This window comes from Hyphomonas sp. TMED31, assembly GCF_002172815.1.
GTDB lineage: Bacteria > Pseudomonadota > Alphaproteobacteria > Caulobacterales > Hyphomonadaceae > Hyphomonas > Hyphomonas atlantica.
In genome coordinates this window covers 57672-115342 of record NZ_NHCK01000014.1, presented here as the reverse complement: position 1 = coordinate 115342, position 57671 = coordinate 57672, and the positions used below count along the sequence as shown (strand labels likewise).

Sequence of the window (57671 nt, the reverse complement as noted above, 5' to 3'; positions counted from 1 at the left end):
GACGGGGAGGATCCGTATCTCGTTGTCGCGGCCGACAAGGGCACGGCAACCTTCTCGGATACGGCAAATGCCATCAGTGAAGAAATGGGGCATTGGCTGGGCGACGCTTTTGCGTCCGGCGGCTCTGCGGGCTACGACCACAAGAAAATGGGAATTACCGCGCGGGGCGGCTGGGAAGCCGTCAAGCGCCATTTCCGCGAGCTGGGTACGGACATTCAAGCCGAACCTTTCACCGTGATCGGCGTGGGCGATATGAGCGGGGATGTATTCGGGAATGGCATGCTGCTGTCTCCGGAAATCCGTCTCGTCGCCGCATTCAACCACATGCACATCTTTATCGATCCGGACCCGGTCGATGCCGGCAAGAATTTGGCCGAACGCCAGCGCTTGTTCGACAAGCCCCAGTCCAGCTGGGCAGACTATAACAAGGGCATCCTGTCCGAAGGCGGCGGCATATTTGACCGGTCCGCAAAATCCATNACGCTGAATGACCAGATCAAGGCGCTGACTGGCCTGTCCAAGGATGCGGTCACGCCCGATGAACTGATCCACGCCTTGCTGAAGGCNCCGGCTGACCTGCTCTGGTTCGGCGGCATCGGCACCTATGTGAAGGCCGCGCATGAGAGCCACGCAATGGCGGGCGACCGGGCGAATGATGCAATCCGTGTGAATGCGGATGAGCTGAAAGTGAAAGTTATCGGGGAAGGGGCCAATCTCGGCGTCACCCAGGCTGGCAGGATCGAGTTCGCCCTGCGCGGCGGGCATATCAACACCGATGCGATCGACAATTCTGCGGGCGTCGATTCGTCAGACCATGAGGTCAACATCAAGATCCTGGCGGCCGAAGCCATTCGCGAAGGCGATCTGCAGGCCGACAAGCGCAACGAGTTGCTCGCCGACATGACCGATGAGGTTGCGGCACTTGTCCTGCGCCACAACTACACCCAGACCTTCGCCCTGACACTGGCGGAAGCCACCGCGAAGGAAGACCATGACGCGCTGGAGCGCCTGATGGAGTATCTGGAGAACCGGGGCGTGCTGAACCGGGCGCTGGAAACCCTGCCGGAAACCGGCGAGATGAAGGTGCGCGCTGAACGCGGCCAGCCACTTACTCGGCCAGAGCTGGCCGTTCTGCTGGCCTGGTCGAAGATCACGCTGTTCGATGATATTGTGGCCTCTGATATCCCGGACGATCCTTATTTCAATGATCTTTTGACGAACTATTTCCCGAGCCCGATCAACACCTACACGAAGGCGATGACCAATCACCGGCTGAAGCGGGAGATCATCGCGACCGTCATCGCCAATCGCATGCTGGACATGGCAGGGCCGGTGGCGCTGCTGCGCTTGCGGGAAGTGACGGGCAGTGACAATGCGCAAGTTGCGCGCGGGCTGGAAGCGGCGCGGGCCGTGCTGAATTTTGACGGTTTCCAGCGCGAGGTCGACCAGCTCGACAATATCGTGCCGGCCGAAGTGCAGACCGATCTGCGCCTGCATGCAGCGAGTGCGATGGTCGATGCNGCACTCTGGTTTATCGAGACCCATCCGGACCTTCGCGTGGGCGAAGCGGTGCAGCGCACCGAGGCACCGCTGAACGAGTTCAAGGCGGCACTCAGCCACATCCATTCGCCATTCCCGGCGGCGCGGATCGAACGCGAAGCGCGGGGCCTGATGAAGCGGGGCGTGTCAGAGGAATTGTCGCGCTGGGCGTCAGCGATGGGGCAGTTTGCGCAGGGCCTGCTCGTGGTAGACCTTGCCGGAAAAATGCAGGTCGAAGTGCCAGAGGCCGGCAAGGCATTTTACATGGTTGGCGACCAGCTTCGCATCGATCGCCTGCGGGCGATGGCACGGGACAATCTGTTGCATGCGGATTATTGGGACCGTGTCGCCGGGCGTCGCCTGCTGAACGAACTGGTTCGCATGCAGGCGGATGCAACCGAGAAGGCGCTGTCTGAAAACGGCGCGCAGGCCTGGCTGGATGAGCGGGACGGGGCGCGCCGCGCCCTGCTGGAGGAGTTGCACACGCTGGGCAAGGATCGCAACTGGGCGTTCGCGCGGTTCGTGCTAGCGGTCGATGCGCTGCGCCAGTTCATGCGCCACTAGGTCTCGCACGGAAATCCGGACAGGGAGAGTTCCCTTCCGGTTCTTCNGGGTGANTGGTCCTTGCGGATGGGAGGCGACGCCTCAGGCAGGGACAAAACAGGAGGGTGGATAGGAGAGTAGACCCCTGCGCAGTGGGCCGCCTTCCATCCGCTGGCCAAAACGACGTCACCGTCCCGGCCGGACCGCCACGCCCCTATGGCTAGGGCGCGACAAGACCAAGACTACATGACAGCCCGCTCAGATGAATTCGATCATGAAAAAGGCCCGCATTGGCGGGCCTTTCTGCAAGTTTCCTATTGGAAAGCGTTCTTTACATCCAACGCCTTCTGGGTTTTGAGCGCGCTGCACAATTGGGCCCGCTCTACACCCTGAGCCAGCGAGCGTTCATAGCCGGGGATCAGGGCGCNTTTCGTTTCAAAGAAGGCCGCAATGTCACTCGATTTCTGAACGCTGCACACATAACCNGTCATGCCAGCAAGCTGGGGTTTGCGAATCTCGGGCATCCGCGCCACGATGGCGTCGAACTCCGCCATGAAGATCTCCCAGGCACGGTCCTTGGCTGAGTCATTGGAGAGCGCACTGCTGACGACCGCAAAGACTTCATCGGCCGAATACGAACCTTTCAGGCTTTCTGCGAACAGGTCNTCNACCATTGATTCATCACCGCGATTGGCCAGCGCCGCCAATAGTGTGCGCCGTTCAGTCTGGTTGGTGACGGANGGCAGATANGCGGTCGCGGCATCATAGAAGGCTCGGTCCNCCATCTTCCGCGCCGATCTTCATGGCAATGCCCAGATCCTCCGGGGGCAGGGCAGACTGGTCCGGTATGCCATTGGCGCCGATATANCGCTGTGCGCGGTCCAGCAATGCGCTGCGATCTTCGGGGCGGTCACCATATTCCAGAAGCAGGCTATAGATCTTGTCGCGCAGAAGCACTTCCTGTTGCGACAGCGCTGTCGCCGGGNNGGANTCCAGATANTCCGCCAGCGGTCCATAGGTNGCCTGAACCCACGNTCTCAAATTCTCCTGTCCGGNTTCATCAAGCANCCGNTNCAGAGTNGGGATGACCGCCGGTANCCTCAGATACGGCGCGGGGATGACCGCTCGTCGTGGCCTCAATNCCGCGCTTGAGGTCTTCTATACTGATCCGTCCGGCGCGGAAGCCGGACTCCAGGGCATCTGCAAACAGGATCTGCTCGCCATCGGACAGGCTGTCATAGGCGTCGATCAGCGCATTGAGGTTGTCGCTGCCCGTGTCGAAACGCCAGTATCCAGTGCCGTCCGCATTCGGCATGACCCAGTCGGCGCATCCGCCATCCAGTGGAATTTCCGTCACGCGGTCCTTCAGCATCTGGCGTATGGTGCGATCGCCGGTCGGGCCGTTGATGCGCGCGGCAAACGGGATTTCCCAGACCTGTGCATCCGGATCAATGTCAGAGCCGAGCGGTGCATATCGTTTCTGCGTGATCGTGATCAGACCCGCATCCGGCGCAGGGCACGATACGGCGACATCCAGCGACGGAATGCCTGGCTGGCTGATATAGCTGGTAAAGGAGGAGACAATCTCCGGCTGGCCGGATCCGTCGGCAATGCTCTGCATGAAGTCATCCGCGTCAGCGACGCCATCTTCGAACCGCTTCATGTGCAGCCGGATGCCAGCGCGGAAGTCTTCCTCGCCAAGATAGGTCTCGAACATGTTCAGCACACTGCCACCCTTGCGATAGGTGATGGCATCAAATGCATCCAGAATATCACCATTGGCGTTNATCGGATTGCGGATCTGGCGGGCGGCGACCAGGCTGTCGGAGCCCATTGCGGAAAGGCCGGCGAGGATTGGGCTGAGGTTCCATTCGCCATCCGGGTCGACGGCATGCATGGTCTTGTAGCTGATCCAGGTCGCAAAGGCTTCGTTCAGCCAGATGTCGTTCCACCATTTCGGCGTGACGAGATTGCCAAACCATTGATGNCCCAGCTCATGCGCATGTGTTGTCAGCACGCCGCGACGCCGCGCAAGGCTGGTCTGCTCGTCCATCAGCAGCGCAGCTTCGCGATAGATGATTGCCCCGGCATTCTCCATGGCCCCATAGGCGAATTCGGGTGCAGCGATCAGGTCCAGTTTTCCATAGGGGTACGGATAGTCGAAATAGGATTCCTGCCACAGCAGCATTTCATCCGTAATGTCGAGCGACTCGGCCAGCTTGTCGCNCTTGCCGATGGCGGCAAATCCGCGGAGCGGGATCGGCTCTGCGCGCAGGGNTGTGGCGGGAATATCTGCCGCAANGCGCTCTTCATATGGTCCGACGGCAAGCGCTACCAGATAGGACTGGATCGGACGGGTCTTGGCAAATTCATGGCGCACCCAGCCATCCTCAGCTGGCTNTGCATTGATCTCCTCGCCATTCGCAATCACCTGCATTCCCGCTGGCGCGGTTACGGTNACCGTCCACGGCGTCTTGAAGCGGGGTTCATCGAATGAGGGCACCATGCGGCGCGCATCAATCGCCTCCATCTGAGTGGCCAGATAATCCGTGTCGGACTGGACGGCCTTGTAGAGACCGGCAAGGCCGAAATTGTAAGGGGCGATATAGCTGAGTTCGAGCGTCGCCGGNCCGGCGGGCAGGGGCGTATCGAAATCCAGCCGCGAAACCCCGCCCGGTGCCTGGTCGCCGGTGAAGGTGGCCGGAACACTGGTACCGTCCGGCAAGACGGCGCGCGCGTCCAGAATGTCCTGATCCACCGAATGCAGCCAGATCCGNCCATGTGGNGCAGACAGATCGACATCGATTTCCACCAGGCCGCCAAAACTNTCGGCGTCCGGATCGGTCTTGAGATCAAGGCGATAGGCGAGCGGGGNTACACCCGTTGGCAGCTGGCCCGCCGGGGGCACTTCGGTCACGATGGGCGCGTCTTGCCCAGCGGGCGCGTTGCCGGGTTCAGAGGCCGCGTTGCCGCACGCCTGGAGTGCAAGAATGGAAACAGCGCCAGCAAGTGCTGCGCGGAATCGAAGAGAATTCATCGATAGGATCCTGTAGTGGATGAAACAGTTGGAAGATAAAAACCATAGCTGGCGCAAAGGCAAAAGCGGTTCAAAGCAGCTGGAATTTAACACCCTTTTCAGTGATCCCATGAGAAGTTGAATGCATGAAACGGCTCTACCACTGGCCCCTTGATCCTGCCGGAAGGCTTGTGCGCCTCGCTTTGGGCGAGAAGGGGGAGGGATTCGAGACGTTGGAATCGCCCAGCTGGGCGCCGCATCCGGATGTGCCGCGTCTCGCGCATGGGGCTGTTGCCCCCGCACTGGTAGAGATTGATAGCGAACCGCGCATGTTTGCCTGCGGCACGCGGGCGATCTGTGAGCATCTGGAGGAGACCTCACAAGGCCGGGCCTTGTTGCCGCAGGANCCGGCGGCGCGCGCCGAAGCCCGCAGGCTGTGGGCCTGGGTCGAGGCGGCCTGCGAAGAGGTGACAGACACGCTGCTGACAGAGCGCGTGATGCAATGGGTAAAGCGGGACCGCCAGCCCGATTCTGCGCGATTGCGTCGAGGCGCCCATGCACTTCGCGGGCGGCTGACTTTCCTGAATGGTCTGCTTGAACTGAACGGCTATCTTGCCTGTCGTGAATTGTCGCTGGCAGATCTGGCTGCAGCGGCCCACTTGTCGGCCTATGACTATTTTGGCGATGTCGAGTGGAATGCCGTGCCGGAGTTGAAGGACTGGTATGCCCGCATGAAATCGCGGCCCAGTTTCCGGCCCCTGCTGGCCGACCGGTTGCAGGCCGTCAGGCCGGTGGCCCATTATACCAATTTGGATTTCTAGACCTTGCCCGATCCCCTCCACATCCGCGTCAAGCACCTNGCCCGGTCGCTTGGGTTCGATGGCGTGGCGATCGCGCGCGCGGACGAACCTTGGCAGGCAGGGGAGAGGCTCGAAGCCTTCGTGGACGCTGGCCATCATGGCAGCATGGAATGGATGGAGACGACGCTTGCCCGGCGCAAGGCCCCGACCGCCATGTGGCCGGANGCAAAATCTGCTGTCGTCGTCGCCCTGAANTATGGGCCGNATCATGATCCGCTCGACACGCTACAAAACACGACACTCGGCAACATCTCNGTCTATGCGCGGGGACGCGATTATCACGACACGCTGAAGAAACGCCTGAAACAGCTGGCGCGGGANTTCGTGGCGGAAACNGGCGCNGAGGTGAAGGTGTTCGTGGATACCGCGCCGTTGATGGAAAAGCCGCTGGCACACAAGGCCGGGCTTGGCTGGCAGGGCAAGCACACCAATCTTGTNAGCCGCGAGCTGGGCTCATGGTTCTTTCTGGGCGTGATGNTGACTGCNGCAGAGCTGGAGCCGGATACACCCGAGCCGGATCATTGCGGCTCCTGNCGATTGTGCCAGGAAATCTGCCCGACCAATGCCTTTCCGGCACCGTACAAACTCGATGCGCGGCGGTGCATATCCTACCTGACGATTGAGCATGCGGGACCGATCCCGGAAGAATTTCGCGCCGCAATGGGCAACCGCATCTATGGCTGTGACGACTGCCTGGCGATCTGCCCGTGGAACAAGTTTGCCGAGACCGTGAAGGAGAGCGCTTTCCATGCGCGGGCCGAGCTGAAGGCGCCGGGCCTGGATGAATTGGCGGCGCTGGACGATGCCGGGTTTCGCGAAGTGTTTTCCGGTTCTCCCATCAAGCGGATCGGGCGGGACCGNTTTGTAAGGAATGTCTGTATCGCNATCGGAAATTCNGGAGACCCTGGCCTGATCGCNANCCTCCTGCCTTTGCTGGACGATCCCGCGCCAGTTGTGCGCGGCATGGCAGTGTGGGCGCTCGCCCGCCTTGATGGTGCCCGATTTGCCAAGGAAAAAGCCGCCCGGATGGAGCCGGAAACCGATCCGGGCGTTCTGGCGGAATGGATGACAGGGTAATGAGCGGTTTCTGGACGTTCCTGACATGGGCGGTGCGCATTCTGGCGGGCCTGTTTGTGGCGTTTCACCTNTATGCACTNGCGCTGATCTGGCTGCCGATTCCCGGCACGGTGCTGATGATGCAGCGTGCGGTGGAGGGGGAGGATGTACGCCGCAACGCCGTGCCGCTGGCAGAGATTTCGCCCCATCTGGTGCGGGCTGTGATCGCCGCGGAGGATACGCGCTTCTGCGAGCACAATGGCATTGACAGGCAAGCTATCGAGAAGGCGCTGGAAGAGCGTCGTCAGGGCAAGGGCACACGCGGCGCTTCAACCATCACGCAGCAGACAGCCAAGAACGTGTTTCTCTGGAATGGCGGCGGTGTGCCCCGCAAACTGGGCGATATGTGGATGGGGATTTTCATCGACCAGTTCTGGGGCAAGGAACGGGTGATGGAAGCCTATCTGAACGTTGCCGAATGGGGCGATGGCCTGTTCGGCGCCGAAGCCGCTGCGCAGGCGCGCTTCGGAAAGTCTGCCGCGGACCTGACCGAACGCGAAGCGGCCTTGCTGGCAGCTGTCCTTCCGAGCCCGAACAGATGGCGTGTTGATCCGCCGGGGCCCTATGTCAGCAAGCGCGCTGGTACGCTGCAGGCCAGAATGCGTGTTGTGCAAAGCCAAGGGCTGGCAGCCTGCGTGCTTGGCGGCGCGCGTCCACCGGCGCGACCACAGCCGCAACCGGGACAGACCGCGCCAAAGCCGGAACCCTTGCCGGATCTGCCGGCAGAGCCAGAGAGCGGACCTGAAGCGACAGAACTGGAACAGCCCGAAACGGCGCCTGCAGAGGATGAGTTCGATGCCTTCCTTGAGGGCGCACAGGAGCGCTTTGGCGAAGCAGCCGGTCAGCCGCAGGTCGTGGAGGAAGAACCCGAGCCGCTGGAGCCTGAAGCCGAGGCCAGCCAGTCAGAGACGCGGGATGGCGGGCCGACCGACCTGCGGCCACGACCGCTGGAGCCTGTTGAGGACATGCCTGTCGAGAATACGCCGCAGGACTAGTCAGTCTCTGGCGCGTCTGTCGCGTCCGTGTCGCCATCTGTCGCCAACTGTTGCGGCGTGTCGGTTTTTGTCGCGGCCTGTGCGCGTTTGGGTCTCGATATCTCGACCTTTAGTGCCGACTCCGGTTCGATGAAGAGTTCCTTGCGGCGGAGCGGCACCGACATGCCGTTTTCGGTGAATCGTTTCCAGACTTCGCGCAATATGTTCGAGCCGACATTCGCCGTGCCGTTTTCCGGATCGATGATCCAGAAGCGCACTTCCAGTACGATGCATTCGTCCGTGAAGTCCTTCACGAGACATACTGGCTGTGGCCAGCTGATGACGCGTTCTGTCGCCTTGGCGGCGTCGATCACGATGTTGATCGCTTCTTCCAGATCGGACGTGTAGTCGATGCGCAATTCCTTGTGCACGCGCACGCGCTTGTTGGAAAAGCTCCAATTGATCACCGTGTCGGTCATCAGCTTTTCGTTCGGGATCAGGAATTCCTTGCCTTCCTGCGTCGTGATCGAGGTGTAGCGCAGGCCGAGTGACTCGACCACGCCGAACGTCTCGCCGACCTCGATCACGTCCTGGGGCTTGATGGAGCGTTCGGACAGGAGAACGATGCCGGATACAAAGTTCGAGATCACCTTCTGCATACCAAAGGCAAAACCGAGGCCGATGGCACCGGAGATAACGGTCAGCGCGCCGAGCGGGATGCCCAGCCCGGCCAGGGTGAGCAGGGCGGCGGCGACGATGAACACGATCTGGATCGCATTCCCGATCAGGATGCGGATCGACGGCTCGACCTTGGGCAGGTGGTTGACCCGGCGCTTCATGGATTTCGCNGCGCGGTTGGCGATGAACAGCAACACCGCNGCGGTCAGGATNGCCTGGAAGATGAAGACCGGGCTGATCCNGCGGTTCCCGAAGGATGGGCCGATGCTGGANAGCCAGTCCATCACGTCCGGCAGCACGCCCAGCGCGAAGAAAATGGCGAACGCCCAGGTCAGGACTGAGGCGAGCCCGCGCAATTCTTCAGGAAGGAAACTGAGGCTGACCCGAATAACCAGCCAGGCAATGGCGAGAGACAGGGCTGTCCGGACAAGGATGACGGCATGATCTACCGAACCCAGTAGCGAGACGGCGAGCGCCAGCAGGAGCGACCAGAGCGCAGGCCGCACAGCCTTGTGCAATATGTCGAGCCCTTCGCGGCGGGGCGGCTCGACAAAGCGGCGCAGCGTAACCGTGATCAGTCGTTTGAAGGGTGGGGTCAGCAGGGCGCCGAGCGCCAGCGCCACGATGATACAGGCGATCTGTATGAGGATCGGATAGAGGAATTCGGGCTGTTGGGCCTTTGACGAGAGCCAGCCCGCCGGATCGTCGATAAACGGGCGGGCGGGCTCCAGCCATTTGATGAGCGGATTGACGAGGTCTTCTACCGGGGGAAGGATTTCATCAGCCTGCTGAGCGGGCTGGCCTGTGGCCTCCGTCGCATCGACCGGGCGGCAATAGGTTTCCCCATCACTGCCCGTGATGCATTTCTGGTAGGTGACGCCGTTTTCCGCCAAGCGTGTATCTGCCTAGACCGGATCGTATGGGAAGACGCTGGCAGACGCGCCCATGTCGAAGAAGTTGGCCTTCATGGCTGGCAGGGCCTGATCGAGCAGGCTTTCCGGTGTCCAGCCTTCCAGACGGGCCAGAGACTTGACCGGACGGGGCTGGTCGAACAGCACGACCTCATTGCCGCGCACGGCAAAGATCTGGCCGGATGTGTCCTTGGCCTTGTCGGCGCACAGGGCCACGGCCAGCTGGGCAACCTGGTCAGCGCGCATGCCATTCTTCATGCGCTCGACGCGCTCTGCGCCTGCTTCATCCTTGACCGGGATGGAGGCAATCATGCGGGTCCATGCGAAGGGTGCGATGACGTTGGAGCGGACATTCTTGCGTGCGCCTTCCATCGCGATGATGCGCGACAGGCCGACAATGCCCATCTTGGCGGCGGCATAGTTTGCCTGGCCGATATTGCCGATCAGGCCGGATGTGGAGGTGAACAGGACAAAGTTGCCATCCTCGCGTTCGCGAAACATTTCGATGGCCGCGCGGGTGACGTTGAATGTACCGCGCAGGTGCACGTCGATCACGCTGTCCCAGTCATCTTCACTCATCTTGTGGAACATGCCGTCCCGCAGGATACCGGCCGGGTTGATGATGGAATGCAGATCGCCGAACTCGTCCTTGGCTTGTTCGATCATGCCTTCCACGGCTTTCATGTCGGTGACACTGTCGGAGTTTGAGACGGCCTCACCACCGGCTGCGCGGATTTCCTGTGCCACGGTTTCAGCCGGGCCGGCACTGCCTTCATCGGCGCCGGTCAGGCTGCCGCCCAGATCGTTCACGACCACTTTTGCGCCTTCGCGCGCCGCCAGCAGGGCGGTCTCCTTGCCGATCCCGTTGCCGCCTCCGGTCACCAGGACCACTTTGCCTTCCAGTACGCCCATCAGACGAAACTCCCTTTATGTGTTGCAATCGCCGCCACCCTAGAACCCGGCCCGCAATGTTCAAGGTTTGAAATCGTCGCCGGGGCGGTTACAGGTGCTGGCATGACAAAGACATTCAAAGCCGTGATCTGGGATTTCGGGGGCGTGTTCACGACCTCTCCCTTCGATGCCTTTACCCGCTACGAGGCCGAGCGTGGCCTGCCAAAGGATTTCATCCGCACCGTCAACGCGACCAACCCGCTGGACAATGCCTGGGCCAAGCTGGAGCAGAGCCTGGTCAGCGCCGAGGAATTCGACGGCATGTTCCGCGAGGAATCAAAGGCGATGGGGCATGAAGTGCCCGGCGGCGAAGTGCTGGCCCTGCTGTCCGGCTCGCTGCGCCCGCGTGTCGTCAATGCGCTGACCGTGTGCAAGACGAAAGGCAAGGTTGGCTGCATTACCAATAATGCGCCCGTCGGGAAGGGGGCCTCGATGACCAATGACGAGGCCAAGGCCCGCGAAGTTTCCAAAGTGTTCGACATGTTCGATCATGTGATCGAGAGTTCCAAGCTCGGCATCCGCAAGCCGGACCCGCGCATCTATTCCCTGATGTGCGAGGCCTTGGATGTTGACCCGGCGGATTGTGTCTATCTTGATGATCTGGGGCATAATCTGAAACCCGCCCGCGACATGGGCATGACAACGATCAAGGTGCTCAATGAAGACCAATTGCTGTCAGACCTTCAGGCCGTTACGGGATATGAACTGGCCTAGCGCGCTTCTTGCGGCGGTGGGGGCGGCCTTGCTTGTCGCCTGCTCACCTGCGGCCGAACCTGAGCGCCCGCCAGTGCCGGACCAGTCGCTGACCCAAGCCCCGCAGGCGCCGAAACCTGTCGTGTTGACAGAAGAAGCCGAAAAGACGCGCGATGAATTGCTGTCGCACGCCAGGGCCGGGTCACTGTCGCGTCTGTCGCGAGTGGCGAACGCAAATGACGGGTTCGTCTCCAATCTGGGAGGCACCCCGCACCGCCAATACTGGGATCTGATGCGCCGCATCGGGGCCGATCCGAATCGCAGCCTGAGAGAGCTGTTCGACCTGCCGCCCGGCATGCGCGAGATTGATGGCGAGGTCTGGTTCGTCTGGCCGGATCTTGCCGCGCGGGATGCCAGCGACCTGATTCCGGAAAAGCTGTCCTTCCAGGATCGCCGCCGGCTGATGGAACTGATCGGCGAAGAGGGGATTGAACGGATACGCCAGGGCGAAGGCTATCCCGGCATGCGCACGGCGATCGCCGGCAATGGGCGCTGGGTCTATTTCGTCATGGGCGAAACCGAGGAGGACTAGGACATGTCAGGCAAGATTGGCGCAGAGGCCGCGCTCGCGAAACTGAGTGGATGGACCAAGGGCGACGAAGACCGCGACACGATCCAGAAAACCTACAAGCTGGGCGACTTCAAGACGGCGTGGGGCTTCATGTCCGCCGTGGCGCTGAAGGCCGAGCAGATGGACCACCATCCCGAATGGTTCAACGTCTACAACAAGATCGAGGTCACGCTGACGACGCATGATGTGGACGGTGTGTCTGAAAAGGACGTCGAACTGGCCCGGTTCATGGATGAACTGGTCGCGAAACTTGTCTGAACAAATGGCGGGATGATCGCTTCCCGCAAGGTCAAGCTGGTCCGGTTTCGAGTGCGCTGATACGGATATGCCAAATCAGACACTGCGGAGGAGATCAGCATGGGCCGGGTAGACGGAAAGAAAGCATTCATCACGGGCGGCGCGCAGGGGCTTGGCGAGGCCACGGCCCGCATGTTCGCGCGCGAAGGCGCCAAGGTCACCGTGACCGATATCAATGGCGCCGGCGCCGAAGCCGTCGCGGCCTCCATCAATGAAGAACACGGCGCAGGCACGGCCTTCGCCTACCAGCATGACGTCACCGATGGCGACCGCTGGCAGGAAGTCCTGAAAGGCGCCTATGACGCGATGGGCGGCCTCAACGTGCTGGTCAACAATGCCGGTATCGGTTCGCTCGGCTCGGTCGAGGATGAGGACTATGAGACCTTCAAACACGTCCAGACCGTGGACGTGGATTCGATCTTTCTCGGCTGCAAATANGCAATCCCGATGATGCGCGATCACGGCCTCGGCTCGATCATCAATATCTCGTCGATTGCCGGAATCATCGCCAGCGGGAACTATGTTTCCTACAACACGGCNAAGGCGGCGGTGCGCCACATCTCCAAATCCATCGCGCTGCATTGCGCCAAGTCGACCGGCGGCCAGATCCGGTGTAATTCCGTGCATCCGGTCTTCATCAACACGCCGATCCTGGACCGCACCAAGGAAATGTTCGGTGAGGAAGAAGCCCTCGCCAAGCTCGGCCGCCAGATCCCGCTCGGCAAGGTGGGGGAGCCTGACGATATCGCCTATGCCGTGCTCTATCTCGCATCGGATGAGTCCAAACTCGTCACCGGGATCGAATTGAAGGTGGATGGCGGCATTTCGGCAATGTAGGCTGGTCTCCGGAAACGAGGGGTAATTCCGGATGAAGCTGAAATTGTTGTGCGCGGGCGTGATGGTTGCCTTGGCCGGGTGTCAGAGTGACGACGGCGTCGCCATTGCAGAGATGGATCCGGCACAGGCCACACTGAGCGGGGAGGCCTGTCCGGATGTGGGCGAGGCAGCCTATTTCTTCTGGATGTCGCCGGTGTCTGCCGAGCCGGGCCAGAAAATTGGCCTGTCACCTTACTGGACGGATATGCCGGGCGGCTTCAATCCCTTGCCAGCGGGTTGTGTGGATGACGTCAGCGCCCATCCAGACGGCGCGGTCAACCTTACGCGGACAGATAACGGCCTGGCGCTCGCTGAAATCGCGGAAGGCGCTGAGGCGGGCACGCGGATACATCTGACCGCGACATATAACGGGCATGGCCTGATTGGCCTGGTTGATGTGTACCGCGCGGCGGACAATCCCCTTGTCGGGCGGTGGCGACAGGACAGCGGTTCCTGCGCACCGGGCAGCGCGGTGCAGGAACTGGTCTTTACCGGTAGCGGAGACTTCTCCGTCACCTGGACGCCCTTTGAGGCCTACAAAGATTACTGGGGCAGCTACACCTACGATGCTGACACGGGCGCGGTTTCCTTCGAGATAGAATCTGGCAACCAGACGCCGGAGGATGTCGTGCTGGAGGGGGCGGCGCAGGTATCTGGCGATGAATTGTCATTTGACGGGGTCTCCTTCGGCACGCCGCGCAATGCCGAGTCCGCCTGTCGCGGAAAATTCTTGAGGTAAACACGGAAACACCATTGCCGTTCCCAAAAGTTCACGTTATGTTCTATTCCTGTTCTTGAGATGGGAGAGGCAGATGATTGGTTATGTAACTCTTGGGGTCGCGGACCTCACACGCGCCGCGAAATTCTACGACCCGATTGCAGCTGAGCTGGGCGTNGGGCGGATGATGGAATTCGATACGTTTATCGCCTGGGGCGAGCAGGGCGGCGCACCGGGCGTGGCGGCAACATTGCCGTTTGATGGCCAGCCCGCCACNATTGGCAATGGCTCGATGGTGGCCCTGCAGGCGAAAGATGCAGACCAGGTTCGCAGGCTTTACGAGATCGCGCTCGCCAATGGCGGTGTGGATGANGGTGCGCCCGGCCCGCGCGGGGNTGATGGTTTCTATGCGGCCTATTTCCGGGATCCGGATGGCAACAAGCTGAATGCCTTCACGATGGTGTGACGGGACGTTTCGACGTCACCAACAGCGCGTAGACGGCCAATGACCCGATCAGCGCCGCTGACACGTATAGCGGGAGTTCCGGCATGAATGAGTACAGTATTGCCCCGATNAGGGGGCCGAAGATGAACCCCGCTGGCGGCGCCGCGGCCAGGAGTGCAGCGGCAGAGCCCTGTTCTTCGCGCGTGACCGACAAGCTGCCCAAGGCGTTGGCGGCAGGCACNGCCAGTGCTGCGCCGCCACCAACTGCCANGAAGCTGGCCGCAACGGCCCAGAATGGAAACACCAGGTCCGCGCAGACATAGCCGAGCGCCACAATGGCCAATCCGATGGGCAGGATCTTGCGCGGNTCGGGCTTGCGCGGNTGAACATAGCCGAACTGGACCGTGATCATACCTGCCGCGAAACAGGCAAAGGCAATCCCGGTATGCAGGACGATGGCTTCGTCAGCGCTGCGGGTTGCGGTGTCCACGAATTTATAGCGGTCCTCAATGAACCAGCTGAGGGTCTGCTGCACGATGCCGATGGCGACGAAATAGCTGAACAGGAAGACGAGGTGCGGGAAGACGCGTGGGTCTCGCATCGCAAGCGGTGTCGGGCGTTTGGCGGATTTGGGTCGCTTGCGAGTTGGCGGCAGGGCCACTGCCAGCATGGCGGCGACCGCAAGGTTCAGCGCAATTGTTCCCCAGATCGGCATCAGGGCCCCAAACGGCGCGAGCGCCGTGGCGCCAGCTGGTCCGAGAATGGAGCCGATGCTGATGCAGGCGCCCAGCATGCCCAGCCCGCCTGCGCGATCAATCGACGTGGTTGCATCTGTCATGGCGGCCATCGCGGCAGGCTGCAGGCCGGGAGACAGCAGCCCGAACCAGAGGCGCACAAAGACGAGGGTCAGGAAAGCTGTCAGGCCGGTGATGATTCCCGCCAGGGCGGCGTTCAGCGCGAAGACGAACAACATGTTTGTCATGCCCATTGCCGCCAATGAGAAAATCATCACGCGTTTGCGGCCAAACCGGTCCGCCCAGCGCCCCCAGGTCGGGATCATCAGGGCGTAAATGGCGGCCGACAGGGTGAGAATGCCGGCCACTTCGATTTCCGTCAGGCCTGCCTTGCGCGCGAGCGGGGCGACGACAACAAAATTGATGCTCATGCCGGCGCCCATGGCGATCATGGCAATGCCGATCATCGCCTTTTGCAATCCGCTGAGAGGTAACAGCGGCGTTTCCGATTGCGTCATCTAGGCGGGCTCCCCTGACAATTGATATATCTATTTGTATTTGCCCGCCTTGCCAAACGGAAAACGGCTTTGACTGGCAAAGCCAGACACAGCACCTTGCGCACAGTAGGGGCATCACCCTAAGTGATGGCAACAACTGAAATTATCGGAGCGTCGCCTCATGGCCGCCATTCTTGACCTTGTTATGATCATCCTGCGGATCGCCACGTTCATCATCGTCATTCAGGCGGTGATGTCCTGGCTCGTCAGTTTCAATGTGCTGAGCATTCAGAACCCAACCGTGCGCAGCATCTGGGTCGGACTTCAGAACATCACCGAGCCAGTCTACCGCCCGATCCGCAACATCTTGCCGCCGATGGGCGGACTGGACCTGACGCCAATGGTCGTGTTGCTCATCATCTTCTTCCTCGAACGCGTCATCGCCCGCTATGGCTATGGCGTGGTGCCGTTCTGACTTGATGCATCGCCTGACGGTTCGCGTGCAGCCGAATGCATCGGCGGACCGGGTGGAGAATTGGGAGACGGACGCTGCGGGGCGGTCCTATCTGAAAGTGCGTGTGCGCGCCGTGCCGGAAGGCGGCAAGGCCAATGCGGCGGTTGAGAAACTGGTCGCGAAATGGCTTGGCCTGCCAAAGTCTGCGGTCAGGGTGGTGACGGGCGCGAAGAACCGGCTAAAAGGCCTCGACATTGATGGGCCGCCGGAACTGGCGGCGAAACTGGCCGGGGATCAGGGCAATGAGCGCGCAGAAAATTGACGGTAAAGCGGTTGCGGCGGATGTCCGCGCGAGTGTGGCACAGGCAGTGAGCCAGTTGCCGGGCCAGCCTTCGCTGGCAGTTGTGCTGGTGGGCGAGGACCCGGCCAGCCAAGTCTATGTGCGCAACAAGATTCGCCAGACGGAAGAGGCGGGCATGGTGTCGGTGCATCACCGCCTGCCGGACACGGCCAGCCAGTCTGATGTCGAAAACCTGATCGCTGAGCTGAATGCAGATGACACCGTCGATGGTATCCTGCTGCAGTTGCCCTTGCCGAAGGGGCTCGACGCCGATGCCGCGATTGAAAAGATTGCGCCGGACAAGGATGTGGATGGCCTGACAGAAGTGTCAGCCGGGCGGCTCGTTCTGGGCAAGCCGGGCCTGCGCCCGTGTACGCCGACGGGGTGTGTGATCCTGGCCAAGCGCGCGCTGGGTGAGGATCTGTCCGGCAAGCATGTTGTCGTGATTGGTCGCTCGATCCTGGTAGGCAAGCCTGCGGCGCTATTGTTCCTGGCAGAGAATTGCACGGTCACCATCGCGCACAGCCGCACGAAGGATCTGCCGGCGATGTGCCGTGAGGCGGACATTCTGGTGCCCGCTGTGGGCCGTCCGGAAATGGTGAAGGCCGATTGGGTCAAGCCCGGCGCCACCATTATCGATGTGGGTATCAACCGCGTCGATGCCCCAGAGAAGGGCGAAGGCAAGACCAAACTGGTCGGCGATGCCGATTATGCCGGCAGTGCGGAAGTTGCGGGATACATTACGCCAGTGCCGGGCGGTGTCGGGCCGATGACGATTGCCTGCCTGCTGCGCAATACGGTGCTTGCCGCCTGCGCGCGCCGCGGCTGGGACGTTCCAGCAGGGCTGTGAGCCAGTCCTTCTCCCCACCGGATACGCCGCAATTCCGGCGCTTGTGGGAGAGGCAGAATGGACTATGCGCCTTGTGCGGCAAGCCCATGCCGCGCAGCCGGGCAGAACTGGATCATTCGACGTTGTGGAAGAAGTGGCGACCGACGTTCGATCACGTCATTCCACGCGCACATCATGGGTCGGACGAGATCGACAATCTCCAGCTTGCGCATGCGAGCTGTAACAAAAGACGTGGTACCGCGCCGCTTTAGGCTACCGCAGCCAGAGCTAAGCGAGCCCGGCGGCGCGGACGTCTGGCTGATAGGTGCGCGACACGGGAACTTCGCGGCCCGATTTCAGGACAAGGACCAGCTTGCCATTGGCGCGGCGCGCATCGCTGACGCCCTGATGCGACACCCACCAGGAGCGGTGCGTCTGTAGCCCATTGTCTTCGCCGAGTTCGCGGATCGCGTCGGCCAGGCGCATCAGGATCATCTCTTCGCCCCGGTCCGTATGGACGCGAAGATAGTGATCTTCTGAAGAGATCGCCCAGAGATCAGCGCCGCGATATTTCACCGGCAGGCGCTGGAGAAAGCCGGCAACGCGGTCTTCCGGCTCAGCGTCTTCCAGCTCTGCCAGACGACGGGCGCGATCCATGAGAAAGCCACCGATCGTCATGACGAGGCAGACCGCCCAGACATAGGCAAACTGAATCGGCAGGTAGGGCAGGGCCGCGTTAGCGCCGATCAGCAAGAGAAACACTTCAAGCGTCAGGGTCACCGGAACGGCCAGCAGAATGGACGCGGCCAGGATGCGGATGGCTGGATGGGCGGTTTTCAGGTGCCTGTGGAACACGAACGGCACAATCCAGAAAGACGAGATCGCGCCAACCATCATGGTGACGAACCACATGGCAAATCTCAGCCATACCGGGCCGCCGGTGCCATAGACACCGAACCATGTGAACCCGGCGGCGAGCAGGGTGACGATGCCAAGTGTCCGTGTGATGTCCTTGAGGGCTGATGCCATCCCGTATGACCCCGTGCATTTCGCGCTTCGTGAAAGGATGTGCCGTTATTTGGCGAAGGATTCCAGTCCGTCCGCGTAATCTGCGTGGCGTGCCCCGGCCGGGCTTTCCATCCTGTTTTCATCACCCGCAACGGGGCGAGACGCCCCAGACCCTAAGGAGAGATGAAATGAAACTCAACCACACCCTTGTCGCATTGCTTTCTGTTGCTGCCCTGCTTCCGGCGAGCGCCTCGGCTGCCGAGCTGACCGTGAAGGTCGAAGGCGTCACGGCCCCGACGGGCACGATGTTTGTCGCCCTGTTCACGGAAGACGGCTGGGCCGGCCATGAGGCGTACCAGGGCGCGAAGCAGGCCGTTGAAGATGCCGCCCTGACGATTGTGTTCGGTGATCTGGAGCCGGGCCGCTATGGCGTGAAACTGTTCCACGATGTGGATGGCGATGGCGAACTGGCGCTCGGCGAGTATGGCATTCCGGTCGAGCCCTATGGCTTTTCCAATGACGCGCCGGTCAGCTTCGGACCGCCCAGCTTTGATAGCGCTGCCTTCGACGTGACGGCGGATGGCGCGACCCAGACCATCACGCTGCGCTAGGCCGGACGAGAGGAACGACACGCCATGAAAAGCCCTTCCATTGCCCTGCCTTCCAAACTGATCCGTCTTTCGCCGGGGCGGATCAGCAACCGCACGATCATATTGGTCGCGCTCGGGATCTATGCGCTTGTCAGCTGGATGATCCTGAACGGTGCGGACAATCCACCGATCCGTTTCCGCTTCGATGCGACGCGGCTGGTCGAGGCTTCTCTTGTGCTTAAGCTTCATGTTGGCGGGGCGCTCGCAGCCTTTGGCATCGGGACGGCCCTGATGATGGGCGTGAAGGGCAGGCGGCTGCACAAGCGCCTCGGTTACACATGGGTGGTGGCCATGGCGGTCACGGCGATCACGTCTTTCTTCCTGACAGGCCTGAACGGGAACCAGTTCAGCTGGATCCACGGTCTGTCAGCCTGGGCATTGATCGGCCTGCCGATGGGCATCGCGGCGGCGCGCCGGAAAGACATCGCCCGCCACCGCAAGCATATGACGGGCATGTTTACCGGCGGCATGTTGGTGGCCGGCATGTTCACCTTCCTGCCTGGCCGGATGATGTGGTCCATATTCTTCGCTGCCTGAGCCGGATAACCCCTTACAGCCCCCTCCAAAGCCCGCTACACAAGAAACAGGTAGAGGTGCCTTGGAGGGGTTTTCATGAAACGTATTGTCAGTGCTGTACTTGTTGCAGGTCTCGCCGCATGTCAGGCACCGGGGCCGATCACGATACCCGGCATTACGCGCGCGCCGGACAGTGCGGAAGATGCACTGGAGGCTTATTACCGAACCCTGCCGGATGAGTTCTATCCACGCGCGCCGCAAGGAATGCCCCTTCCAGCACAGGACACGGCCTTGTCGCGAATTCTTGTTGGCTCCTGCCATGATGAGGAAGAGGCCGGGCCGACCGCCACGCTTGAACAGATCGCCTCGGAAGAAGCCGACCTGTTCCTGATGATCGGCGACAATGTGTATGGCGACAAGGATGGCATGGCCTATGCCAACAATCAGGCCGATCTGGACGAGCTGCGCGAGAGCTTTGCCGAACTGGCCGCGCGGGAAGATTTCCAGGCGGTACGCGCCTCCCACCCGATGATGGTGGCATGGGACGATCATGATTATGGCGCAAACGATGCCGGGCGGGAGTTCCCGTTCCGCCGTCTCGCAGAGCGCATTCATGAACGCTTCTGGGGACTTGAGAACAAGGATGTCGGCGCATGGCCGGGCACCTATTACGCGCGCAGTTTCGGGCAGGAGGGTCAGCGCACGCAAATCATCATGCTGGATACGCGTTTCTTTCGCTCGGCGTTGACGCCAACAGATGCCTATGGCGCCAAAGGCAAGGAGCGTTANCTGCCATCCACTGANCCCAAACAGGACATGCTGGGCAATGACCAGTGGACCTGGCTGGAAAACCAGCTTCAGAAGCCNGCNGATNTGCGCCTGATCGTNTCNTCNATNCAGGTGCTGCCNACCGAGGCNCATGGCTGGGANGCCTGGTCNCGCNTGCCGNNTGAGCAGCAGCGCCTNTACGATCTGATNGGNGAGACAGNGGCCAATGGCGTCGTGTTTGTGTCCGGCGACCGCCACACATCTTTCCTNTATCGCAGCGAAACGGCACTGCCTTATCCGGCATATGAGCTGACCGCGTCCTCGATGAACGTGTCGTTTGCGGAAACGAGTGACGAGATGGACCCGACGCAGATTGGTGAAGGGTTCCCGCCAGAGAATTACGGTGCCATCGGCATCGACTGGGCTCAGGGCGAAGTCGCGCTGGAGATAAAAAATGCGGCCGGCGAGACGGTTCGCCAAACAAAGGCCAAATTCCGGTAGCTATGCCACGCGGCATCAGAAAGGCCGCCTTGTAACATGTCCGAAACCCGCAGTGTCTTTACGCTCATCCTTGCGGTGATGATCCTGCAGATTGCTGGCGGGCTCATGAGCATGCTCACCCCGCTCGGGCTGGAGGCGCTCGGCACGGCGCCGCAATANATCGGTGCCATTGCCGGGCTTTACGCGGCGGGCTTCATGCTGGGGGCGTGGACCTCTCCGGCGGCGCTCGCCTCATTCGGAAACATCCGCCTGTTTGCGGCGGCCGCCGCGGTGACGTCTGCGGGGTCGATCGCGCTGTCGCTTTGGTACGAACCGGGNTTCTGGGCCATCGTACGCATCGTACAGGGCGTCGGGTTTGCNTACATGTTTACCAGCGTCGAAAGCTGGCTGGGCCAGACCGTGCCGGAAAAGTCGCGCGGAAATGTGATGGGCATCTACCATACGGGCGCAAAGCTCTCTCTCATGATCGGCCCGTTCTTCGTGGCCGGGCTCTCGCCCCTGGACAGCCGCGCCTATAGCTGGGCCGCGCTGTTCCTGACGCTGGCGTTGGTCCCCGTATGCCTGACGCGCCAGGTGCAGCCCGAAACGCGAGACCGCACGGCCATGCCGCTNGGGCGGCTCTATCGCCTTGCGCCCGCTGCNGTNATNGGTGTGGCGCTNGCCGGCGTGGTGAACACGGGAACGCTGGCCCTGTTGCCGATCTATTTCGANGGCTTNGCNATTGGTGGGGGAGGGACGGCGGCAGCCGCGATCGCCCTGGCAGCGGTCTGGTTCGGCGGCTTGNTCGTGCAATGGCCCGCTGGGCGGCTGTCGGACCGAATCGAACGGCGTCTTGTAATCGCGCTCCTGTGTGGAATTTCGGGCCTTGCTGCAATGGTGATCGCGATATTCGGCCGCAGNTTNGGAGAGCCCGGCGTGATGATGGTNCTGGTCGTTTGGGGCGGCGGCGCCATGACCTTCTACGGCTTGTGCGTCGCGCATGCGATCGACCGAACCCCGAAGCACAAGATCCCGCANGTCATGTCCAGCCTNCTGTTCATCTGGGCCGGCGGATCCATCATGGGGCCGCTTTTGTCTGGTGTTGCCATGCGAACTGCAGGCGCGACGGGCCTCTTTGGATGGTCCGGACTGCTGCTGATCCTGCTGGCGTTTGTCATGGTCTGGCGCGTTTCCGCACGGGCCGCGCCGGAGGAGCACGAACAGGAAGACTGGAGCCCCATCCTGCCGACACCTCTGGCCAGCGTGGAGCTCGACCCCCGGAATGCGGAGCGCGAGCCAGAAGCCTGAGTCCAGACTTGAGTACTCAGCTGGTTTACGGGCCTGCCAAGCCTGTTATATAGCCCGGACGAATTAAACGGGCTGGCAGAGGCTNGCCCCTTACCGCAAGCCAGGGCAGACAAGGCAAGTTTCCATGAACATACACGAATACCAGGCCAAGGCCGTGCTGAAATCTTTCGGCGCTCCAGTGGCAGAAGGCGTNCCCGTTCTTTCTCTTGATGACGTGCAGAAGGCGGTTGATACGCTGCCGGGGCCGCTCTGGGTTGTGAAGTCCCAAATCCACGCAGGTGGTCGCGGCAAGGGCAAGTTCATCGAAGACGCTGCTGGCGAAAAGGGCGGTGTTCGCCTCGCCTTCTCGAAAGAGGAAGTTCTGGAGCACGCCAAGGCGATGCTCGGCCATCACCTTGTCACCGCGCAGACCAGCGCTGAAGGCAAGCAGGTCAACCGCCTCTACATCGAAGACGGCGCCGACATTGACCGCGAACTCTACCTGTCCCTTCTCGTTGANCGCGCCACGGGCCGTCCGGCCTTTGTTGCCTCTACTGAAGGCGGCATGGACATNGAGGAAGTTGCNCACGAAACGCCAGAGAAAATCCTGACGCTTCCGATCGACCCGACCACGGGCGTGACCGATGCGGATGCGGCGCAGCTGTGCGACGCGCTGAAGCTGGACGGCGCAGCCCGCGAAGACGGCATGAAACTGTTCCCGATCCTCTACAAGGCCTTCACCGAGAAGGACATGGCCATGCTGGAGATCAATCCGCTGATCGTGATGGAAAATGGCCACCTTCGCGTTCTCGACGCCAAGGTCAGCTTTGACGGCAACGCACTGTTCCGCCACCCGGACATNGTNGANCTGCGCGACACGACCGAGGAAGACGAGAAAGAGATCGAAGCTTCCGAGTGGGATCTCGCATACATCGCGCTCGACGGCACGATCGGTTGCATGGTCAACGGCGCTGGCCTCGCCATGGCGACGATGGACATCATCAAGCTGTACGGTGAAGAGCCTGCAAACTTCTGTGACGTCGGCGGCGGCGCCAATGCCGAGAAAGTTGCTGCGGCTTTCAAGATCATCATGAAGGACCCGAACGTGAAGGGCATCCTCGTGAACATCTTCGGCGGCATCATGAAATGTGACGTCATCGCCGAGGGCGTGATCGCCGCGGTGAAGGAAACCAACCTCGCTGTGCCGCTGGTTGTTCGCCTTGAAGGTACGAACGTCGAGATGGGCAAGGAAATCATCAAGAATTCCGGCCTGAACGTCATCCCTGCCGATGACCTCGACGACGCCGCCCAGAAAATTGTTGCCGCTGTTAAAGAGGCCTAAGGAAACATGTCCATTCTCATCGACAAGAATACCAAAGTCATCGTCCAGGGCCTGACCGGCAATACGGGCTCTTTCCACACCAANCAGGCGCTGGAATATTTCGGCACCCAGATGGTGGCCGGTACCCACCCGAAGAAGGCTGGCCAGAAATGGGCTGCCGACAATGGCGCNGAGCTGCCGATNTTCGCGAATGCGGGNGAAGCCAAGGAAGCCACAGNCGCAACNGCCTCNGTNATCTANGTGCCGCCAGCNGGCGCTGCTGCGGCCATTGAAGANGCCATCGANGCGGAAATTCCGCTGATCGTCTGCATCACCGAAGGCGTGCCNGTTCTCGATATGGTTCGCGTGAAGGCAAAACTGGACAAGTCCAGCTCCCGCCTGATCGGGCCGAACTGCCCCGGCCTGCTGACGCCGGAACAGTGCAAGATCGGCATCATGCCGGGCAAGATCTTCCAGAAGGGCTCAGTCGGCGTTGTTTCNCGCTCCGGAACGCTGACCTATGAAGCCGTGTACCANACCTCTCAGGCGGGCCTTGGCCAGACCTCCGCGGTTGGTATCGGCGGCGACCCGGTCAAGGGCACCGAATTCATCGACGTGCTGGACATGTTCCTGTCCGACGACGAGACCCAGTCGATCATCATGATCGGCGAGATTGGTGGCACAGCCGAAGAAGAAGCTGCGCAATTCCTGATCGATGAGGCCAAGAAAGGCCGGAAAAAACCGATGGTTGGCTTTATTGCGGGTCGGACTGCACCGAAAGGGCGCACAATGGGCCATGCCGGTGCTATCGTGTCAGGCGGTCAGGGCGATGCCGAGAGCAAGATCGCGGCGATGGAAGAGGCAGGTATTCGTGTCTCCCCGTCACCAGCGCGTCTCGGGACGACCATGGTCGAAGTGTTGAAGGGCTAGCCCGAAAGCACACATACAGCCAGGACGGCCCGTCCGGGCCAGTCTGGCGAGGCCAGCATCTGTCCCCGCACAGGCCGTCCTAGAGAACCTCAGTCCCGGTAGGAACCGGGCAAGTATTTTGTTCCTTAATGTCAGGGGACAGGTCCCAAAGGACGGATTGAAAAATGGCAGATGACGGCAGCCCGGTAGACGGCTCACGCAGCGCAGGTAACAGCGCAATGCTGGAAACAGCATTCCTGTATGGTGGTTCAGCCATGTGGCTGGAACAGATGCAGGCAGCCTATGCAAAGAACCCCGCGTCAGTTCCCGAGAGCTGGCGCGCCTTCTTTGCGGAGCTCAACGATGATTCGGCAGACGCCGCGAAGAATGCGGATGGTGCGAGCTGGAAGCGCGGCGACTGGCCCCGTCCGGTCAGTGACGAACAGGTTGCTGCCTTTGACGGCAACTGGGCGCTGGTCGAGCCGAAGCTCGAGAAAAAGCTGAAATCCGCCAAACCGGCCGCCTCTGCCGAGGAAATCGCGCAGAACGTCAAGGATTCGATCCGCGCCATCATGATGATCCGCGCCTATCGGATGAGGGGTCATTTGGCGGCGCAGCTTGATCCGCTGTCGCTGGATATTCCGGAAAAACAGCCGGAACTGGACCCGGCCAGCTATGGCTTTGGCCCGGCTGATATGGATCGCAAGATCTTCATCGACGGCTATCTCGGGCTAGACCATGCGTCCGTCAGCGAGATGCTCGACATTCTGAAGCGGACCTATTGCTCGACCATCGGCATCGAGTTCATGCACATTTCCGATCCGGAAGAGAAAGCCTGGCTGCAGGAGCGTATCGAAGGGCCGGACAAGGGCGTCGCCTTCACCGAGCAAGGCAAGAAGGCGATCCTCGCCAAGCTGATCGAGGCGGAAACGTTCGAACGCTTCCTGCACAAACGCTATCCGGGCACGAAACGTTTCGGTCTGGACGGTGGTGAGGCAGCGGTTCCGGCGCTGGAACAGATCATCAAGCGCGGTGGTGCGCTGGGCGTGCGCGAGATTGTTGTTGGCATGCCGCACCGTGGCCGCCTGAACATGCTCGCAGCCGTGATGGGCAAGCCCTACGAGCAGATCTTCCACGAATTCCAGGGCGGTAACACGCAAGGTGCCGGCGAGTTCGGCTCCGGCGACGTGAAGTACCATCTCGGCGCCTCGTCTGACCGCGAATTTGACGGCAATGAAGTTCACCTGTCGATGAACGCCAACCCGTCCCACCTTGAAGCGGTGGATCCGGTGGTGCTCGGCAAGTCGCGCTCCAAGCAGGAAATGCTGCACCGGGAAAGCGGCACGCTGGACCGGTCGACTGTTCTGCCGTTGTTGCTGCATGGGGATGCGGCGTTTGCGGGGCAGGGCGTGGTGTCTGAGTGTTTCGCGCTGTCCGGTCTGCAAGGCTATCGCACAGGCGGTACGATCCACTTCATCGTGAACAACCAGATCGGCTTCACAACCAGCCCGATCTATTCGCGGTCCTCACCATATCCGACCGATGTTGCGCTGATGGTGCAGACGCCGATCTTCCATGTGAATGGTGATGACCCGGAAGCGGTCACCTATGCTGCCAAAGTGGCCACTGAGTATCGCCAGAAATTCGGCAAGGACGTCGTCATCGACATGTTCTGCTACCGTCGCTTCGGGCACAATGAGGGCGACGAGCCCATGTTCACCCAGCCGGTCATGTACACCAAGATCAAGGGCCATGCCTCGACGCGCGAAATCTACGCCGAGCGCCTTGTGAAGGAAGGTGTTCTGACGGCGGAACAGATAGAGCAGCAGGTCGCTGATTTCGAAGCCTATCTCGACCGCGAGTTTGAAGCGGGCAAAACGTTCGAAGCCAAGAAAGCCGACTGGCTGGATGGCGAATGGAAGGGCCTTGGCCTGCCGGACGATGACGAGCGTCGCGGCAAGACCGGCGTTTCCAAGAAACGCATGCAGACGATTGGCCAGACCATCACGACCATTCCGGAAGGCGTCGACATTCACAGGACGCTGGCGCGGGTCATTGATGCGCGGGCCAGTGCCATCTCGAAAGGGAAGGGCCTCGATTGGGCGACGGCAGAGCACCTGGCGTTCGCAACCCTGCTTGACGAAGGTTTCCCGGTTCGCCTCTCCGGTCAGGATTGCGGTCGCGGGACATTCTCTCAGCGCCACAGCCACATTATCGACCAGACCAATGGCGACCGCTATACGCCGCTGAACAATATCAGCGACACGCAGGCCAATTACGAGGTGATCGATTCGCTTCTGTCGGAAGAGGCTGTGCTTGGGTACGAGTACGGATATTCTCTGGCAGACCCGAACACGCTGACCATGTGGGAAGCCCAGTTCGGTGACTTCTCCAATGGTGCGCAGGTCTTCTTCGACCAGTTCATTTCCTCTGCAGAGCGTAAATGGCTGCGTATGTCCGGTCTCGTCGTTCTGCTGCCGCATGGCTATGAAGGTCAGGGGCCGGAGCACTCCTCCGCGCGCCTCGAACGCTTCCTGCAGATGTGCGCTGAGGACAATTGGCAAGTCTGTAACCTGACGACCCCGGCGAACTATTTCCACGCCCTGCGTCGCCAGATCCATCGTGATTTCCGCAAGCCGCTGATCATCATGACGCCGAAATCTCTTCTGCGTCACAAGCTGGCCACGTCCAGCCTGGATGACATGAGCACAAAATCCTCATTCCACCGCATTCTTTGGGATGACGCCGAAACGCCGGGCCGCGAAGGCAAGGTGAAGCTTGTGAAGGACAACAAGGTCCGCCGCGTCGTTCTGTGTTCGGGCAAGGTCTATTACGACCTGTTCGAAGCGCGCGAAGAGAGCGGTGAGGATGATGTCTACCTGCTGCGGGTGGAGCAGTTCTATCCGGTTCCGCGCAAGTCGCTGATCCAAGAGCTGAAACGCTTCCCGCAGGCCGAGATTGTCTGGTGCCAGGAAGAGCCGCGCAATATGGGTGGCTGGACCTTCATCCGCGACGAGCTGGAATGGTGCGCCAATCAGGCAGGCATGCAGCACACACGGCCATCCTATGCGGGTCGTCCGCCATCGGCGGCTACGGCAACCGGTCTTTTGTCCAAGCACAAGGCCGAGCAGGACGCGCTGATTTCGACCGCACTTGGAAAAGACCCCGTCGACGACAATATCGTCGCCAGCTGAATTTGATGACTACGAACGGACTGATTTCATGACCGATATCACAGTGCCTACCCTCGGCGAGAGCATCACCGAAGCCACCGTCGGCCAATGGCTGAAGGCCGCTGGCGACGCGGTGAAGAAAGATGAAGTGCTCGTCGAACTCGAAACAGACAAAGTGTCTGTTGAAGTGTCCGCCACCGAAGATGGCGTCTTGTCCGAAATCGTCGCCAAGGAAGGTGACACGGTCGAGATCGGCGCGCTTCTCGGCAAGCTCTCCGGTGGGAATGGCGCAGCTGCCAGCACTGCCGCTGAAGCCTTGCCGGAGCATGGCGGTCCGAAAGAGCCCGGCGGCGTTCCGGGCAAGGACGACAAGGGCGAACTGGTCGATGTTGAAGTGCCGACAATGGGCGAAAGCGTTGCCGAAGGTACGCTGTCGACCTTCCTGAAGGCCCCTGGCGATGCTGTGAAGAAAGACGAGACCATCGCTGAGATCGAAACCGACAAGGTTGCACTCGAAGTGCCAGCACCAGCTGATGGTGTTCTGGCCGAACTGCTGGTGGGCGAAGGCGACTCTGTCACGCCGGGCTCCGTCATTGCCCGCATCAGCGCTGGCGGCTCTGCACCGGCTGCTGCGCCAGCCGCATCTGCACCCGCCGCGTCGACCTCTGCGCCAGCCGCAACGGGCGAACGTCCTGTCGCGCCGTCCGTACGCCGTATTTCCGCTGAAGCTGGTGTGAACCCGGCTGATATTCCAGGCACTGGCCGCGACGGTCGTGCAACCAAGGCCGATGCCATGAACTATGTAAACAGCGCGCCGAAGGCGGCTGCGGCACCTGCCGAAGCGAAGGCTCCTCGGGATATTGGTCCGCGTGAAGAGCGTGTTCGCATGACGCGTCTGCGCCAGACCATCGCACGCCGTCTGAAAGAGGCGCAGGACACTGCCGCCATGCTGACGACGTTCAATGATGTCGACATGGGCGCCATCATGGATTTGCGGAAGAAGCACCAGGAAGCCTTCGTGGCCAAGCACGGCATCAAGCTGGGCTTCATGAGCTTCTTCGTGAAGGCGTGTGTCAACGCGCTGAAGGAAGTTCCGGCCGTGAATGCCGAGATTGATGGCACGGACATCATCTACAAGAACTATTACGATATCGGCGTAGCCGTTGGTACGGACAAGGGCCTTGTGGTTCCTGTAGTTCGGGACTCTGACGATTTGTCGCTCGCCGGTATCGAGAAGTATATCGCCGATCTTGGCAAGCGCGCCCGCGACGGCTCGCTGACCATTGGCGATATGCAGGGCGGCACATTCACCATTTCGAATGGCGGCATCTATGGCTCGCTCATGTCCACGCCAATCCTGAACCCCCCACAATCCGGCGTGCTCGGCATGCACCGGATCGAACAGCGCCCTGTGGCCATCAATGGCGAAGTCAAAATCCGCCCGATGATGTATCTGGCGCTGTCCTATGACCACCGGATCGTCGACGGTAAGGAGGCTGTGACCTTCCTCGTCCGCGTCAAGGAAGCCCTGGAAGATCCAGAGCGCATGCTTCTCGAAGTCTAGGCCTTCGCGGTCAGCCAACCCTTGATCAGTCCCGCCTGTACGCATTGTACGGGCGGGATGAATCCTGCCGTCTCGATCATGGCTTCAACGTCTGATGGGCCGTGGCACGCAAAGATGGTTCCGAAACTCTTTGCGTACTGTTCCTGGCCTTCTGGCGTCATGCCGGCCTTGGCCATCATTCCCTGCCAGAATTTCATCAGGGTCTCGAACTCCGCGCCTGATTGATCCGCGCAGAGATCGGCATTGAGCATCGGGGCGCCCGGTTTCAGCCGATCTGCGATGGAGCGGAAATAGTCAGTTCGCGCGTCGGCCTGCTGCACGAAATGCGACACCAGCAGGCTGGTGGCAGCATCGAAGTTACCGGCATCGACCTCCGACACATAGGTCGCGTGAAACGTGCATCGGTCGGCGAAGCCCTCTGCTTCGGCATGGCGCTTTGCAATCTCCAGCATGGCAGAGGCCGGATCCACGAGCGTGAAGCGCCAGTTCGGGAAGAGGGGGGCCAAGTGGCGCACTTCCGCGCCCGTGCCCGCCCCGGCGATGAGAAGGTGTGCAGTCTCTGGAAGGTTTGCGAATGTGGATTCCAGCGCCAGATGGATCATGTCCTTGATGCCATGCAGCGCCTTGAACCGGTCATCATAGGTTGCGGCATGGTCTGGTCCAAAAGTGACCAGCGGATCGAAATCAGTAGACATGGCGGATGCTNCAATNGTTANATTNTAACTGTTAGTGTNGGGCGGAACATGTCGCAATCGGAAAATTGGGAGTTCGGGCGGAANNCGTGTTTCGAATACAAAAGAGGGCAGATGCATTTCTGCACCTGCCCCTTCGCGTCAGTCCCCTGATCGCAGACCTGCCTGAAGGCATATCCCCACCGCCTGCGACGTGTTGCATTTGTTACGCGTCGCAACACATGTTGGGGTATAAGGCGGTTTGATTGAACGCTCTCCCAACGCCTTGTTATTTCACGTTCATTTGCCGCTACGTATCAAAAAGGCTACGCTGAGGCGTGCTCTCGGGGCGAAATGGGACGTANTTCTTGCCCTNATATGAGCGCGCAGAATGGAGGCGATGGGCATGTGTGGGGCTCACTTGTTTGACCCGAACGGATAAGGACGCACGCAACCAGAAGCTCCCCGACGCGTATTTGCTTGAGCCGTAACAGGCACAACACAAACAAAAGGGGACTAATCACATGGAAGAATTCTGGCGAAANACAGTCGACCAGGCGCAGACCTACGGGCCTCAGCTCCTGAAGGCTGCACTGGTGATGATTGCTTTCATCATCGGCGCATTCATCGTCCGCTGGTTGATTGCAGCCGCGATTGACCGCACNGGCCTTGCCAAAAAGGCAAACGAATCCACNGCGACCAGTGACAGCAAATCGCTTGGCACCAGCNTGGCCCAGGCGGCCTTCTGGGTGACGATCCTGATCGGCCTGATGCAGGCGCTTGCCATCGCCGGTGCAACACAGATTTCCAGCGCCTTGCATGGGGTTATTGATCCCATCCTGTCCTACCTGCCGAACGTGATCGGCGCGGCGCTTATCTTCGGTATTTTCCTGATCATCGCCAACGTTGTGCGTGAAACCTTGAAGGCCGTGCTGGTTTTCGGTGACGGTATGCCGGAACGGTTTGGCCTCGCGACAGGACGAGTGAACATTTCCGGTATTGTCGCCTCTGTCGCCTTCGCGGTGTTGATCATCATCGGTGCGATCATGGCCTTCGATGTCCTCGCCATCGAGGCGATCTCCGCGCCAGCTAATGCGCTGCTGACGGACATTATCGGCATCATTCCGAATGTGCTTGCAGCAGGNGTNATTCTCGCAATCTTCGTGCTGATCGGGCGGTTTGTNTCCAATCTCGTGCTGAAGACCTTGCCGGGCACCGGTGTCGATTCCGCCGTCTCGGAACTTGGCCTGTTGAAAGGCGCTGACAGTGGCCTGACCGCCAGCACCGTTATCGCGCGTGTCAGCATGTTTCTGATTGTTCTGCTTGGCCTTGTGGCAGCGCTCAATGTGCTCGGGATTGAATCGCTGACCTATGCGATGAATGTCGTGCTCGACATGGGCGTGCAGATCATTTTTGGCGCTCTGATCATCTTTGCGGGTGTGTTCATCGCCCGTCTGGTCAGCTCNGCNATGGATTCCACCGGGGCAGGGGCAACGGACGTCACCGCTCGTGTGATGAAATGGATCATCATTGTCCTGTCGGTCATTCTCGGCATTTCGCGCATGGGGCTCGATCCGACCGGCGGCGTGTTCATTCTGGATGTGGCCAAATGGATGGTGATCGGCGGAGCCGGTGCATTCGCCATTGCCTTTGGTTGGGGTGGTCGTGAATGGGCCGCGCGTATCCTGGAATCGTGGCGCAGCACACGCTAGCAAGGCGATATCGCCAGATCAGGGGGCCATCCTTCCCGGTGGCCCCTTTTTCGTGAGCGCATCAAAGCCGGGGGCGCTTCGTCGCAGCTGCTTTGTTGCGGCAGGGCGTGGGGTCATATATGCGCGAAGCCACTTCTCATTGGGGCAGACACCGCATGACCACTTATACATCCGATCAGCGCCGTCANACGTCCGANACGGCCGAGACNATGGCCGATGTGCGCTATGAAATTGACCGGATTGATCGCCTGCTNGTGGAGATCCTCGCCGAGCGCCAGTCTTTCATGGACGCGGCNGCGCGTATCAAGCCAGACCGTTCGAAAGTCTATGACGCNGANCGNATNGAGGATGTTGTTGCAAAGGTGAAAGCGGCTTGCCAAGGCGCTGGCCTGTCGCCGGCGATTGCCGAACCGGTCTGGCGAAAGTTGATTGAGCGCTGCATCGCCTATGAATTCGGAAGCTACGACACGCGGCGCGGCGGCGACGTATAATCGTAGAGAAGCTGCGCGACTTCTTCNAGCGTATCACCGAGCACATCCTTGATTTCTCCCAGCATGACAGCTGCTGCCGTAACGCTTGGCGGGGTGTCTGACCGGCCGGCCTTTTCTGCCGTTTCGCATTTGGCAGCCAGGCGGATTGCACCAATCCCGAGGCTNGCCCCTTTGAGCGTATGCGCTGCGTCCGCCCATTGAGTGGTTTCGGCTTGAGGATCGAGCATGCGGGACCAGATTTCNGCNTGTTCCCGGAATATCTCGANGACTTCCTTGGCGAGGGCGGTGTCACCGCCTGTCATGGCATCAAGGTGCGCGCGGTCGAGCAGGGCGAAAGTCTGGGTCATGGCATTTTGCTCCGGAAGGTTCACTGTCGCAGNGACGGGCTGACCAATCGTTAACGAAATCACAAATTCCGAATTCTCTGCGCGACGTGAATTTATCGATTGTCGAAAAGCCCTTTTTGAACTATTATTCATCTGCGCCCACTTCCGTGGCGCGTTTCTGTTTTGGCTCTGGGGAAGAACGATGCTGGCGTTCGTTGTGTTTGTGCGTAATCTGGTTTTGGCGGCCGTTCTGGCTTGGCTTGGTCTGGAATTCACGCCTGAGCATGATGAAGCTCAGGATACCTCCCGGCAGAATGTGGCCGTAAGCGCGCTGCTCGCGCGCTAAGGCGTTTACGAACCCCGCCCATAAATGCACACATTGTGGTCTCGCGCCGGGCGAAATGTCGCGGTATACTCCCGTNATGGACGATATGCCCGCCGCTCGCCCGTCTGGCCGCGATTTGCTTGTCAGGCAAGAGGCGTCTGAGTACTTCGAGCTCGCCCGTCATGGCGGCAGCTGGATGGTTGTCACTGGATTTGTCGTAGCTGTTTTCTGGATCGTCGGTGCAATCTCCATGGCCGTGGGCCTCTGGGGTGTGGACGAGCTGAAACTCATGCCNCCNCTGGTTNTGGCAGGGGGTGGCATGGCGCTGGTCGTGCCCGCTCTCCTGATGATCATGGCCGGATANATGGGCCGAACCAATCGTCGCGCCGCGGCCTCCAATGCATTGGTGATGGAGGCTGCCGTCCGCCTGATGGCGCCGGCCCGCGAGGCAGGGACTGAGGGCATTACCTTTGCAGAGCAAATGAAGCAGGCCGCCGCTGAAGTGGATCGGGCGATGGCGCATGCCCTGTCTGCAATGAAGGCGATGGCCGGGGAAATTGGCGACGANCGGTTGCGGTTGGAATCGGTCGCCTATGCNAGCGCGGACAANGCCCGCGAGCTTACGGAGCGGCTGGGCCAGGAGCGGCACGCCCTGGAAGGGCTCGCCCGGGATNTGCGCACACACATGCAATCGCTGAACGAGGCAATCCCGCGTCAGGCACAGATGATGGTGAAAGCCGCCCGCGATGCCAGCGAAGAAGTTTCNCGCGCCGACGGGGCGCTGGAACAACGCCTTGAGAGCATGCAACTCGCTGGCCGGACACTCTCTGAAAAGCTGGTTGAACTTGATGCGCTTGCCCGNGACGCCGCCACGCGTACCGAAACGCTGACATTCGCGGTNTCNCGCGTTGAGGAGAAGCTCGACCAGTCCCGCCGGACGGTNGACGCNGCGGTGCGGGCAGGGGAGATTGCCGCTGCGGCGGCGATGACCACGGGTGACGCCCTGAAGGATGCAGTCTCTTCAGCGCTGGACGGGGCCCGACGCGCCAATCATGAAATCAACAATTCCACACGTGAAGCCGCNGANAACGCGGCGCGGGCTCTGGCGCGTCTGCGCGAAGCGGGAGATGAGGCCGCTGCAGCGATCAGGTCTGCCGAATACGCCGCCAAGGCTGATACGGTCCGCATGGAACACAAGCTGCGCCAGGCGACTGTCGAAGAGGATGCTTCACGGGGCGAGATTGAGCCGGAGCAGGGCCCGCCAGCCATCGTGCCGCCTCAGGCCGAGCCCGAGTTCGGGGCAGACACGGAGTTCGAGCCTGAACCCTTCGATGCCGAATCTTTCGATGATGAGTTTGAAGAGGATGACACGTTCGAGCCTGCGCCTGTCCGCAATGGGAACGGCCATGCCAATGGTTATCATCCAATTGTCCGCAACGGTCATGTGCCTGAGCCCGCGCCGGAGCAGGCGGACGATGAACCCGTAGAGCGGCCTGCCGCACCAGAGCCCGCTCCCGCGGCCCGGCCGAGCATGGAAGANGAATTGTTCGACGCCGCTGCAGATGCCCTGGCCGATGCAAGCCTGAGCGATGAACCTGATGTGCCGGAAGANACATGGGACTTTGGCCGAGAGCTGGAGAAGCGCCAGCCAGAGCCTGCGCCACACCTGTTGCGTCGTCGCCATGATGACGTGCCGCTCGACGCGCCGACGNCTGACGAGACCCCACGACGCCGGGCGACAGATNTCCTGCCGGCTGCGCCAGAATTGCCTGAACCNNCAGTCGAGNCTGAGCCAGCGCCAATGGTGCCAGCCCAGCCGTCCTCACCGCCAGCTTCCGGCGCGGAAATGGGATGGCGGGATATTATCTCTGACATGAGCCGCGAAGACCGNCCGGTGCGGNAGCGCGAAGAAGTGGCCGAAGAACTGATCGACCGGCTGCAGACATCCGGCATCATCCTGCCGGAAGCGATCCGCCCGAAAGCCAAGCGCAAAATTGCCGAGGCCGCGCGCCGCGGTGTGAAAGAGCGCAAATCCGCGATCATCTCCCAAGCGGGACGTCAGGTGGAACGGGTCACCCAGCGCCTGCGCAATGACCGNGAATTGATGGATCTNGCGCGNGATTTCCTCGACATGGAATCCGAAGACGCCCTTCACGCGCTGGAGCAGACGCAGAAGACCGGGCGNAATGCCAGTGCGCGTCTTGCGGCCTATCTGTTGCTGGATGCTGCGCTGTAGTCAGCGGCTCAGCANGACGATTGCGACGACACCCGAGGCAAGCAGGAGAATTCCTGCGACTTCCAGCAACGATACGCGCTCCCGGAACATGAGACGTGAGGCGACAAGGGTGAACAGGATTTCGACCTGACCAACAGCTTTCACGCTCGCAGCATCTTTCAACGTGAACGCGGCCACCCAGGCCATCGACCCCAGAAAGCCGATCAGCCCCACCCACCCGGCATGACGCCANGCCCCGAAGAGTCGGGCGGTCTGACCGGGCTCTCTCAGGCGAAGCCAGACAAGCAGCAGGGCTGACTGGACGACCGTTACAAAGGCCAGCGTGGTGGATGTGCTGAGCACCACATTGGCGTCGCCAAGCGACAGGGATGCNCCGCGAAGCGACACTGAAGATACGGCAAAGCACGCCCCTGACAGCAGCCCGATCCATAAGGCACCATCAGGGCGCCATTTCCCGTGCTTGCCCTNGGGAAGCGAGATCAGGATGATGCCANCGATGCTGGTAANGATTGCNAGCAAGGNAGGCAGCGTGAGCGCGTCNCCCAGNAGCAGAATTCCCACCAGCGCCGCCTGAATCGGCTCAGTCTTGGTGAAGGCGGTGGCCGCCGCAAAATTGGCGCGTGANAACAGGTGGATCAGCAATCCCGTCGCCAGCACTTGCGCGACCGCGCCGACAAGGGCGAACGCAAAGAACTGGCCCGACAGGTTGGGCAGGGGCGCACCGCGTCCCAAAGTCAGGGCGAGCAGCACGGCGATTGCTAGCGGCGCCGCATAAACGAAGCGGGTTGCTGTCGATCCCCATGTGCTGAGCCGGTCTTTCAGCTGTTTCTGAAACGCAGAGCGGAGNTTCTGGCAGAACGCAGCCGCCAGCGTCATGGAAATCCAGAGATCCATTTCGGGTAATCTTTATATTGCGCAGTGCTGCTGGATCAGGCGGCTTGCGACCGTTTGGCCTTGCGGGCCTCCANCTTGTTCACAGCATGGAGATATGCCTTGGCACTTGCGACCAGCGTATCCGGATCGGATGAGCGTCCCGTGGACATGATGCCATCGCTGTTGAGCCGGACAGACACAGTGGCTTGCGCATCCGTGCCTCCGGTGACGGCGTGGACCTGGTACAGCTCCAGCTTGCCCTCATGTGGGACGATCTCGCGAATGGCGTTGAACACGGCGTCTACCGGCCCGTTTCCACGCGCGATCGCGAACTTGTCTTCACCTTCGACAACCAGATCGATTTCGGCAGTCTGAGGTCCATCCGTGCCAGCAACTACACGCAGGCGCTTGAATGCGATCCGCTCACCTTCAGTCGCCAATTGATCATCGACCAGCGCGATGATGTCATCATCGAAGACGTGTTTCTTGCGGTCGGCCAGCGCCTTGAAGCGCTTGAACGCATCGTTCAGGGCCTCACCTTCCATGCTGTAGCCAAGCGCTTCCAGCTTGTCGCGGAAGGCGTGACGCCCGGAGTGTTTGCCCATGACCAGGGATGTCTTGGCNACGCCAACATCTTCTGGCCGCATGATTTCATAGGTTTCGGCATTCTTCAGCATGCCATCCTGGTGGATGCCGCTTTCGTGTGCGAAGGCATTTTTGCCCACGATGGCCTTGTTGTACTGCACAGGGAAGCCGGTGATGCGGCTGACCATNGCNGAGGCGCGGGAAAGATAGGCCGGCTTGATGTCTGTCTCGAANGGNAGCGTGTCGCTGCGCACCTTCATNGCCATCACGATTTCTTCCAGAGCGGCGTTGCCCGCGCGCTCACCCAGGCCATTGATGGCGCATTCCACCTGGCGCGCGCCATTGGCGACGGCATTGATGGAGTTGGCGACTGCCAGGCCCAAATCGTTGTGGCAATGCGCAGACCAGATCACCTTGTCGGAATTTGGCACCGTCTCGATCACCCGNCGGAACAGGGCGCCATATTCATCTGGATGCGAATAGCCGACCGTATCTGGCAGGTTGATCGTGGTTGCGCCGCTGGCGATNGCNGTGTCGATACATTTGCACAGGAAGTCGAATTCNGTACGTGTCGCGTCTTCGGCGGACCATTCGACGTCGTCGGTGTGATTGCGGGCCTGNGCAACTGAGCGGCCAACGGCTTCCAGAACAGCGTTCGGGCCCATTTTCAGTTTGTGCTTCATGTGGACCGGGCTGGTCGAAATGAAGGTATGNATGCGTGGGCGGGCCGACTTCTTCACCGCTTCGGCGCAGCGCTCGATGTCGTTCGGCGTCGAGCGGGCGAGGCCACAAATGATGGCCGACCTGGATTGCTCTGCAATGGCGCTGACCGCGGCGAAGTCGCCTTCGGACGCGGCGGGGAAGCCGGCTTCGATGACATCGACGCCCATGGTTTCCATCAACTCGGCCAGTTCGAGCTTTTCATTATGGGTCATGGAGGCGCCAGGCGATTGTTCGCCGTCACGCAAGGTTGTGTCGAAGATACGGATGTGAGGATTGGATGAAGTGGACATTGTCTAGCTACCGGGTCTGGGAATGGAGTGTGAGGTTGATTGTACCCCCTGACCGCGTGCTTGCCCTGGCTGAACCCTAGGCAGACATCACCGGCCAGGGGCCGGTAAGCAGTAGCTGAAGAGGCAATTTATTCCACATAGGGAGCTTCATCGGCCTATGGCGCGGCGCTGTCAACCTCGTTTTGCGGAATGAGGGCAACAGATTGCCCCGCCTTGCGCATGCGGGCGCGCGCATAGGCGGCGATGGCGATATAGACCGCAATGGCGGCGCCCGCAGCGGCGATGGCGACGAGCGGATTGCCCTTGAAGGCAGCAAACAGGCTCTGACCTGCAAATGCGATCAGGGCGATCTTCGGAATGATACCAACGCCCATGCCGGCCCAGTAGTGCAGGAACTTTGCATGGCTGACCCCGAATGCCATGTTCACGAGCAAGGCAGGGCCAGCCGGTACGTTCCGGACGATTGCGCTGGTCATCAAGGCATTGCGACCAACAAAGCCAGACAGCTTGTTGGCCGTCTCGCCAGCATAGCGACGGAAGGTTTTCTCGCCCGCCAGCCGTCCGGCATAAAACGTCGCGGCCCCTGCCACCATGTTTGCAATCCATCCCATGAAGGCGCCGAGCCAAGGCCCGAACATGGCAATAGAGATCGCCAACAGGGCAAATTGCGGAATGCCGACAAAGGCGCCGACAACGAATAGCACGATCAATGCCGGAAGCGCCCACGGGCTGGCAGCGATGCTTTCCATCGTGGTCTGCAGCGCTTCAAGGTCGGTCAGGTTTGTGGTCTTTCCGATCAGGAACAGGACCAGAATTACCAACAGTGCAACCCCGCCGATGATGGCACCTCGGCGGGCATTGGCGTCGAGAACTTTTTTCGGAGCTGGCTGGGTGTCCATGAGCGTACTTTCAGACTTGCCGCGATTTACGGCATTCCGCCGGGTGCCGCAAAGTTAATTTATGCAGCAGTTGATCGATCCGTAGCACACCGATACGTAGTCTGCCGAACGATTGTAGATTCTGAAGGATTCCCCCGCATGACAGACCTTTCCCCTCGCCATGACTGGACCCGGGATGAAATCGCCGCATTGTATACGCAACCGCTTGATACGCTGATGGCGCAGGCCCTGTCCGTGAAGCAGGCGAACTGGCCGGATGGGAAAGTTCAGAAGTCCCAATTGCTATCCATCAAGACAGGCGGCTGCGCTGAGAATTGCGGATATTGCAGCCAGTCCGCCCATTTCGACACCGGGCTTGAAGCGTCAAAACTGATGCCACTGGACGAGGTCGTGTCGGCTGCGCGCCGGGCGAAAGAGAATGGTGCGGATCGGTTCTGCATGGGCGCGGCATGGCGCAGTCTGAAGGATCGCGATGTGCCAAAAGTCGCCGCCATGATCGAGGCTGTGAAGGCCGAAGGGCTGGAGACCTGCGTCACGCTGGGCATGCTGGATGATGGTCAGGCCGAGACGCTGAAATCAGCTGGTCTGGATTACTACAATCACAATCTCGATACATCGCCCGAATACTACGGGAATGTCGTGTCAACGCGCACCTATGACGACCGTCTCGAAACGCTGGGCCGTGCGCGCGAAGCGGGCCTCAAGCTGTGTTGCGGCGGCATTCTGGGNATGGGCGAAAGCCGTGAAGACCGGATCGGCCTGATCCATGAATTGTCAAAACTGTCACCTCATCCCGAAAGCGTGCCGGTGAACATGCTGGTGCCCATCGAAGGAACGCCTCTTGGCGACAGCCCGGCGATTTCGGTTATCGAGATGGCGCGTGCAATCGCCGTTTGTCGCATTGTGTTCCCGAAGAGCTGGGTTCGCCTGTCCGCAGGCCGCGAGGGCATGACCGATGAAGGTCAGGCGCTCTGCCTGTTGGCGGGAGCGAATTCCATCTTTGTGGGGGACCGTTTGCTGACCACCGACAATCCGGAAATGGATGAGGACGCTGCCCTGATGGGCAAGATGGGGATGGAAGCCGCTCCGCGCGAGGACATGGAATCCCCTGCGAAGCGGACCACCCTGATCGGGGCGTGACCCGCTAGCGGGTCTGGCCACCGTCCACAGGAACGATCGCGCCNGTGATGAAGCTGGCGACGGGGCTGAGCAGGAAGGCAGCGGCGGATCCGATTTCTTCCGGTCTGCCGAATCGCTGGAGTGGCACTTCGCGCTTGATCCAGCGTTTCCAGGCGTCGCCGCGGTCGCCATTGATGCGCTCTTCCCATTCGCCATCCGGGAAGATGATGTTGCCGGGTGCAATGGCGTTGATACGCACATTGTTGCGACCGGACACCCGGGCAAGTTCCTTGGTCAGGTGATTCATCGCGGCTTTCGACGTGCCATAGGTAAGCGGCGTGCCGAGCCCGGTGAGGCCGGCGATGGAAGAGATCATCAGGATTGAGCCTTCGCCGCGAGGATCCATCCGTCGAAGGGCCGAGCGGGCGAGGAAGAATGCCGAATCCAGATTCTGGGAAATGCCTGCGTCCCAGGTTGAGTCATCAACCTCGAATCCCGGAGGGCAGGGGTGGAGGCCGACATTCGCGACGGCGCCCCATAGCTCGCCGAGTTCGTTCTCGATCGTGTCGATCATCGTCTCGACAGTGCGCGAGTCTCTGAGGTCTCCCGCGCGGGCCCAGACATTGTCTTCGCCATACACCNCGGCAAGGCGCGCGCGTTCCTGTTCAAGTTTTTCCTCGCCNCGCGCTGCCAAGGCAACTTTCGCCCCCTCGGCCAGCAAAGCTTCTGCGATGCCCAGTCCGATGCCGCGGCTGGCGCCAGCAATGAAGATGGTCTTCCCCTTCAAGCCCAGATCCATGGTGTTTTCTCCCTGTTTTTGTGTGCTGCGCAGATTACGGGCTGGCGTCGCAATGAAAATCCCCGCCCTAGAGGAAGGCGGGGAGGGGTAGGCGCGCGGCTCTTGCTCAATTGGCCTGGCGGAAGCGGACATTTACGCTTTCGTCGAGGCGGGGAGTGCGTCCGGTCACGCGCTTCACAATTCGCTCCAGCGCAGGGAAGAAGCCGATCCGCTCCAGCANGGGATTGGTGTAATTGGTGATGACGCAATAATGCGTATCCTTGCCCATGCGATGGTGCGCGGCGTGATGCTGGAAGGACTGGGCCAGGCCCGTTTTCTGAAGGGCTGTGATCAGCTTTCCGTTTTCTTTCGGACTGCGATGCGCCGCGCGGTGAAACTCGTTCGAGAACGCCCCGAACAGGACGGCTGAGCCGGTGAACAGGTTGAGCGTATCCGTTGCCCAGAATGCGATCAGGAACAGGGCACCTATCACGAGCACTTCCCGGTTTCGCGACAGGAATGAGCCCTTCAAAAATGCCCGCGGGCGGAAATGGTGCTCCTGGTTGGCGCGGATTGTGTGTCCGAGGACGGGCCATTTCGGGTTCCCATAGCGATCTTCGAACCAGTGAATAATCCCTGAGACAAAATCAGCGAGCAGCAGCCCGCCAAAAATGGAAGCTACGGATTTGAAAGCTGTAACGACAATCGTGACCGGCATGGGCCATCTCCTTCTTGCTGTCGAACTAGGATAGCTGGGGTTAGTAAGTAAGCGTTTGCTAACTAAATGCGGCCAGAATGCGGCAAGTAAGGAAATGATCACTTATTTCTTGCGTTTGTAAGTCCCGTTTAAGGCCCTCAGTCTCGCAAGGGTTTTCGCGTAATGACGAAAACGGCCCCGATTGCGATGAGGCCGAGTCCGAAACCCAGCATCCAGGGATTGCGATAGCCGAAGATAACAATGAGGCCGGCGGCAATGGACATGCCGATGAGGGCAGCAATCTTTGCTTCCCGCCCCATGGCTCCGGTCTCAATGAAGGCCTTGATGGTTGGTCCGACGCCGGGCTGTCGATAGATCCAATCGGCCCAAATGGGGTTGGACTTGGCGAAAGCGAGTGCGGCCACGATCCAGAAGATAGTGGTTGGCCATACCGGGATGGCCAGTCCAATCGCGCCGAGCACGAAGGCCAAACTTCCGATTGCGCGCCAAATCCACATACGGAACCAATTCCCCGCGCGTCACCGACTGGCAACCCCCAAATGCGGTGTTGGTCGCGGGATTGTGGTCGGAATTTGTAGAATTTTCTTTGATTTGACCCATTCGCGCCCTGTTCGCGCCGCGGCGAAGAGGTGTAAGAGTTGTAAGAAAGCTCAAAGGAGAGGGTTCCATGTCGTACTTCGTATCGGGCAAGCGGGGATTTGGTCGGACACTGGTTGCTGCCGTCTTGATCGCTGCGCTGGCGGCGTGCGGAGGGGACAAAGCTGACAAACCGTCTGACGTCGCCAGTGAGGAAGGGACGATTGTTACCCGGTCACCGGCAGACAATGTTGCGGCTCGCCAGCGCGAACGTCGTCGTCAGGCCGCGCAGGCAGAAGCCGAGCAGGATTTCTCCTATTTCCGCTACCGTATCGACACGTCGACCGAACAACCTCTGGCCTGTTTTGTGTTTTCAGCGCCGCTTGATCCGGAGGCGGACTATTCGCCTTATGTCGAGTTTCGACCAGCCTTCCGCCCGGCGCTGAGCGTCGAGGGACGCGAACTTTGCGTGGGTGGCCTGACATTTGGATCGGAACGGTCGGCCACTCTGCTGTCTGGGCTTCCTGCCGCAGATGGACGGACGTTGAAATCCGAAGAGACCGTGCCGATCGATTTTGCCGATCGACCACCCTATGTCGGCTTCAAGGGAGCAGGGGTGATCCTGCCGCGCGAAGATGCGGATGGNCTGCCGATCGAAACCGTGAATGTNGACGAAGTGGAAGTCACGGTCGCCCGCGTGAATGATCGCGCGCTGGCTTTCAAATCCATCTCTCAGGGGCGGACGAATGCTCAAGGCAGCTATGGATACACTTGGGGCGAAGACAATCCGGACGATGTTCAGGAAACACTGTTCACTGGACGCATGCCGATTGCGAACGAACAAAACGCACCGGTCATTTCGGTTTTTCCGTTGCAGGATGTCGTCGGCCCATTGGAGCCNGGCGCCTACTACGTGACNGTGAAGGACGCAGCCGATCTCAGCAGCGCTGAGCAGCCACCTGCCTCGTCGAGTCGCTGGATCATGATGACCGACCTTGCCATCACGGCGTATGAGGGCGGCAACGGGCTCGATATCACACTGCGATCCCTGCAGGATGGGCGACCTGTACCNGATACGACCGTGCAATTGGTCGCCCGCAACAATGATATTCTTGCCGANGGACGCACAAACGAGGTTGGACGCATCGCCTTNGACGCGCCAATCACCAACGGGCAAGGCAATATGGAGCCGAAACTGATCCTGGCCTATAGCGCCAAGGGTGAGNTGGCCGTTCTGGATCTGACACGCGCTCCGGTCGATTTGTCAGAGTACGCCGTGGGCGGACGTCGTATATCCGGTGACATCGACGCTTATATGTATACCGAACGCGGCATCTATCGTCCCGGCGAAACGGTTCGCCTGACAGCCTTGCTGCGTGATCATACGGGCAAGGCGATTGAAGACCGCAGCGGCAATCTGGTGATCTATCGTCCGAATGGGCTGGTTGCAGAAAAGATCCGCTTTGATGATCCGGAGGGATCGGCCGTTGTTGAAGGGTATGANCTGGCGAAGGGCGCATCGCGCGGCCAGTGGCGCGCAACAGTTGAAATGGATGGCGTNTCGGGCNCNTCNGGTTCGGTAAGTTTCTCGGTAGAGGATTTNGTGCCTCAGCGTATCGCAGTCGATCTGGATACGGACGAGGAGACACCGATNCTGCTGGGTGGAACGCGCGCAGTNGAGGTGGCTTCCCGCTTTCTCTACGGCGCACCCGGCGCGGGCCTTACCGTGAAGTCCGAAGCACGGATCGAAGCGCAGGCGAATCCATTCCCGGCTTTCAAGGGTTTCAAGTTCGGTCGTCATGACGAGAACTTCCGCGAACGCATTCTGGAAATGGATGATCGCACAACGGATGGGGCAGGGGTGACGACAGTCACGCTGGCACCTGGAAATGCCGGCAGCAATGCGGGCGTGCCACTGCGGATCAATNCGGTTGTNAGCGTNCTTGANCCGGGCGGCCGGGCTGTGACGGAGAGCGTGCGTATTCCGTATCGTCCGGAACGGCTCTATGTCGGTCTCAAGCCCGGGTTTGAGTATTCGGTCGAGGAAGGCCAGGACGCGGCTTATGAAGTCGTGGCCATGAACGAGAAAGGCCAGGCGATTGCCCAGCGCCTNAACTGGAAATTGCTTGCCATCGACTACCATTATGACTGGTACCGCGATGGGGATCGCTGGCGCTGGCGTCGGTCCCGTACGGTGACCAAGGTCAATGAGGGGATTGTCACGACGCCAGAAGGCGGCAGCGCAGAGATCCGCGTTTCGGGTCTGGACTGGGGAAGCCACGAATTGGTGGTTGAGGGCACTGATGCAAATGCGTCTGCAGCCTCCAGTGATGATTTCTATGTGGGTTGGGGCGGCGGTGTCTCGGAAGATGGTGCGGAAGCGCCGGATCGTGTCCGAATCATCGGCCCTGAGAAGGCGCCGTCGGCAGGCCAGAGCGCTGACATCACCATTGTGCCGCCTTATGAAGGTCAGGCCCAAGTCGTGGTAGCGACAGACCGTATTCTGTCGGTTCAGAATTTTTCCGTCAGCGAGCAGGGAACGAATGTCACCTTGCCGGTTACGGATGAATGGGGCGAAGGCGCCTATGTCATGGTCTCGGTCTATACCGAGCGCGACCCGATCCTGCGGGCGAAGCCGCGCCGTGCTGTGGGTGTCACCCACATCCCCGTTGATATGGGAGAGCGTACATTTGAACTGACGCTGAATGCGCCAGAAATTGCNCGCCCGGTTGGCGAACAGGTTGTCGAGGTCGAGTTTGATGGTGGCCCGCGTGAGCCGGTCTTCCTGACGCTGGCGGCTGTGGATGAGGGCATCCTCAGCCTGACNAAATTCAAGAGCCCGGACCCTGTCAGCTACTATTACGGCAAGAAGGCGCTCGGTGTTGAGATGTATGACGACTATGGTCGCCTGCTTGATCCGAACATGGGGTTGCCAGCTGAAGTTCGCTCGGGCGGTGANCANCTTGGCGGCGAAGGACTTTCGGTTGTCCCCGTGAAGTCGGTTGCTCTGTTCTCCGGCCTCGTGGATGTAGGCCGGTCCGGCAAGACGAAAGTCCGTCTGGAACTGCCAGAGTTCAACGGTGAACTTCGCCTCATGGCTGTGGCGTGGTCACGCTCTGGACTTGGTTCGGCAGAGGCCAGCATGATCGTGCGCGAAAAAGCGCCGTCCGATCTGATCATGCCACGCTTCCTGGCACCGGGCGACGAGGCCCAGATNACGGCCAGTATCGACAATGTTGAAGTNGGCCCTGGCGCGTTTACCGCAGAGATCACTGCGGACGGCCCGGTTGATGTNGCCGACGGCAAGCTGACGCGGTCCCTGGCGACCGGTGTGCGCGCCGATGTGCCGGTGCGCGTCGATGCGACGTCGGAAGGGATTTCGACGGTACGTCTTGNNGTCAGTGGACCAAATGATTTCGAGACGGAGCGCTCCTACCAGATCCAGACGCGTTCGCCCTATCTGCCGGTCACGCGCATCAGCCGCGCGCTCATGGANCCNGGCGANACCTACACCGTGTCTGCCGATTTACTTGACGGATTGGTGCCGGGATCAGCGTCGGTGAGTGTTGGCTANTCGACGTTGCCTATGGANCCCGCGACGCTNTACGCTTCGCTTGATCGCTACCCTTATGGCTGTACGGAACAGACGACGAGCCGGGCCTTGCCCTTGCTCTATTCCGAGCAGTTGATTGCAATGGGCGCACCTGAGCGCCGTGACGATCCGAAGACGCGTATNCAGACCGCAGTGAACACATTGTTGAACCGTCAGGGATCGGATGGAGCCTTCGGTCTGTGGCGGGAAGGGGANGGCTATGCGTCGCCNTGGCTTGGCGCATATGTGACCGATTTTGCCTATCGCGCAAAGCAGGCTGGATATGCAGTGCCGGATGAAGCGCTGGAGCGCGCCTATGGGGCACTTCGTGCGATATCGACCGGAGATTCCTGGCGCGTGTACGGCTACGACACGGATGTGTATGAGAGCCGCTATTCCAACGACACATCTGAAAAGATGATGCAACGCTCTGCCGCCTATGCGCTCTATGTGCTGGCCAAGGCAGGTAAGGCAGACATCTCTCGCCTGCGCTATCTGCATGATCGTGAGCTGTCGGAAATCGACAGCCCGCTGGCGCGTGCACATATTGGCGCGGGACTGGCGATGCTGGGTGATCGGTCACGTGCGGCATCGGCCTTTGCGGCAGCGGAGGAGGCGCTCGGCTACGAGAATACGGGCGACTATTATCAGACGCCTCTGCGTGACGAGACCGCGATCCTCGCACTCGCCTCCGAAGCCAACATGCTGGATGTCGTTGAACGTCTTGCCGCGAAGTTGAGTGAAGATGCGCCTGACCCGAGTGGTCTGACCACGCAGGAGAAAGCCTTCGCGCTGCTTGCAGTGGACGCGCTGAACAAGGGTGGCGATGGCTTCCGCCTGAAAGTCGAGGGACTCGGCCGTGGCAATAACAATGACCGCCAGTATGCCCTGACCGAAGCACAGGCCGAGGAAGGCGTGACATTCACTCTTGAAGGCAAGGCGCCGATGTTCCGGACTGTAATGGTTTCTGGCTCGCCAGAAACTGCGCCGCCTGCCGCGACGTCGAAACTGAACGTCGACAAGAGCTTCTTCACGCTGACGGGTGGCCGCGTAAACCTGGCCCGCATCAGTCAGGGGGACCANCTGGTCGTGCGTCTGACTGTGTCGCCGCAGGAACGTCGCCTCAATCCGGTGATCGTGGCAGACCTTCTTCCCGCTGGCTTTGAAATTGAGTCGGTGTTGCGACCCGCAGACGGGCGTCGCCAGTATGGCAGCTCAGGGGCGTTTGCATTCCTNGGTGAGATCGCCAACGCGCAGACTGCGGAGGCTCAGGATGACCGGTTCGTGGCGGCGGTAGACGCTTACGCCCAACCTGTAACGCTGGCCTATGTGGTGCGAGCCGTCACGCCGGGCGAATTCGCGATGCCGGGCGTGGTGGCCGAAGACATGTACCGTCCGGAAGTGTTCGCACGGTCGCGGCCGGGCCGGGTGACGATCAGTGCCCAACCGGGGACAATGGGGGGCGGCCAGTAAGCCATGCTGACGCCACGGCGGATCGTCATCGCGATCGCCGCATTGTTTGCGGCGGTCGTGCTTGCGGACCATGTTCTGCCGCCACCATTAGAACGCGCCGGAGAGATTTCGGCGCTTGTCACGGATCGCGAGGGAAAGCCGCTGCGGGCTTTCCCGACTGATGATGGCCGTTGGCGGTTTCGCGGCGACCTGGACAANATTGATCCTGAATTCATAGAGGCGCTGATCCGTGTGGAGGACAAGCGCTTCTACAGTCATCGCGGAACCGACTGGGCCGGGCTCATGCGCGCTGTGGTCGATTCAGCGAGGGCGGGCCGTGTAGTGTCCGGTGGCTCCACGATCACCATGCAGACCGCTCGCATGCTGGAGCCGCGGGATCGCAATGTAGGCTCCAAAATAATCGAGATTGCCCGTGCCTGGCAGATCGAGCGCCGATTATCCAAGGATGAAATTCTTGAACTCTACCTGACGCTGACCCCCTATGGAGGAAATCTGGAAGGGGTTCGCGCGGCTAGCTGGAGCTATTTCGGCCATGAAGCAGATCGTCTGTCTGATGATGAAATTGCATTACTGATTGCANTGCCGCAATCCCCTGAAGTACGCCGACCTGACCGCCGCCCAGAGCAGGCCAGAAAAGCGCGCNACTGGGTTGCGACCAAGCTCAATCGGTACGGCGTTTTCAGTGATGCGGACGTGGAGGAGGTGATGCTGTCCTCTGTGCCCACACGCCGGAGGGACTTTCCGATGCGTGCCTGGCACGGCACGGAGAAGGCGCTTTCGAGTGGCCCGCGCGAAGATGTGCAGTCCACACTGGATGCCGGGCTTCAGTCTGAACTTGAGGCGATCGCCCTGCGCAAGGCTGAAGCGGAAGGGACGGATGTACAGGTCTCCGCCATCGTGGTGCATATCCCCACGCGGGGCGTGCGGGCTCTGGTTGGGTCTGCGTCACGTGACAGGGCAGGGGGGTGGTTGGACCTGACAGCGCAGGCGCGATCTCCGGGATCGACACTGAANCCTTTTGTCTACGCCATGGCGTTTGATGATGGGCAGGCGGCGCCGGATACGCGAATTGCCGATTTGCCAAAGCGGTTTGCGTCCTATCAGCCAGAGAATTTTGATCGCTTGTTTCGCGGCGACGTTCGCGTGTCGGACGCGCTTCAACATTCCCTGAATGTGCCTGCGGTTCTGATGCTGGACCGAGTGGGGCCAGAGCGCTTTGCGGCGCAACTCGCGCTGGCAGGTGCGCGCCCCCGGATCAGTGGCAGTGCCAGTCATGAAGCCGGGCTTGCCTTGGCGCTTGGTGGTGCTGGCCTGACGGCGCGGGAGCTTGCCGTGCTCTATTCGGCGCTTGGGGACGAAGGTGTGGCCAAGCCGCTGGTCTGGCGCGCCGACGGGGAAACGGCAAGTTTTGAGCGAACGGGGCGTAGGCTGGTCAGCGCGGAGAGTGCTTCAGANATCATCCGTATCCTGCAAAATGGTCCCATGCCTGAAGGGCGTATGCCGGGGCGCTTGACGGAAGGGGCGCCGCAAGTCGCTTTCAAGACAGGTACGTCCTATGGGTTCCGTGACAGCTGGGCCGCGGGTGTGTCCGGTGAGCATGCCATCGTGGTGTGGGTAGGCAGGGCGGACGGAGCGCCACGGCCCGGCAAGACCGGACGGACCACTGCTTTGCCCATTCTGTTTGAAATCGCAGATCGTACTGCACACCATTTGCGGGACGAGGGCGAGGCCCGCACGCGATTGACCACTCAGAGCAAAATTGAAACGCGTGGTGCGTTGCATGANTTTTCGCCTGCGGCGCCGCCTGAAATTCTGTTTCCGCCNGCCAATGCGGAATTATGGGCCGGCAGTGTGGATGGCAGTTCGGCCCGGCCTTTCGTCCTTGCGGGGCGAGGTGAGGGAAAGCTCAGCTGGTACATCGATGGCAGTCCGGCCGAGACCGACGATGCCGGTGCGCCCATCTGGAGGCCATCGCAGGCAGGGTTCTATACGGTCACAGCGGTTGACGGCAGCGGCCGGTCCAGCCTGGTTCGTGTCCGCGTTTTGACGGGGCCGTCGTGATGACACAACTGCGCACACGACTGACACCAATCGGCAACACGGCTGAAACACATTTCTGTCAACACTGCCTTTGCGGCCTTCACGGCGACCGGGGGACAGCCATATGAGGGACTGGAAGCGGCGTGTGGTTTTGCCGCGAGAGTTTAGAGTACCGGGTTCAGATATGCGTTTACCGTCCGCCCCCACATTGACCGTTGCTGCCGGCCTGGCCGCAATGGCGCTTGCCTTCTTTTCCAATGCCGGCGCCGAGAATCAGCCTGTTTCAGAGCCAAGCGCGAAACGCTTGTCGACCGCGATTTTTGCGGGAGGGTGCTTCTGGTGTGTCGAGGCAGATTTCGACAAGGTTGAAGGCGTGTTTGATACGGTTTCCGGGTACACGGGTGGTGAGCTTGCCAATCCGACCTATGAACAGGTTTCAAAGGAAAACACCGGACATTATGAGGCGGTGAAAGTCACCTATGATCCGGACGTTGTGAGCTATGAAACGCTCGTCGATTTCTTCTTCCGGCATGTGGACCCAACGGATCCCTACGGACAGTTCTGCGACAAGGGCGACAGCTATCGAACAGCTGTGTTTGTTGCCACGGCGGATGAGCGCGCCATTGCGGAAGCCGANATNGCCGAGATCGANGAGTCCGAAATTCTGAAAGANCCTGTNGTNACNCCGGTGCTCCAGGCGAGCACCTTCTGGCCAGCCGAAGGCTATCATCAGAATTATTACAAGAAGAACCCACTCAAGTACCGCTATTATCGCGCGTCATGTGGCCGTGATGGCCGGGTTAAGGATCTTTGGGGCAATAGCGCTTCGGATCACTGACCCGGAACAGGCGGGCAGGGGGGCGGCTTGAATTCGGTCTGTCCGTCAAATTTGGCTTCCCATTCCTGCGTGCGCTCCTGACGCGCATATCCCGTCCCGATATAGAGTTGGAATTCCCGAACGATGGGGCAGCCATTGCTGCGCGTGCCGAGTGGTATTGTNACCGCACCAACATGTTCGAAAGATCGGAAATCACTGCGCAGCTTGGGTCTCATGCCGGAGTGAAGTGAGGCGACAAGAACACGTTCGGCGAGGTCGCCTTCCAGAGGCTGGGCTTCGGAAAAGCTCTTCGGCCCCGCATAGCGCCGCCAGGAGATCATCGGCGTAGTCCGGTCACGGGCGTAATAGTCTAGCCCGTGCCATGCTTCGCGTTCATCCACGAGGACGGAAGTCGCGTTGAATTCGTCAGCGCGGGCAAATACCTGCTCCGCTGCGGCGTCCCAGCCGCGTGTGCGTTTCAGCGCATTGTCAAAGCCGAGCGCGGTCGTTGTCGATGCTGGCAATAGCGCGATCGTCATGAAGGTCACCATCAGAACGCCATGTAGTGCGAGGCTGGTCCAGAGCAGGCCTGAGGGCGAGTGGCGCATGAAATGTCCGAAGCCAAGAATGGACACCGCGACAACCGAACCAATCAGCATGCGCGTGAGGAGCGACACGTCTGGCGCGAGCAGGAAAGCAAGGAAACTGACAGCGGCAATGATGTACCAAAGATTCCGGTTCGGCCTTGCGCGAGCGAGCCAAGCGGCAACCAGCACGCAGGCGGCCGGATAGGCGGTTGCTGCCCAATTCGCGTTTGCGCGAGACAGGACGGCTTGCCCGAGAATGATGAGCAGGACTGGCAGGATGAAACAGAGCAACCAGCGATCCCGACCCATGATGCCGTCATCTTCGCTGCGCATGANGAATATNCCGAAAAATAGTGCCANGAAGCTGATCGGGCCGAATACGCCGAGTTGATCAACCAGGAAGGTGAGCGCATTTTCGGGATTTATAAGGTCACCACCGAGATTTGCATTGTCGACCGTATGGCTGACGGTCTTGAAATCGTTTGCCGCATTCCAGAGGAGGTGCGGCGCGAAGATGGCCGCTGCAATGCTGAGCGCGGCCAAGCCTTTAAACGATATCAGTGCGCGGCGACTCTGTTGATCAAGTAGCAGTACGAGCAAGGTGCCGATCGCGAAATACAGCATGGCGTATTTGGACAGGAAGCCAAATCCGACCGCAGCGCCAAGGCCAACTGCGCTGATCCAGCCACCATTCTCGTTTCGCAGCCTCCAGAGTGCCCACAAAGCAGCGCACCAGAAGGGCATCAGCACGCCATCTGTCGAGATGACNACAGAGGAGAGAATGACCGCCGGCATGAGTGCATAGCCAAGGCTGGCGAACATGCCCACGCGGTGGCCGTACATGTCGCGCGCAAGGAAGTAGATGAAGACTGCGCCAGCCGTGTGAAGGAAGGCCGCGGGCAGACGCACAGCCCATTCTGCATTGCCCAATACAGACGTGACCGCATGGATGACCCAGGCGATCATCGGAGGCTTGGAATAATAGCCCCATTCAAGAGTCTCNCCCCAGCGCCAGTACTGGGCTTCGTCCGCATAGAGATTTAATGGTGAAATACCTGTGAACGTGACCCGCACCACAAGCAGCACCGCCAATGCAAAAAAGGTGGTTGCCTGCCAGCGACGTGACGAATCGAATCCTGCTGCGGTCATGGGGCGCGATTCCTTCTCATCCTGAGACTTATATTGCCGCCGTAAAGCACACATTATNCCGGATCGCACGATATCTGCGCAGGGATGCCCTCAAACCGTGTCTTTTTTGCATCGCAACAAATCGATTGCCTGCTGGAATGGAATTTAGTGCTGAACCTTCAAGATCTTGTCACTAATCTGTCATCTGGTGTCGTTATCCGACCCGCAGTACCGGCGACCCGCAAGGGGCGGTTGCTGGCGCATCACCGACTAGGGGAATAGTCATGACAAATTGGACCACATTCGGGCGCGGGGCAGCCGTATCTGCTATTGCGCTCAGCATGGCCGGCGTCGCGATGGCGCAGGTTACAACTTCTTCCATTCGTGGACAGGTCACGAATGATGATGGTCAAGCCGTCGCCGGCGCGATGGTGACGGTTACTGACCCGACCACAGGACTTACACGTACGGCTACGACCAACCAGGTTGGCCAGTACACGATCCGCAGCCTGCCGATCTCCAACGACTATGTTGTNTCTGTCACTTCCACCGACCTGCAGGGTCAGTACCTGGAAGACGTTGGCCTGAACCTCGGCGACGCAACGCAGGTCGACTTCGTGCTTTCTGCTGACGCAGAAGCTCGCCAGGACACGATCGTTGTGACTGCATCGGCTGCAGACCTTGCACCGACCGCAACNGGTCCTTCGGCCTCCTTCGGTCTGGAAACGCTTCAGAAAGCGCCAGCGATCAACCGCAACATCACCGACGTCCTGCGCCTCGACCCGCGTATCTACGTTGACGAATCCCGCGGCGACATCAACGCTGTTCAGTGTGGCGGTAAGAACTCCCGCTTCAACTCACTGACCGTTGACGGCGTTCGCATGAACGACAATTTCGGCCTGAACTCCAACGGCTACCCAACCGAGCGTATCCCGTTCTCCTACGACGCTGTTGAGCAGGTTGCTGTCGAACTGGCACCGTTTGATGTTCAGTATGGCGGCTTCTCCGCTTGTAACATCAACGCTGTTACGAAGTCCGGTACGAACGAAATCCACGGCTACCTCTTNGGTGACTACACCAATGATGGCCTGCGCGCAGACACGCTCGAAGGCGACGACATCACGACCGGTGANTATGANGAATACCGCTANGGTTTNGGCGTTGGTGGCCCGATCATCAAGGACAAGCTGTTCTTCTTCGCTGCTTACGANAAGCTGGAAGGTGTGAACCTGTTTGACCGCGGACCGATCGGTTCTGGCGCCGTCAACGAAGTTGACATCACGCAGGCTGAAGTCGACGAAATCCGCAACATCGCCATGGAACTCTATGGCTATGATCCGGGCACNATCCCGACCAGCGCTGACAATTCNGACGAGAAGATCCTNGTCAAACTCGACTGGAACATCAGCAATGATCACCGCGCATCCTTCACCTATAACTGGAACGATGGCTTCAACATCGCTCAGTCTGACGGTGACTCCGATGAGCTGGAATTCTCCAACCACCTCTATGAGCGTGGCGCAGAACTGACCGCTTACGCTGGTTCCCTCTATTCCGACTGGACCGATAATTTCTCCACCGAGATTCGCGTTGCTTACTCCGAACTGGACAACCGTCAGGTTTCCGTTGGCGGCACCGACTTCGGTGAGATCACGATCGAAACNGACGATGTAGACGTCTACCTCGGCGGCGACGACTCCCGTCAGGCGAACAAGCTCTACTACGAAACCCTCAGCCTCGCGCTGAAAGGTTACTACTCGGCAGGCAACCACAATTTCAGCTTCGGCTATGAGCGTGAAGCCCTCGACGTGTTCAACATGTTCGTTCAGCACGTTGAAACCGAGATCGACTTCGACGCAAACAGCGGAGCGACCCTGCCAGGCGTGTTCGATCCAGCAATCGAAAACTTCCGTCTCGGCCTTGCTGACAACGTCAACTACAACAACTCGCCAACCGGTGACCCNAACAATGCTGCTGCTGACTGGGGTTACGAAATCAACACGCTGTACGGTCAGGACGAAATCGACCTCGGCAACGGCGTTATCGTAATNGCTGGCCTGCGTTACGACTGGTACACAACTGACGACGCTCCGGAAACCAACCCGGACTTCCTGGCTGACTACGGCTTCACCAACGGTCAGACCCTGGATGGTGAAGGTCTGCTCCAGCCGCGTCTTGGCTTCGAGTGGGACTTCTCTGACAATCTCGACCTGCGCGGTGGTGTCGGCCTCTACTCCGGTGGTAACCCGAACGTCTGGCTGTCGAACACTTACTCGGGCAACAACGTGCTTCAGTTCGGTGCTGACGGTGGTGCATTCGGTCTCGAAGACGGTGTGACGTCGCTCTTCGACATCGACTATGGTCTGTGTGAAGATGGCGTACCGACCGGCCCAGGTTATTGTGTTCCACAATCCATGATCGACGCTGTTGCTGCTGGCGAAGGTTCGAACTTCGAGATCAACTATCTTGATCCGAACTTCGAAATCCCATCCGAGTGGAAGTTCGCTCTCGGCGGTACGTACTATGCTGACGCACCTGCGCTCGGCGGTGAGTATGTCCTCTCCGGTGACATCCTCTACACGGTCAGCCAGGACAGCGCAGTCTGGATCCGTGGTGACCTCGAGCAGACCGGCACGACGACAGTCGACGGCCGTGTCTACCCGACCTACAGCAGCGTTCGTGAGCCAGCCTTCGTGCTGACCAACTCNAAGAGCGATGCCAAGTCNCTGCTCGTTTCCGGTTCGGTTTCGAAGTCTTATGACTTCGGTCTCGACTGGTCCCTGGGCTATGCCTACACAGATGCAGAAGACGTTCACCCGATGACGTCTTCCGTGGCATTCTCGAACTANGTCANCCGCGCATTCGGTGACCCGCAGGATGTCAGCGCTTCAACGTCTGACTACAACACGAAGCACCGCTTCACGGCGCTCGCCAATTACGAGCGTGCCTTCTTCGGTGACAATCTGACCACGTTCTCGGCCTTCGGCCAGGCTGTGTCAGGCCGTCCGTACAGCGTTGTGTTCGGTGGCGACCCGAACAGCATNANNGGCTTCANNCCNTACCTCGANGGCANCCCNTNNCTNGCTGCNGGTGCAGAGCGTAACGGCGAAGAAGGTTCCTGGTGGGGCAAGGTCGACATCAAGCTGGAGCAGGAATTCCCTGGCTTCCTTGATCACAAGGCTTCCGGCTTCATCGTGGTCGACAACTTCACCAACCTGCTGAACGACGAGTGGGGCATCCTNCGCGAGCCTGGCTTCCCGTCAGTATGCGCTGTTGATGACTTCCAGGCGGGTGACTGTGAATCTCGCCAGGGCGANGCATCNCGCTACGANATCCGCTTCGGCCTGCGTTACGAGTTCTAGTCTTCTGAACTTCGTAATTTGAAATCGGGAAGGGCGGCTCTGCGAAGGGCCGCCCTTTTCCTTTGGAACAAGCTGTGGCATGGCGCGCTCAATGTCTGATATGAAACCTCACCTCCCGCCCGAATGGGCCCCGCATGCTGCTCTTTGGGTCGGCTGGCCCCGCCTTGTTGAGGAGTGGGGCGGCAATCTGGACGGGCCTCGCGCCGATATCGCCGGTTTTATCCGCGCGGCATCTGACTTCGTACCGATCCGCGTTGCAGTGGGCTCGGATGAAGCGGAAGAAACCGCGCGCGCAGCGGTGGGTGATTGCGCCGACATCTGCCGTATTCCGACAGGAGATATTTGGCTGCGCGATACCGGACCGATCATTACCGGCTCTGGCGATGCGCGAAAGGCGCAGACGTTCCGGTTCAATGGGTGGGGCGGGAAATACCTGATGCCCGGCGATACCGAAACAGCTGTGGCGATCGCAGACTTCGAGAACATTATTACAGAGTCTCATGATCTGGTTCTTGAAGGTGGTGGGATTGATGCTGATGGCACAGGCCGTCTGTTGACGACCGGGCAGTGCCTGTTGAACGCAAACCGCAATCCTGATCTCGACCAGTCCGAAATCGAATTGGCCATTTCGCACGCGCTTGGCGTCCATGAATACATCTGGCTGGGCGATGGCCTGCTCAATGATCATACGGACGGCCATGTCGACAATGTTGCACGTTTCATCTCTCCGGGGCATGCGATCTGCCAGCATCCCTCAGGCGATGACGATCCGAATGCGGAAACCTTGCAGGAGATTGAGACAACGCTACGCAGGGCCGGGCTGGAAGTAACGACCATACCGTCACCGGGTCTTGTGAAGGATGAGGATGGTAATCCCATTCCGGCAAGCCATATGAATTTCNCGATCACGAATGGGGTCGTTCTCGTACCGGTGTATGAGGATCGTTATAGCCTGGTGGCATTGGCCGAGCTGAGCGCCTTATTTGAGGGACGCCAGGTGATTGGCTTGCCGGCGCGGCACATCCTCAATGGCGGAGGCAGCTTCCACTGCATGACCCGCGAAATTCCAGCCTGACTTNCAGGAGACAGACATGACCCGCACTCTGACCCTTGCCAGCATTCAGTTCACGCCGTCAGACGATGAGCAGGACAATATCGACCGCGTGGCCGCCTTTGTGCGTGAAGCAGCAGAGAAGGGCGCAGATGTTGTTCTCCCGCCGGAGCTGTTTACCGGCTACTATTTCTGCAAGACGCAGGAAGAAGAGCATTTTGCGCGTGCCTACCCTTGGCGAGAACACCCCGCTGTTGAGCAANTGTCGGAACTCGCAGCGGANCTCGGCGTCGTCATACCGGTNTCCATCTATGAGAAGGATGGGCCGCACTANTACAATTCACTTGTCATGATCGATGCGGACGGAACACCGCTGGGGGTCTATCGCAAGAGTCACATTCCAGATGGGCCGGGCTATCAGGAAAAATACTATTTCCGCCCGGGCGATACTGGCTTCCGTGTCTGGGACACGATGAAGGGGCGTCTCGGCGTCGGTATTTGCTGGGATCAATGGTTCCCGGANGCGGCGCGGGCCATGTCCCTCATGGGAGCGGACGCGCTGCTCTACCCAACAGCCATTGGCGCTGAGCCGCAGGATGCGAGCCTCGACACCGCGGCGCGCTGGCGCCGGGCCATGCAAGGTCATGCTGTGTCGAACACGATCCCGGTTGTCGCCGCCAATCGCGTCGGCGATGAAGAGGGGCAGGTGTTTTACGGCACGAGTTTCATTGCCGACCCGACGGGTGAGATCGTGATCGATTTCGGGCGNACNGAGCAGGGCGTACTCGTCGCCGAGTTTGATCTGGACGAAATAGACCGGGAACGAGCAGCCTGGGGCTTCTTCCGAGACCGCCGCACGGATCTCTACGACATCCTTACCTAGTTGCGTGGGGGCCGATCTGTTTCGGTCCGGGCAAATCTCGGTTTATCCTGCCTTTCAGGTTTCGGTGCCTTCAAGTCAGCGATGTTGATGCTGCCGGACTCGCTGGCGAAATCCGCCGCAAATCGCGTCAAGACCGTTTTGAATTCCTCAAAGCTGGCCTGGCGGTCGAGATTTGGATCGAACCGCGCCGGATTGCCGAGCGTGTCGTCTCGAATTGGTTGGCTCTCGGCCCAGGTGAGCTGTTCCAGCGGGCTGAGATAACCATCTTCATTCGTGTCCGCTTCTGCGAAGGCGGCCGAAATACCAGCCGCGAGNTCGTCTTGCGTCACCTCGCCATCAAGGTCAGTGTCAAAGCTCACGATCAGGCCGCCACCGGATACCAAGCGATCGGGTGCGTGCGCATTCGGCGGGGCTTTCCGTTTGGAAGGGCCGGGATAGGNCTGTCCGGGCAAGCGCACCANTTCATCCAGATCATCATCACCTGCGCCNGCCGCAGTNGGAGCGACGAGGGCGCATACAGCGGCGGCGGACAAGGNAAAAATCAGGTTGCGCATCGACAACTCCATGAAGGTTTGACGATGCAGAGTAAGATGGTGTGGCGTTTTTGCAACATAACGTTTCAGTTATCTTGTCCCCGAAGCCGTCTCGCATTAGCCTCTTGTTAACGCCGCCTTAACGCAAAGGGAGCAATCCGTTAACCAGTTGCGGTCGCCGTATGGTGCCCGATTCGTGCGATTTGGATTGAAGACACTATGGCAATTACGGCGGACCAGGTACCACTCATCATGTCTGCCGGCGCGACGGCGCTGGGGCTTGCGGCCCTGCTTTGGGCCTTGCGTGTCTCCGACGGCGCCCGCGGTGCTGCCCGTAAATACAAGGATCGGTCTTCGGATCTGGAAACGCTTCTGGCGGAACACCGCTCAATTCTCGGTGCGCATCCAGGCGTCATTCTGGTCTGGCAGGGCGACGCGCTTGAGCCCGACAGCGAAGAAATGACCCCGCCAGAACTGTATGGATCTCCAGTGGCGTTGGCCGGGCTGCTCAGCTTTACAGATGATGCCATTTCACCAGACCCGGCGGTCCGGATCATTGAAGGCCTTGCTGATCTGGAGGCGCGCGACAGTTCCGGTCAGGACACGACGCTGCGGATTCGGATGCGCGAACTGCGCGACACAGGACAGGCGTTTTCATTGACGATCATTGGTCCGTCCGGTCGCTTCCTTGAGGCNGATGGTCGAACAGCAGGCGCGCGCGCCGTGGTNTGGGTGACTGACACAACGATCAAGGGCCTCGAAGAAAGTTCCGCNCGCGGCAAGCTGGAAGANGCCCGGCAGGTTATTGCGCGCGACCCNACAGCGTTTCTGGATATGCTTGGCAAGGCCCCATTCCCGGCCTGGCGCGTGTCCGGCATGGGCAANCTGCAATGGGTGAACCCGTCTTACATTGAAGCCGTGGATGGCGTGAACCTTGACCGTGTTCTGGATCGCCAACTGATGCTGGACCAGGCATCAGCGGATCAGGCGCGCAAGACGATTTCAGATGGCGCCGATATCGATGAAACGCGGCATATGATTATCAATGGTGAGCGCCGGGCGATGCGTGTGCTGACCTTCCCGCTTTCCGGTGGAGCAGGGGCGA

The 57671-nt window shown here is 60.1% G+C and carries 48 protein-coding genes (2 of these 48 cut by a window edge); 32 read left to right on the top strand and 16 right to left on the bottom strand.

The genetic code is table 11. The annotated features are described in order from the left end of the window. Positions 1-2103, top strand: partial view of an NAD-glutamate dehydrogenase gene (locus tag CBB91_RS02340; RefSeq protein WP_273011652.1) — the end only. It extends 2625 nt beyond the left edge of the window; the window shows 2103 of its 4728 coding nt (coding positions 2626-4728); its start codon lies beyond the left edge, outside the window; its stop codon occupies positions 2101-2103. A gap of 293 nt (positions 2104-2396) precedes the next feature. Here the strand turns inward: CBB91_RS02340 and CBB91_RS02335 are convergent, their stop codons facing one another. Beyond that, positions 2397-2867: an ERAP1-like C-terminal domain-containing protein gene (locus CBB91_RS02335; protein WP_273011650.1), complete on the bottom strand. Its 471-nt coding sequence runs from the start codon at positions 2865-2867 to the stop codon at positions 2397-2399. Positions 2868-3142: 275 nt separating this feature from the next. Continuing rightward, the gene (locus CBB91_RS02330) at positions 3143-5119 is read right to left on the bottom strand and encodes a M1 family metallopeptidase (protein WP_273011647.1); all 1977 of its coding nucleotides are present in this window, start codon (positions 5117-5119) and stop codon (positions 3143-3145) included. Positions 5120-5244: 125 nt separating this feature from the next. Here CBB91_RS02330 and CBB91_RS02325 point away from each other — a divergent pair, with 125 nt between their 5' ends. From CBB91_RS02325 to mtgA, 3 genes are all read left to right on the top strand, one after another. Beyond that, the gene (locus CBB91_RS02325) at positions 5245-5919 is read left to right on the top strand and encodes a glutathione S-transferase family protein (protein WP_273011644.1); all 675 of its coding nucleotides are present in this window, start codon (positions 5245-5247) and stop codon (positions 5917-5919) included. A 3-nt stretch (positions 5920-5922) separates the two neighbouring features. Beyond that, positions 5923-7035, top strand: coding sequence for a tRNA epoxyqueuosine(34) reductase QueG (gene queG / locus CBB91_RS02320; RefSeq protein WP_273011641.1), 1113 nt, complete (start codon positions 5923-5925; stop codon positions 7033-7035). Next, the gene (mtgA, locus tag CBB91_RS02315; protein ID WP_273011638.1) at positions 7035-8069 is read left to right on the top strand and encodes a monofunctional biosynthetic peptidoglycan transglycosylase; all 1035 of its coding nucleotides are present in this window, start codon (positions 7035-7037) and stop codon (positions 8067-8069) included. Before queG ends, mtgA begins: the two co-directional genes overlap by 1 nt. On the opposite strand, the gene CBB91_RS02310 is transcribed toward mtgA, so the two are convergent. After that, entirely contained in the window at positions 8066-9619 is a 1554-nt protein-coding gene (locus CBB91_RS02310) for a mechanosensitive ion channel domain-containing protein (RefSeq protein ID WP_273011635.1), read from the bottom strand. The genes mtgA and CBB91_RS02310 overlap by 4 nt on opposite strands. Before the next feature lie 12 nt (positions 9620-9631). Further along, entirely contained in the window at positions 9632-10549 is a 918-nt protein-coding gene (locus tag CBB91_RS02305; RefSeq protein ID WP_272982725.1) for an SDR family NAD(P)-dependent oxidoreductase, read from the bottom strand. 102 nt (positions 10550-10651) lie between these two features. On the opposite strand from CBB91_RS02305, the gene CBB91_RS02300 reads away from it, so the two are divergent. From CBB91_RS02300 to CBB91_RS02275, 6 genes are all read left to right on the top strand, one after another. Continuing rightward, positions 10652-11302 carry an HAD-IA family hydrolase gene (locus tag CBB91_RS02300; RefSeq protein WP_035547221.1) on the top strand — a complete coding sequence of 217 codons (651 nt, stop codon included), beginning with the start codon at positions 10652-10654 and terminating at the stop codon, positions 11300-11302. Continuing rightward, complete coding sequence (locus CBB91_RS02295; RefSeq protein ID WP_035547219.1) at positions 11289-11873, top strand: hypothetical protein; 585 nt, start codon at positions 11289-11291, stop codon at positions 11871-11873. The genes CBB91_RS02300 and CBB91_RS02295 overlap by 14 nt, the downstream gene beginning before the upstream one ends. A 3-nt stretch (positions 11874-11876) precedes the next feature. After that, positions 11877-12170 carry a 4a-hydroxytetrahydrobiopterin dehydratase gene (locus CBB91_RS02290; protein WP_035547215.1) on the top strand — a complete coding sequence of 98 codons (294 nt, stop codon included), beginning with the start codon at positions 11877-11879 and terminating at the stop codon, positions 12168-12170. A 99-nt stretch (positions 12171-12269) separates the two neighbouring features. Beyond that, on the top strand, positions 12270-13046 hold the full coding sequence (locus CBB91_RS02285; protein WP_273011629.1) for an SDR family oxidoreductase: 777 nt from the start codon (positions 12270-12272) through the stop codon (positions 13044-13046). Positions 13047-13077: 31 nt separating this feature from the next. Next, entirely contained in the window at positions 13078-13824 is a 747-nt protein-coding gene (locus CBB91_RS02280; protein ID WP_273011627.1) for a hypothetical protein, read from the top strand. 73 nt (positions 13825-13897) lie between these two features. Further along, positions 13898-14269 carry a VOC family protein gene (locus tag CBB91_RS02275; RefSeq protein WP_273011625.1) on the top strand — a complete coding sequence of 124 codons (372 nt, stop codon included), beginning with the start codon at positions 13898-13900 and terminating at the stop codon, positions 14267-14269. On the opposite strand, the gene CBB91_RS02270 is transcribed toward CBB91_RS02275, so the two are convergent. Continuing rightward, positions 14256-15500 (bottom strand): MFS transporter, encoded by a 1245-nt coding sequence (locus tag CBB91_RS02270; RefSeq protein WP_273011622.1) that lies wholly within the window; start codon positions 15498-15500, stop codon positions 14256-14258. The genes CBB91_RS02275 and CBB91_RS02270 overlap by 14 nt on opposite strands. A 160-nt stretch (positions 15501-15660) precedes the next feature. Between CBB91_RS02270 and CBB91_RS02265 the strand changes: the two genes are divergently transcribed. Genes CBB91_RS02265 through folD form a run of 3 tightly spaced genes read left to right on the top strand, consistent with a single transcriptional unit; the run spans position 15661 to position 17123 of the window. Next, entirely contained in the window at positions 15661-15954 is a 294-nt protein-coding gene (locus CBB91_RS02265) for a YggT family protein (RefSeq protein ID WP_035547204.1), read from the top strand. Next, a complete protein-coding gene (locus CBB91_RS02260; RefSeq protein ID WP_345906706.1) occupies positions 15935-16255 on the top strand; it encodes a DUF167 family protein in 321 nt (106 codons plus the stop codon). The genes CBB91_RS02265 and CBB91_RS02260 overlap by 20 nt, the downstream gene beginning before the upstream one ends. After that, positions 16236-17123, top strand: a complete 888-nt coding sequence (gene folD / locus CBB91_RS02255) for a bifunctional methylenetetrahydrofolate dehydrogenase/methenyltetrahydrofolate cyclohydrolase FolD (RefSeq protein WP_273011616.1) — start codon at positions 16236-16238, stop codon at positions 17121-17123. The genes CBB91_RS02260 and folD overlap by 20 nt, the downstream gene beginning before the upstream one ends. 62 nt (positions 17124-17185) lie before the next feature. Here the strand turns inward: folD and CBB91_RS02250 are convergent, their stop codons facing one another. Together CBB91_RS02250 and CBB91_RS02245 are read right to left on the bottom strand one after the other, a co-directional pair. Beyond that, positions 17186-17335 (bottom strand): hypothetical protein, encoded by a 150-nt coding sequence (locus CBB91_RS02250; protein ID WP_345906705.1) that lies wholly within the window; start codon positions 17333-17335, stop codon positions 17186-17188. A gap of 55 nt (positions 17336-17390) precedes the next feature. Beyond that, the gene (locus tag CBB91_RS02245) at positions 17391-18131 is read right to left on the bottom strand and encodes a LytTR family DNA-binding domain-containing protein (RefSeq protein WP_273011613.1); all 741 of its coding nucleotides are present in this window, start codon (positions 18129-18131) and stop codon (positions 17391-17393) included. A gap of 167 nt (positions 18132-18298) precedes the next feature. Between CBB91_RS02245 and CBB91_RS02240 the strand changes: the two genes are divergently transcribed. The 8 genes from CBB91_RS02240 to odhB all read left to right on the top strand — a co-directional run bounded on the left by CBB91_RS02240 (position 18299) and on the right by odhB (position 28778). Continuing rightward, positions 18299-18721: a DUF2141 domain-containing protein gene (locus CBB91_RS02240; protein ID WP_273011610.1), complete on the top strand. Its 423-nt coding sequence runs from the start codon at positions 18299-18301 to the stop codon at positions 18719-18721. Between the two features lie 24 nt (positions 18722-18745). Next, positions 18746-19297, top strand: coding sequence for a DUF2306 domain-containing protein (locus CBB91_RS02235; RefSeq protein ID WP_273011608.1), 552 nt, complete (start codon positions 18746-18748; stop codon positions 19295-19297). A 75-nt stretch (positions 19298-19372) separates the two neighbouring features. After that, complete coding sequence (locus CBB91_RS02230; RefSeq protein ID WP_273011607.1) at positions 19373-20545, top strand: alkaline phosphatase D family protein; 1173 nt, start codon at positions 19373-19375, stop codon at positions 20543-20545. 36 nt (positions 20546-20581) lie between these two features. Next, positions 20582-21832 carry an MFS transporter gene (locus CBB91_RS02225; protein ID WP_273011606.1) on the top strand — a complete coding sequence of 417 codons (1251 nt, stop codon included), beginning with the start codon at positions 20582-20584 and terminating at the stop codon, positions 21830-21832. Between the two features lie 124 nt (positions 21833-21956). Then, positions 21957-23153, top strand: coding sequence for an ADP-forming succinate--CoA ligase subunit beta (gene sucC / locus CBB91_RS02220; protein WP_273011604.1), 1197 nt, complete (start codon positions 21957-21959; stop codon positions 23151-23153). Between the two features lie 6 nt (positions 23154-23159). Continuing rightward, complete coding sequence (gene sucD / locus CBB91_RS02215) at positions 23160-24062, top strand: succinate--CoA ligase subunit alpha (protein WP_273011602.1); 903 nt, start codon at positions 23160-23162, stop codon at positions 24060-24062. A 164-nt stretch (positions 24063-24226) separates the two neighbouring features. After that, a complete protein-coding gene (locus tag CBB91_RS02210; protein WP_035547181.1) occupies positions 24227-27235 on the top strand; it encodes a 2-oxoglutarate dehydrogenase E1 component in 3009 nt (1002 codons plus the stop codon). A gap of 28 nt (positions 27236-27263) precedes the next feature. Next, positions 27264-28778 carry a 2-oxoglutarate dehydrogenase complex dihydrolipoyllysine-residue succinyltransferase gene (gene odhB / locus CBB91_RS02205; RefSeq protein ID WP_273011600.1) on the top strand — a complete coding sequence of 505 codons (1515 nt, stop codon included), beginning with the start codon at positions 27264-27266 and terminating at the stop codon, positions 28776-28778. Here the strand turns inward: odhB and CBB91_RS02200 are convergent. Then, positions 28775-29473 carry a class I SAM-dependent methyltransferase gene (locus tag CBB91_RS02200; RefSeq protein ID WP_273011598.1) on the bottom strand — a complete coding sequence of 233 codons (699 nt, stop codon included), beginning with the start codon at positions 29471-29473 and terminating at the stop codon, positions 28775-28777. The genes odhB and CBB91_RS02200 overlap by 4 nt on opposite strands. Before the next feature lie 500 nt (positions 29474-29973). On the opposite strand from CBB91_RS02200, the gene CBB91_RS02195 reads away from it, so the two are divergent. Continuing rightward, entirely contained in the window at positions 29974-31161 is a 1188-nt protein-coding gene (locus tag CBB91_RS02195) for a mechanosensitive ion channel (protein ID WP_273011596.1), read from the top strand. Between the two features lie 155 nt (positions 31162-31316). Continuing rightward, positions 31317-31652, top strand: a complete 336-nt coding sequence (locus CBB91_RS02190) for a chorismate mutase (RefSeq protein WP_273011594.1) — start codon at positions 31317-31319, stop codon at positions 31650-31652. Here CBB91_RS02190 and CBB91_RS02185 read toward each other — a convergent pair. Continuing rightward, complete coding sequence (locus tag CBB91_RS02185) at positions 31622-31999, bottom strand: Hpt domain-containing protein (RefSeq protein ID WP_273011592.1); 378 nt, start codon at positions 31997-31999, stop codon at positions 31622-31624. The two genes, CBB91_RS02190 and CBB91_RS02185, sit on opposite strands and share 31 nt — an antisense overlap. 181 nt (positions 32000-32180) lie before the next feature. On the opposite strand from CBB91_RS02185, the gene CBB91_RS02180 reads away from it, so the two are divergent. Further along, positions 32181-32324: a hypothetical protein gene (locus CBB91_RS02180; RefSeq protein WP_155841604.1), complete on the top strand. Its 144-nt coding sequence runs from the start codon at positions 32181-32183 to the stop codon at positions 32322-32324. A 2215-nt stretch (positions 32325-34539) separates the two neighbouring features. Here CBB91_RS02180 and CBB91_RS02175 read toward each other — a convergent pair. The 3 genes from CBB91_RS02175 to CBB91_RS02165 all read right to left on the bottom strand — a co-directional run bounded on the left by CBB91_RS02175 (position 34540) and on the right by CBB91_RS02165 (position 37909). Then, entirely contained in the window at positions 34540-35433 is an 894-nt protein-coding gene (locus tag CBB91_RS02175; protein WP_273011588.1) for a DMT family transporter, read from the bottom strand. 35 nt (positions 35434-35468) lie between these two features. Next, positions 35469-37010 carry a 2-isopropylmalate synthase gene (locus tag CBB91_RS02170; RefSeq protein WP_273011586.1) on the bottom strand — a complete coding sequence of 514 codons (1542 nt, stop codon included), beginning with the start codon at positions 37008-37010 and terminating at the stop codon, positions 35469-35471. Between the two features lie 155 nt (positions 37011-37165). Continuing rightward, positions 37166-37909, bottom strand: a complete 744-nt coding sequence (locus CBB91_RS02165; RefSeq protein ID WP_051602372.1) for a VTT domain-containing protein — start codon at positions 37907-37909, stop codon at positions 37166-37168. A 138-nt stretch (positions 37910-38047) separates the two neighbouring features. On the opposite strand from CBB91_RS02165, the gene bioB reads away from it, so the two are divergent. Continuing rightward, on the top strand, positions 38048-39049 hold the full coding sequence (gene bioB, locus CBB91_RS02160; RefSeq protein WP_273011583.1) for a biotin synthase BioB: 1002 nt from the start codon (positions 38048-38050) through the stop codon (positions 39047-39049). 4 nt (positions 39050-39053) lie between these two features. Here the strand turns inward: bioB and CBB91_RS02155 are convergent, their stop codons facing one another. The 3 genes from CBB91_RS02155 to CBB91_RS02145 form a co-directional block, all read right to left on the bottom strand. Further along, entirely contained in the window at positions 39054-39827 is a 774-nt protein-coding gene (locus CBB91_RS02155; RefSeq protein ID WP_273011580.1) for an SDR family NAD(P)-dependent oxidoreductase, read from the bottom strand. Between the two features lie 106 nt (positions 39828-39933). Further along, positions 39934-40524: a fatty acid desaturase CarF family protein gene (locus tag CBB91_RS02150; RefSeq protein WP_273011576.1), complete on the bottom strand. Its 591-nt coding sequence runs from the start codon at positions 40522-40524 to the stop codon at positions 39934-39936. 137 nt (positions 40525-40661) lie between these two features. Continuing rightward, positions 40662-41021, bottom strand: a complete 360-nt coding sequence (locus CBB91_RS02145; protein ID WP_035547154.1) for a YbaN family protein — start codon at positions 41019-41021, stop codon at positions 40662-40664. 170 nt (positions 41022-41191) lie between these two features. Between CBB91_RS02145 and CBB91_RS02140 the strand changes: the two genes are divergently transcribed. From CBB91_RS02140 to msrA, 3 genes are all read left to right on the top strand, one after another. After that, on the top strand, positions 41192-46165 hold the full coding sequence (locus CBB91_RS02140; RefSeq protein ID WP_273011575.1) for an alpha-2-macroglobulin: 4974 nt from the start codon (positions 41192-41194) through the stop codon (positions 46163-46165). A 3-nt stretch (positions 46166-46168) separates the two neighbouring features. Beyond that, a complete protein-coding gene (gene pbpC / locus CBB91_RS02135) occupies positions 46169-48226 on the top strand; it encodes a penicillin-binding protein 1C (RefSeq protein ID WP_273011573.1) in 2058 nt (685 codons plus the stop codon). A gap of 163 nt (positions 48227-48389) precedes the next feature. Further along, entirely contained in the window at positions 48390-49043 is a 654-nt protein-coding gene (gene msrA / locus CBB91_RS02130) for a peptide-methionine (S)-S-oxide reductase MsrA (RefSeq protein WP_273011569.1), read from the top strand. On the opposite strand, the gene CBB91_RS02125 is transcribed toward msrA, so the two are convergent. After that, complete coding sequence (locus CBB91_RS02125) at positions 49037-50758, bottom strand: glycosyltransferase family 39 protein (RefSeq protein ID WP_273011567.1); 1722 nt, start codon at positions 50756-50758, stop codon at positions 49037-49039. The two genes, msrA and CBB91_RS02125, sit on opposite strands and share 7 nt — an antisense overlap. 263 nt (positions 50759-51021) lie before the next feature. Between CBB91_RS02125 and CBB91_RS02120 the strand changes: the two genes are divergently transcribed. From CBB91_RS02120 to CBB91_RS02105, 4 genes are all read left to right on the top strand, one after another. After that, a complete protein-coding gene (locus tag CBB91_RS02120) occupies positions 51022-54099 on the top strand; it encodes a TonB-dependent receptor (protein WP_273011566.1) in 3078 nt (1025 codons plus the stop codon). Positions 54100-54199: 100 nt separating this feature from the next. Next, complete coding sequence (locus CBB91_RS02115) at positions 54200-55174, top strand: agmatine deiminase family protein (RefSeq protein ID WP_273011565.1); 975 nt, start codon at positions 54200-54202, stop codon at positions 55172-55174. 16 nt (positions 55175-55190) lie between these two features. Beyond that, positions 55191-56033, top strand: a complete 843-nt coding sequence (aguB, locus tag CBB91_RS02110; RefSeq protein ID WP_273011562.1) for an N-carbamoylputrescine amidase — start codon at positions 55191-55193, stop codon at positions 56031-56033. Between the two features lie 752 nt (positions 56034-56785). Continuing rightward, positions 56786-57671, top strand: partial view of a PAS domain-containing sensor histidine kinase gene (locus CBB91_RS02105; protein ID WP_273011560.1) — the beginning only. The gene runs 1565 nt beyond the window's last position; the window shows 886 of its 2451 coding nt (coding positions 1-886); it begins with the start codon at positions 56786-56788; the stop codon falls past the right edge of the window.

Excerpts from the sequence above, each read along its gene's own strand:
- CBB91_RS02235 (WP_273011608.1), top strand. The coding sequence starts at position 18,746 with ATGAAAAGCCCTTCCATTGCCCTGCCTTCCAAACTGATCCGTCTTTCG.
- CBB91_RS02145 (WP_035547154.1), bottom strand. The coding sequence starts at position 41,021 with ATGTGGATTTGGCGCGCAATCGGAAGTTTGGCCTTCGTGCTCGGCGCG.
- CBB91_RS02290 (WP_035547215.1), top strand. The coding sequence starts at position 11,877 with ATGTCAGGCAAGATTGGCGCAGAGGCCGCGCTCGCGAAACTGAGTGGA.
- CBB91_RS02260 (WP_345906706.1), top strand. The coding sequence starts at position 15,935 with ATGGCGTGGTGCCGTTCTGACTTGATGCATCGCCTGACGGTTCGCGTG.
- CBB91_RS02210 (WP_035547181.1), top strand. The coding sequence starts at position 24,227 with ATGGCAGATGACGGCAGCCCGGTAGACGGCTCACGCAGCGCAGGTAAC.
- CBB91_RS02300 (WP_035547221.1), top strand. The coding sequence starts at position 10,652 with ATGACAAAGACATTCAAAGCCGTGATCTGGGATTTCGGGGGCGTGTTC.
- CBB91_RS02245 (WP_273011613.1), bottom strand. The coding sequence starts at position 18,131 with ATGGCATCAGCCCTCAAGGACATCACACGGACACTTGGCATCGTCACC.
- CBB91_RS02305 (WP_272982725.1), bottom strand. The coding sequence starts at position 10,549 with ATGGGCGTACTGGAAGGCAAAGTGGTCCTGGTGACCGGAGGCGGCAAC.
- CBB91_RS02180 (WP_155841604.1), top strand. The coding sequence starts at position 32,181 with ATGCTGGCGTTCGTTGTGTTTGTGCGTAATCTGGTTTTGGCGGCCGTT.
- CBB91_RS02265 (WP_035547204.1), top strand. The coding sequence starts at position 15,661 with ATGGCCGCCATTCTTGACCTTGTTATGATCATCCTGCGGATCGCCACG.
- CBB91_RS02295 (WP_035547219.1), top strand. The coding sequence starts at position 11,289 with ATGAACTGGCCTAGCGCGCTTCTTGCGGCGGTGGGGGCGGCCTTGCTT.
- folD (WP_273011616.1), top strand. The coding sequence starts at position 16,236 with ATGAGCGCGCAGAAAATTGACGGTAAAGCGGTTGCGGCGGATGTCCGC.
- CBB91_RS02165 (WP_051602372.1), bottom strand. The coding sequence starts at position 37,909 with ATGGACACCCAGCCAGCTCCGAAAAAAGTTCTCGACGCCAATGCCCGC.
- CBB91_RS02240 (WP_273011610.1), top strand. The coding sequence starts at position 18,299 with ATGAAACTCAACCACACCCTTGTCGCATTGCTTTCTGTTGCTGCCCTG.
- CBB91_RS02280 (WP_273011627.1), top strand. The coding sequence starts at position 13,078 with ATGAAGCTGAAATTGTTGTGCGCGGGCGTGATGGTTGCCTTGGCCGGG.
- CBB91_RS02250 (WP_345906705.1), bottom strand. The coding sequence starts at position 17,335 with ATGCGCAAGCTGGAGATTGTCGATCTCGTCCGACCCATGATGTGCGCG.
- odhB (WP_273011600.1), top strand. The coding sequence starts at position 27,264 with ATGACCGATATCACAGTGCCTACCCTCGGCGAGAGCATCACCGAAGCC.
- CBB91_RS02200 (WP_273011598.1), bottom strand. The coding sequence starts at position 29,473 with ATGTCTACTGATTTCGATCCGCTGGTCACTTTTGGACCAGACCATGCC.